General features: G+C 62.2%; 59 protein-coding genes (1 of these 59 running past the window's edge). 33 read left to right on the forward strand and 26 right to left on the reverse strand.

From position 1 onward, the window contains the following. Nucleotides 1–156 precede the first annotated feature (156 nt). From AC1DYO_RS22090 to AC1DYO_RS22105, 4 genes are all read right to left on the reverse strand, one after another. A complete protein-coding gene (locus AC1DYO_RS22090) occupies nt 157–705 on the reverse strand; it encodes a hypothetical protein (protein WP_477266622.1) in 549 nt (182 codons plus the stop codon). Nucleotides 706–787: 82 nt separating this feature from the next. Beyond that, nucleotides 788–1,852 (reverse strand): YcjF family protein, encoded by a 1,065-nt coding sequence (locus tag AC1DYO_RS22095; protein ID WP_477266623.1) that lies wholly within the window; start codon nt 1,850–1,852, stop codon nt 788–790. Further along, a complete protein-coding gene (locus AC1DYO_RS22100; protein WP_477266624.1) occupies nt 1,849–3,327 on the reverse strand; it encodes a YcjX family GTP-binding protein in 1,479 nt (492 codons plus the stop codon). The genes AC1DYO_RS22095 and AC1DYO_RS22100 overlap by 4 nt, the downstream gene beginning before the upstream one ends. Nucleotides 3,328–3,413: 86 nt before the next feature. Next, on the reverse strand, nt 3,414–3,917 hold the full coding sequence (locus AC1DYO_RS22105; protein ID WP_477266625.1) for a SixA phosphatase family protein: 504 nt from the start codon (nt 3,915–3,917) through the stop codon (nt 3,414–3,416). Nucleotides 3,918–4,180: 263 nt separating this feature from the next. Between AC1DYO_RS22105 and dksA the strand changes: the two genes are divergently transcribed. Beyond that, nucleotides 4,181–4,597, forward strand: a complete 417-nt coding sequence (gene dksA, locus AC1DYO_RS22110; RefSeq protein WP_181057150.1) for an RNA polymerase-binding protein DksA — start codon at nt 4,181–4,183, stop codon at nt 4,595–4,597. A gap of 234 nt (nt 4,598–4,831) precedes the next feature. Here dksA and AC1DYO_RS22115 read toward each other — a convergent pair whose 3' ends face one another. Further along, on the reverse strand, nt 4,832–5,545 hold the full coding sequence (locus AC1DYO_RS22115; RefSeq protein WP_477266626.1) for a hypothetical protein: 714 nt from the start codon (nt 5,543–5,545) through the stop codon (nt 4,832–4,834). Nucleotides 5,546–5,759: 214 nt separating this feature from the next. Here AC1DYO_RS22115 and cckA point away from each other — a divergent pair, with 214 nt between their 5' ends. After that, nucleotides 5,760–8,333, forward strand: a complete 2,574-nt coding sequence (cckA, locus tag AC1DYO_RS22120) for a cell cycle histidine kinase CckA (RefSeq protein ID WP_477266627.1) — start codon at nt 5,760–5,762, stop codon at nt 8,331–8,333. 172 nt (nt 8,334–8,505) lie between these two features. Then, nucleotides 8,506–9,216 carry a purine-nucleoside phosphorylase gene (locus AC1DYO_RS22125; RefSeq protein ID WP_477266628.1) on the forward strand — a complete coding sequence of 237 codons (711 nt, stop codon included), beginning with the start codon at nt 8,506–8,508 and terminating at the stop codon, nt 9,214–9,216. Nucleotides 9,217–9,219: 3 nt separating this feature from the next. Here the strand turns inward: AC1DYO_RS22125 and AC1DYO_RS22130 are convergent, their stop codons facing one another. Then, nucleotides 9,220–9,522 carry a ribbon-helix-helix domain-containing protein gene (locus tag AC1DYO_RS22130; protein WP_181057146.1) on the reverse strand — a complete coding sequence of 101 codons (303 nt, stop codon included), beginning with the start codon at nt 9,520–9,522 and terminating at the stop codon, nt 9,220–9,222. Between the two features lie 221 nt (nt 9,523–9,743). Between AC1DYO_RS22130 and AC1DYO_RS22135 the strand changes: the two genes are divergently transcribed. The 3 genes from AC1DYO_RS22135 to AC1DYO_RS22145 all read left to right on the forward strand — a co-directional run bounded on the left by AC1DYO_RS22135 (nt 9,744) and on the right by AC1DYO_RS22145 (nt 12,373). Beyond that, nucleotides 9,744–10,139 carry a VOC family protein gene (locus AC1DYO_RS22135; protein WP_477266629.1) on the forward strand — a complete coding sequence of 132 codons (396 nt, stop codon included), beginning with the start codon at nt 9,744–9,746 and terminating at the stop codon, nt 10,137–10,139. An 82-nt stretch (nt 10,140–10,221) separates the two neighbouring features. Further along, on the forward strand, nt 10,222–10,752 hold the full coding sequence (locus tag AC1DYO_RS22140) for a gluconate 2-dehydrogenase subunit 3 family protein (RefSeq protein ID WP_181057144.1): 531 nt from the start codon (nt 10,222–10,224) through the stop codon (nt 10,750–10,752). 49 nt (nt 10,753–10,801) lie between these two features. Further along, nucleotides 10,802–12,373, forward strand: a complete 1,572-nt coding sequence (locus AC1DYO_RS22145; protein WP_477266630.1) for a GMC family oxidoreductase — start codon at nt 10,802–10,804, stop codon at nt 12,371–12,373. A gap of 71 nt (nt 12,374–12,444) precedes the next feature. On the opposite strand, the gene AC1DYO_RS22150 is transcribed toward AC1DYO_RS22145, so the two are convergent. Together AC1DYO_RS22150 and AC1DYO_RS22155 are read right to left on the reverse strand one after the other, a co-directional pair. Beyond that, complete coding sequence (locus AC1DYO_RS22150; RefSeq protein ID WP_477266631.1) at nt 12,445–14,358, reverse strand: PhoX family protein; 1,914 nt, start codon at nt 14,356–14,358, stop codon at nt 12,445–12,447. A 111-nt stretch (nt 14,359–14,469) separates the two neighbouring features. Next, a complete protein-coding gene (locus AC1DYO_RS22155; protein ID WP_477266632.1) occupies nt 14,470–14,859 on the reverse strand; it encodes a hypothetical protein in 390 nt (129 codons plus the stop codon). 313 nt (nt 14,860–15,172) lie between these two features. Between AC1DYO_RS22155 and urtA the strand changes: the two genes are divergently transcribed. From urtA to AC1DYO_RS22185, 6 genes are all read left to right on the forward strand, one after another. Continuing rightward, the gene (gene urtA, locus AC1DYO_RS22160; RefSeq protein WP_477266633.1) at nt 15,173–16,483 is read left to right on the forward strand and encodes an urea ABC transporter substrate-binding protein; all 1,311 of its coding nucleotides are present in this window, start codon (nt 15,173–15,175) and stop codon (nt 16,481–16,483) included. 127 nt (nt 16,484–16,610) lie between these two features. Continuing rightward, on the forward strand, nt 16,611–18,227 hold the full coding sequence (urtB, locus tag AC1DYO_RS22165) for an urea ABC transporter permease subunit UrtB (protein ID WP_477266634.1): 1,617 nt from the start codon (nt 16,611–16,613) through the stop codon (nt 18,225–18,227). Then, complete coding sequence (gene urtC / locus AC1DYO_RS22170; protein WP_477266635.1) at nt 18,224–19,456, forward strand: urea ABC transporter permease subunit UrtC; 1,233 nt, start codon at nt 18,224–18,226, stop codon at nt 19,454–19,456. The genes urtB and urtC overlap by 4 nt, the downstream gene beginning before the upstream one ends. A gap of 4 nt (nt 19,457–19,460) precedes the next feature. Then, on the forward strand, nt 19,461–20,207 hold the full coding sequence (urtD, locus tag AC1DYO_RS22175; RefSeq protein WP_477266636.1) for an urea ABC transporter ATP-binding protein UrtD: 747 nt from the start codon (nt 19,461–19,463) through the stop codon (nt 20,205–20,207). Between the two features lie 69 nt (nt 20,208–20,276). Continuing rightward, nucleotides 20,277–20,972 (forward strand): urea ABC transporter ATP-binding subunit UrtE, encoded by a 696-nt coding sequence (urtE, locus tag AC1DYO_RS22180; protein ID WP_023688639.1) that lies wholly within the window; start codon nt 20,277–20,279, stop codon nt 20,970–20,972. Between the two features lie 538 nt (nt 20,973–21,510). Next, nucleotides 21,511–21,687, forward strand: coding sequence for a hypothetical protein (locus AC1DYO_RS22185; RefSeq protein WP_477266637.1), 177 nt, complete (start codon nt 21,511–21,513; stop codon nt 21,685–21,687). A 58-nt stretch (nt 21,688–21,745) separates the two neighbouring features. Here the strand turns inward: AC1DYO_RS22185 and AC1DYO_RS22190 are convergent, their stop codons facing one another. From AC1DYO_RS22190 to AC1DYO_RS22235, 10 genes are all read right to left on the reverse strand, one after another. Further along, nucleotides 21,746–22,891 (reverse strand): GGDEF domain-containing protein, encoded by a 1,146-nt coding sequence (locus AC1DYO_RS22190; protein WP_477266638.1) that lies wholly within the window; start codon nt 22,889–22,891, stop codon nt 21,746–21,748. A 116-nt stretch (nt 22,892–23,007) separates the two neighbouring features. Continuing rightward, nucleotides 23,008–23,268, reverse strand: a complete 261-nt coding sequence (locus AC1DYO_RS22195) for a hypothetical protein (protein ID WP_181057136.1) — start codon at nt 23,266–23,268, stop codon at nt 23,008–23,010. 154 nt (nt 23,269–23,422) lie between these two features. After that, nucleotides 23,423–24,226 carry a DUF72 domain-containing protein gene (locus AC1DYO_RS22200; protein ID WP_477266639.1) on the reverse strand — a complete coding sequence of 268 codons (804 nt, stop codon included), beginning with the start codon at nt 24,224–24,226 and terminating at the stop codon, nt 23,423–23,425. A gap of 43 nt (nt 24,227–24,269) precedes the next feature. Next, nucleotides 24,270–24,734 carry a GNAT family N-acetyltransferase gene (locus AC1DYO_RS22205; RefSeq protein ID WP_477266640.1) on the reverse strand — a complete coding sequence of 155 codons (465 nt, stop codon included), beginning with the start codon at nt 24,732–24,734 and terminating at the stop codon, nt 24,270–24,272. Nucleotides 24,735–24,767: 33 nt separating this feature from the next. Further along, nucleotides 24,768–27,689, reverse strand: a complete 2,922-nt coding sequence (gene uvrA, locus AC1DYO_RS22210; RefSeq protein WP_477266641.1) for an excinuclease ABC subunit UvrA — start codon at nt 27,687–27,689, stop codon at nt 24,768–24,770. A 1,032-nt stretch (nt 27,690–28,721) separates the two neighbouring features. After that, on the reverse strand, nt 28,722–28,979 hold the full coding sequence (locus AC1DYO_RS22215; protein WP_477266642.1) for a hypothetical protein: 258 nt from the start codon (nt 28,977–28,979) through the stop codon (nt 28,722–28,724). A 109-nt stretch (nt 28,980–29,088) separates the two neighbouring features. After that, nucleotides 29,089–29,697: an ATP-dependent Clp protease proteolytic subunit gene (locus AC1DYO_RS22220; protein WP_477266643.1), complete on the reverse strand. Its 609-nt coding sequence runs from the start codon at nt 29,695–29,697 to the stop codon at nt 29,089–29,091. A 29-nt stretch (nt 29,698–29,726) separates the two neighbouring features. Further along, the gene (locus tag AC1DYO_RS22225) at nt 29,727–30,200 is read right to left on the reverse strand and encodes an SRPBCC family protein (RefSeq protein ID WP_477266644.1); all 474 of its coding nucleotides are present in this window, start codon (nt 30,198–30,200) and stop codon (nt 29,727–29,729) included. Further along, entirely contained in the window at nt 30,197–30,511 is a 315-nt protein-coding gene (locus AC1DYO_RS22230; protein WP_477266645.1) for an ArsR/SmtB family transcription factor, read from the reverse strand. The genes AC1DYO_RS22225 and AC1DYO_RS22230 overlap by 4 nt, the downstream gene beginning before the upstream one ends. A 44-nt stretch (nt 30,512–30,555) precedes the next feature. Next, a complete protein-coding gene (locus AC1DYO_RS22235) occupies nt 30,556–30,882 on the reverse strand; it encodes a cupin domain-containing protein (RefSeq protein WP_477266646.1) in 327 nt (108 codons plus the stop codon). Nucleotides 30,883–31,154: 272 nt separating this feature from the next. On the opposite strand from AC1DYO_RS22235, the gene ssb reads away from it, so the two are divergent. Genes ssb through AC1DYO_RS22250 form a run of 3 tightly spaced genes read left to right on the forward strand, consistent with a single transcriptional unit; the run spans nt 31,155 to nt 32,576 of the window. Continuing rightward, on the forward strand, nt 31,155–31,685 hold the full coding sequence (gene ssb, locus AC1DYO_RS22240) for a single-stranded DNA-binding protein (protein WP_477266647.1): 531 nt from the start codon (nt 31,155–31,157) through the stop codon (nt 31,683–31,685). Nucleotides 31,686–31,720: 35 nt separating this feature from the next. Further along, nucleotides 31,721–32,119, forward strand: coding sequence for a DUF2306 domain-containing protein (locus tag AC1DYO_RS22245; protein WP_477266648.1), 399 nt, complete (start codon nt 31,721–31,723; stop codon nt 32,117–32,119). Nucleotides 32,120–32,150: 31 nt separating this feature from the next. Then, the gene (locus AC1DYO_RS22250) at nt 32,151–32,576 is read left to right on the forward strand and encodes an OsmC family protein (protein ID WP_477266649.1); all 426 of its coding nucleotides are present in this window, start codon (nt 32,151–32,153) and stop codon (nt 32,574–32,576) included. Between the two features lie 24 nt (nt 32,577–32,600). Here AC1DYO_RS22250 and AC1DYO_RS22255 read toward each other — a convergent pair whose 3' ends face one another. The 3 genes from AC1DYO_RS22255 to AC1DYO_RS22265 all read right to left on the reverse strand — a co-directional run bounded on the left by AC1DYO_RS22255 (nt 32,601) and on the right by AC1DYO_RS22265 (nt 34,283). After that, nucleotides 32,601–33,230: a MarC family protein gene (locus AC1DYO_RS22255; RefSeq protein ID WP_023670949.1), complete on the reverse strand. Its 630-nt coding sequence runs from the start codon at nt 33,228–33,230 to the stop codon at nt 32,601–32,603. A gap of 106 nt (nt 33,231–33,336) precedes the next feature. Beyond that, the gene (locus AC1DYO_RS22260) at nt 33,337–33,714 is read right to left on the reverse strand and encodes a VOC family protein (RefSeq protein WP_477266650.1); all 378 of its coding nucleotides are present in this window, start codon (nt 33,712–33,714) and stop codon (nt 33,337–33,339) included. 32 nt (nt 33,715–33,746) lie between these two features. Then, nucleotides 33,747–34,283, reverse strand: a complete 537-nt coding sequence (locus tag AC1DYO_RS22265) for a hypothetical protein (RefSeq protein WP_477266651.1) — start codon at nt 34,281–34,283, stop codon at nt 33,747–33,749. 86 nt (nt 34,284–34,369) lie between these two features. Here AC1DYO_RS22265 and AC1DYO_RS22270 point away from each other — a divergent pair, with 86 nt between their 5' ends. Further along, a complete protein-coding gene (locus AC1DYO_RS22270) occupies nt 34,370–35,230 on the forward strand; it encodes a helix-turn-helix transcriptional regulator (RefSeq protein WP_477266734.1) in 861 nt (286 codons plus the stop codon). Between the two features lie 2 nt (nt 35,231–35,232). On the opposite strand, the gene AC1DYO_RS22275 is transcribed toward AC1DYO_RS22270, so the two are convergent. After that, the gene (locus AC1DYO_RS22275) at nt 35,233–35,853 is read right to left on the reverse strand and encodes a ParB-like protein (protein ID WP_477266652.1); all 621 of its coding nucleotides are present in this window, start codon (nt 35,851–35,853) and stop codon (nt 35,233–35,235) included. Then, the gene (locus AC1DYO_RS22280) at nt 35,850–37,529 is read right to left on the reverse strand and encodes a SulP family inorganic anion transporter (RefSeq protein WP_477266653.1); all 1,680 of its coding nucleotides are present in this window, start codon (nt 37,527–37,529) and stop codon (nt 35,850–35,852) included. The genes AC1DYO_RS22275 and AC1DYO_RS22280 overlap by 4 nt, the downstream gene beginning before the upstream one ends. 210 nt (nt 37,530–37,739) lie before the next feature. On the opposite strand from AC1DYO_RS22280, the gene gyrA reads away from it, so the two are divergent. Further along, entirely contained in the window at nt 37,740–40,538 is a 2,799-nt protein-coding gene (gene gyrA, locus AC1DYO_RS22285) for a DNA gyrase subunit A (RefSeq protein WP_477266654.1), read from the forward strand. A gap of 74 nt (nt 40,539–40,612) precedes the next feature. Here gyrA and AC1DYO_RS22290 read toward each other — a convergent pair whose 3' ends face one another. Then, the gene (locus AC1DYO_RS22290; RefSeq protein WP_181057120.1) at nt 40,613–40,756 is read right to left on the reverse strand and encodes a hypothetical protein; all 144 of its coding nucleotides are present in this window, start codon (nt 40,754–40,756) and stop codon (nt 40,613–40,615) included. A gap of 191 nt (nt 40,757–40,947) precedes the next feature. Between AC1DYO_RS22290 and coaD the strand changes: the two genes are divergently transcribed. The 8 genes from coaD (at nt 40,948) to AC1DYO_RS22330 (ending at nt 46,337) form a co-directional block, all read left to right on the forward strand. Beyond that, nucleotides 40,948–41,448 (forward strand): pantetheine-phosphate adenylyltransferase, encoded by a 501-nt coding sequence (coaD, locus tag AC1DYO_RS22295; protein WP_112561542.1) that lies wholly within the window; start codon nt 40,948–40,950, stop codon nt 41,446–41,448. Between the two features lie 109 nt (nt 41,449–41,557). After that, nucleotides 41,558–42,052, forward strand: a complete 495-nt coding sequence (locus tag AC1DYO_RS22300; RefSeq protein WP_477266735.1) for a peptidylprolyl isomerase — start codon at nt 41,558–41,560, stop codon at nt 42,050–42,052. Nucleotides 42,053–42,095: 43 nt separating this feature from the next. Next, nucleotides 42,096–42,608, forward strand: coding sequence for a peptidylprolyl isomerase (locus AC1DYO_RS22305; RefSeq protein WP_477266655.1), 513 nt, complete (start codon nt 42,096–42,098; stop codon nt 42,606–42,608). Nucleotides 42,609–42,620: 12 nt separating this feature from the next. Next, nucleotides 42,621–43,070, forward strand: coding sequence for a DMT family transporter (locus AC1DYO_RS22310; protein ID WP_477266656.1), 450 nt, complete (start codon nt 42,621–42,623; stop codon nt 43,068–43,070). Then, complete coding sequence (gene queA / locus AC1DYO_RS22315) at nt 43,070–44,158, forward strand: tRNA preQ1(34) S-adenosylmethionine ribosyltransferase-isomerase QueA (protein ID WP_477266657.1); 1,089 nt, start codon at nt 43,070–43,072, stop codon at nt 44,156–44,158. The genes AC1DYO_RS22310 and queA overlap by 1 nt, the downstream gene beginning before the upstream one ends. Next, a complete protein-coding gene (locus AC1DYO_RS22320) occupies nt 44,148–44,417 on the forward strand; it encodes a hypothetical protein (RefSeq protein WP_477266658.1) in 270 nt (89 codons plus the stop codon). Before queA ends, AC1DYO_RS22320 begins: the two co-directional genes overlap by 11 nt. Next, the gene (gene tgt / locus AC1DYO_RS22325) at nt 44,410–45,540 is read left to right on the forward strand and encodes a tRNA guanosine(34) transglycosylase Tgt (protein ID WP_477266659.1); all 1,131 of its coding nucleotides are present in this window, start codon (nt 44,410–44,412) and stop codon (nt 45,538–45,540) included. The genes AC1DYO_RS22320 and tgt overlap by 8 nt, the downstream gene beginning before the upstream one ends. Nucleotides 45,541–45,611: 71 nt before the next feature. After that, the gene (locus AC1DYO_RS22330) at nt 45,612–46,337 is read left to right on the forward strand and encodes an SDR family NAD(P)-dependent oxidoreductase (RefSeq protein WP_477266660.1); all 726 of its coding nucleotides are present in this window, start codon (nt 45,612–45,614) and stop codon (nt 46,335–46,337) included. Between the two features lie 11 nt (nt 46,338–46,348). On the opposite strand, the gene AC1DYO_RS22335 is transcribed toward AC1DYO_RS22330, so the two are convergent. Next, complete coding sequence (locus AC1DYO_RS22335; RefSeq protein ID WP_477266661.1) at nt 46,349–46,777, reverse strand: DUF4864 domain-containing protein; 429 nt, start codon at nt 46,775–46,777, stop codon at nt 46,349–46,351. Between the two features lie 197 nt (nt 46,778–46,974). Here AC1DYO_RS22335 and AC1DYO_RS22340 point away from each other — a divergent pair, with 197 nt between their 5' ends. From AC1DYO_RS22340 to AC1DYO_RS22370, 7 genes are all read left to right on the forward strand, one after another. Continuing rightward, entirely contained in the window at nt 46,975–47,592 is a 618-nt protein-coding gene (locus tag AC1DYO_RS22340; RefSeq protein ID WP_477266662.1) for a thioredoxin domain-containing protein, read from the forward strand. A 61-nt stretch (nt 47,593–47,653) separates the two neighbouring features. After that, a complete protein-coding gene (locus tag AC1DYO_RS22345) occupies nt 47,654–47,890 on the forward strand; it encodes an Lrp/AsnC family transcriptional regulator (protein WP_023670963.1) in 237 nt (78 codons plus the stop codon). A 173-nt stretch (nt 47,891–48,063) separates the two neighbouring features. Continuing rightward, on the forward strand, nt 48,064–49,476 hold the full coding sequence (locus AC1DYO_RS22350; protein ID WP_477266663.1) for a circularly permuted type 2 ATP-grasp protein: 1,413 nt from the start codon (nt 48,064–48,066) through the stop codon (nt 49,474–49,476). A gap of 108 nt (nt 49,477–49,584) precedes the next feature. Further along, nucleotides 49,585–49,899, forward strand: coding sequence for a four helix bundle protein (locus AC1DYO_RS22355; protein ID WP_235984193.1), 315 nt, complete (start codon nt 49,585–49,587; stop codon nt 49,897–49,899). Between the two features lie 60 nt (nt 49,900–49,959). Further along, nucleotides 49,960–50,901 (forward strand): alpha-E domain-containing protein, encoded by a 942-nt coding sequence (locus AC1DYO_RS22360; RefSeq protein ID WP_477266664.1) that lies wholly within the window; start codon nt 49,960–49,962, stop codon nt 50,899–50,901. Nucleotides 50,902–50,986: 85 nt separating this feature from the next. Then, nucleotides 50,987–51,781: a transglutaminase family protein gene (locus AC1DYO_RS22365; RefSeq protein WP_181057108.1), complete on the forward strand. Its 795-nt coding sequence runs from the start codon at nt 50,987–50,989 to the stop codon at nt 51,779–51,781. A 32-nt stretch (nt 51,782–51,813) separates the two neighbouring features. Then, nucleotides 51,814–52,545, forward strand: a complete 732-nt coding sequence (locus AC1DYO_RS22370; protein WP_181057107.1) for a proteasome-type protease — start codon at nt 51,814–51,816, stop codon at nt 52,543–52,545. 58 nt (nt 52,546–52,603) lie between these two features. On the opposite strand, the gene AC1DYO_RS22375 is transcribed toward AC1DYO_RS22370, so the two are convergent. Continuing rightward, the gene (locus AC1DYO_RS22375; protein WP_477266665.1) at nt 52,604–53,740 is read right to left on the reverse strand and encodes a lysostaphin resistance A-like protein; all 1,137 of its coding nucleotides are present in this window, start codon (nt 53,738–53,740) and stop codon (nt 52,604–52,606) included. Between the two features lie 317 nt (nt 53,741–54,057). On the opposite strand from AC1DYO_RS22375, the gene AC1DYO_RS22380 reads away from it, so the two are divergent. After that, nucleotides 54,058–55,454, forward strand: partial view of a pyridoxal phosphate-dependent decarboxylase family protein gene (locus AC1DYO_RS22380; RefSeq protein WP_477266666.1) — the 5' portion only. Its footprint extends 13 nt past the window's final position; 1,397 of the gene's 1,410 nt are visible here — the first part of the coding sequence; the start codon lies at nt 54,058–54,060; the stop codon falls past the right edge of the window.

Genomic DNA, 55,454 nt, shown 5'->3' on the forward strand with positions numbered 1-55,454 from the left:
ACCATGTCCCTCATCGACATACGCAACAACACGCCGACGCAACTCAAGCGGTAGCGGCTTGCCCATCGCGGTCTCCTTTCAACCGCAATGAATCACGAACTCAAATCAAGGGGAATCCTGAATCCCTTAAATCGCGACACGCTTTAGGACCGGTCTTCAGTTCTTCGCGATGGAGCCGACTTCGACGGCATCGACGCGCTTGAGGCTCATGCCGATGACCGGCACCAATTGCTGGTCGACGCGCACGGCGATGGTCACCGTCATCGAATTGTCGTCGGGGATGCGGGCCTGCATGACGCCGCGCAACTGGTTGCGGTTAATGGTGAAGACCACTTTGCGGGGATCCACGACATTGCCGCCGATGATGTCGAGGCCCGAACCCGCGGCGCCGCCCATGAAGTTGCCCTTGTAGTCGCGTCCCTTGCGCTCGACGGTCGCCGACATTTTCTGGGTGAAGACGCCGACCCGGCAGCCGCCATCGAGCGACATGCCCATCTTGTTGTCAGGCGTCGAGCCGTCGAAGCTGCAGGTGAATTTCGTGCCCTTGTACTTGCCGGCGACGATCTCGCCCGGGCCGACCCATTTGCCTTCGACGGTGCGGAAAAACTGCTTGTCGGGTTCGGCTGCAGAGGCTTTCCCGGCCAGGCCCAGAGGTGCTGTAAGCGCGACCAGGGGCAGGACGCAGGACAAGATTACGCTTTTCATAGACGACACCCGGCAACAAGGAGGCTGTTGTTGGACGACCATGAAGAAGATTGGTTAATGCTTGGTGACCGCGAGAGGACGTTCACTTGGCCGAGGCGGGTGTTTCACTCTCTTTTTTGGTCGCAAACGAAGTCAGCGCCGACAGGAAATCGCCCATGCCCGGCCGCCTGGCGGCAATGAAGGGCAGCGGCCGCGCCGTCTCCATGGCAGCGATGCCGATGCGCGCCGTCATCATGCCGTTGACAACGCCCTCGCCGAGTTTCGCTGAAAGCCGCGCGGCAAGGCCATGGCCGACGATCTGCTGGACAAAGCTGTCGCCGACGGCGATCGAGCCTGTCACCGCCAGATGGGCGAGAACGCTGCGCGCCAACCGGAAGAAGCCGAGCGTGCCCGGCCGACCGCCATAGAGCTCGGACAGGCGGCGGATCAGACGTCCGGCCTCGAACACGACATAGGCAACATCTACGAGTGCGCGGGGGCTGACGGCGGTGACCAGCGACACGCGCTTGGCCGCTTCAAGAATCATCACCTTTGCCCTGGCGTCGAGCGGCCCGAGAATCTCGGTTTCGGCCAGCCGCACCAGATTGCCGCCATCGATGATTTCGCCGCGCAATTGGCTGAGCGAGCGCCTGCCTGCCGCGGTTTCGGGCTTCGCTGCGACAAAGGCCGAGAGCTCGTCGACGACGGCCCTTGCAGCCTTCGGATCGTCTCGCGCCACGGCATCGAGAGCCCGCTTCTGCAGTTTTTCGACCTCGGCCAACCGGGCAATAGCCAGGAATTCGCGCACCAGCACCACCACGAGCGCCAGCACGGCGATCCCCGCCATTGCGGCCGCCAGCCAGCCCAGCCACTCTGCGCGCTCGAACAGATCGCGGATGAGCTGGTCAGTCCATAAGCCGACGGCCAGCGAAACCAGCACGCCGACCGCGCCGAAAAACAGGCTGGCAAACAGCGAGCGCTTGCGCGGCGCGGTCGCGGGCGGCGGTTCGGCAGCAATGATGTCGGGTTCTTCGAAGACGTCGATCTCTGCCGGCACGACGACGGCGCGCGGCTTGCGCGCAGGCGGCGGCTCGGCATGGCTGCGGGCCTGCTTCGGTTCGGCCTCCGGTTCGATGCGGAAAGCTGCCGGTCTGCGGGGCGCGGTCATGCCAGATGGTCTCCGATCAGGAACTGCAAGGCGCGGTCGAGCCTGATATGCGGCAGCGACAGCGTGACGCCTTCGGCGGTGCGTTCGAGCTTTGGCGGACGAAAGCGCACGAAACGGATCGCCGGGTCGTCGCTGCTCTGCCGGTGATCGGCTTCGGAAACATCGAAAACCGTGTCAATGTTCTCCGGCAAGTCCCCGGGAAATATAGCGGTTTCGGTTTTTCCATCGAAAGTTTCGCTGTTGATCTTCTCGCCCTTCAGCGGCGTACCGATGATCACCGGCAGCGTTTCCCGGCCCTGCTTGACCGTGCCTTCGCGCGTCGCGCGCACCGCCGCCATGGCGACCACGTCGACATCGGCGCCGGTAAAATTCGCCCGCGCCACGGCGCGGTCGGCAAGCCGCCGCACGATCGCCTGCAGCCGGTCATGGCTTTCGTGATGCAGATGGTCGGCCTTGGTCGCGGCGACCAGAATGCGGTCTATACGGCGTGAAAACAGGTCGGTGAGGAAATTGCCCCGGCCAGGACGGAAACAGGACAGGATCTCGGTTACCGCGCGTTCGAGATCGGCCATCGCGCCGGGGCCGGCATTCAGCGCCTGCATGGCGTCGATCAGCACGATCTGACGGTCGAGGCGGGTGATGTGTTCGCGGAAGAACGGCTTCACCACATGTGTCTTGTAGGCCTCGTAGCGGCGCTCCATCATCGCCTGCAGCGAGCCTGAGCGTGGCCGCCGTTCGCCGTTGAGCAGCAGGGGCGCGAAAGTCAGCGCTGGCGATCCCTCGAGGTCGCCAGGCATCAGGAAACGGCCGGGGGGCAAGGTTGACAGCGCCCGCTCGTCGAGCTTGCAGGCCTTGAGATAGGCGGCAAAGCTCTCGGCCAGCCGGCGCGCCGTCATCTCGTCGGCGTCGGCATTGGGGTCGATCGTCGCCGACAGCGCCCGCCAGTCCCGCGACAGGTCGGCCCGCACCGGCAGCATCGCCATCTCGAAAGCTTCGTGCGAGAAATCGGCGAAGGATTTGCCGAGCAGCGGCAGGTCGAGCAGCCATTCGCCGGGGTAGTCGACGATGTCGACCGACAATCGCCCGCTGGAAAACATGCGGTTCCAGCCGGACGCCGATTCGTATTCGATGGTGAGCCTGAGTTCCGAGATGGCGCGCGTCGAGTCCGGCCAGATGCGGTCGTTGACCAAAGCTGCGATGTGATCCTCGTACTGAAAACGCGGCACCGCGTCATCCGGCTGTTCCTCGAGGAAGGCGCGCGCGATACGTCCAGATTTCTGCGCCTCGAACAGCGGCAGCCGCCCGCCATGGATCAGATTGTGGACAAGAGCCGAGATGAACACCGTCTTGCCGGCACGGGAAAGGCCGGTTACGCCGAGCCGCAGCGATGGCGAAAACAGCCCGCTTGCCCGCCCCGACAGTGTATCCAGGGCAATTCTCGCTTCGTCGGTGAATGTCGTCAGCGATGATGCCAAAATCTGTCTCTCAGGCGTGCTCTTACGCCCGATATAGGCTTTGCGGCTCAAGTTTGAAATGGCGCCTGGGTTCTGGCCGGTTCTGCTCAGAGATCTGCGGGCGTCAGGAAGGCTTCGAGATAGCCGCCACCTTGCGCGGCTTCCGCAAGGTTGCCGCTGAAGCGCACGACCGCGAGGCCTGAGGTCGGGAAGCCATGGTTCATGATGGCCCGCGCCGCCTCGTCGCCGTCGCCCGAAACCGCCATCGCAAGGTCTTCCGTCATCGGATTGTGGCCGATGACCAGCAGCGAGCCCGGCCCGCCATTGCCGCGGATGATAGCGAGATAACCGGCGGCATCCTCGCTGTAGAGCGTGTCGAAAAACAGCACCCGGCCGGTATCGGTGTGACCGGCTATGCCCTCCAGCGTCTGGCGTGCCCGCTTGGCGTTGGAGCAGAGCGTGATATCGGGAATGTAGTTGCGGGCACGCATGGCCGTCCCCATCATTTCGGCATCGGCAATGCCGGATGCGTCGAGCGGGCGGTCGAAGTCGCGCACGCCGGGCAGGGCCCATCCAGCCTTTGCATGCCTCAACAGATACAGTGTGCTCACCGGACCCCCATGGTGTGCTGCCCATCAATGACACAATTGGATTAGCCACGAGAAAGGTGGATTAGCCACGAGAAAGGCCTGGCGCACAATGGGCGGCGGCGCCCAAGCGCAACGAATCATGTGCGAATTCGCCCGCGCCCTTGCTGTGGAAGGCTTTGCCCCCACGGCATTAACAATTGCGTGAAACGCGCGCCGATTACGCTTGTGCAGCCTTCTTTGCGCGAATATATAGGCGCGAAATTTGGGGTTGTTGGGTGAGTCGAATGAACGATATCGTTACCGCCAATTACGTACCCTCCGAAGACGAGCCGTTCATGAACGAACGGCAGAAATCCTACTTTCGCCTGAAGCTCGTCACCTGGAAGAACGACATACTGCGCGAAGCGCGCGAAACTCTCGAAATCCTGCAGCAGGAAAACGCCAACCATCCCGATCTCGCCGATCGGGCCTCTTCGGAAACCGACCGCGCCATCGAGCTTCGCGCCCGCGACCGCCAGCGCAAGCTCATTTCAAAGATCGACTCGGCGCTGCAGCGCATCGATGAAGGCACTTACGGCTATTGCGAGGAAACCGGCGAGCCGATCGCGCTGAAGCGTCTCGACGCGCGCCCGATCGCAACCTTGTCGATCGAAGCGCAGGAGCGCCACGAGCGCCGCGAGAAAGTCTATCGCGACGATTGAGCCGCAACTGCAGGGCAGCAATTTAGAAATGGCCGGGTTTCCCGGCCATTTTTGTTTTTGGTCTCGTGTCAAACGCTCATCCCTGAACGAATGTCAAATTCGATTCTGTATTGGATGCCGATCCAGCAAACAGGCGCGAAATCATCTCGCCAGTGCAAAATCAAAGAAACACGACAGTTCGTCGTTTCAGTGAAACGGTGAAACGTTCTAGGCTATCGGCCATTTCGATTGCCGCTATCGCTTCTGGCTGGCGAGTTCGCCGAGCAGCTTGGTCATCTCGTCGTCGAGAGACTGCGGCGGTTTCGCCGCCGGCTTGCTGGCATGCGAATCGTCGAGAGAAACCTCGAGCTCCCGCATCAGCGTGTCGTCGATGGACTCGCGCTTCGGTGGCGGCGGGGCCTGCCGGGCAGTGTTGGCGGCCGCGCCATAGGCCGGCAGCGGTGTCACATTGCTCGCTTGGTAGATTGGGGCCGGTTTCGGTGCCGGTGCTGCCTGGCGTGGCGGAGCGGCGGCCGGAGCAGCAGCCCTTACCGGTTGCGGCGGTGGCGCCTGCCTTGCGGGTGCGGCGGGAGCGGGCTGTGCCGCGCGCGGACGCGGCGCCTGTTGCTGCTGGCCGCCGCCGCCATCACCGGTCAATGCCGGACGGCGTGGCGCTGCCAGCCGGATGTCGCGCTCGACAACGACGTCGGTAGGGCCGCCGATCAAAATCAGGTGTTCGATATCGTCGCGACGGATGAGCACCAGCCGGCGGTGGCTGTCGACCGCCGTGGCGTCCATGACCGCCAGCCGTGTCTTGCGGTTCCTGCCGCCGGCAACGAAGGTGCCGAAGGTCAGGTTGCGGACCAGCCTGATGATGACGAGCACGATGACCAGCAGGACAAGGGCGGCAAACGTCCACAGCAGCGCCGCGGCATATCCAGGACCCGCCACGCTATCCAGCCACTGCATCGGTGCCCCCAAATCTGCTTTTGAAGTGGACGCGACACTAGACCGTTGCGACCGGCGACCGCAAGTTGCCTTTCACGCTTCATGAACAGCTTGAAACACCGGCACGTCATTTTTATCGGACATTTGCCGCCGAGGCCTTTTCCGGACTAGGAGAATGTGATTCAACCGACCTTGGGGCGGTGTCGGATATCAGGAATTCACGAGCAGGGGGCATATGGCCAGGGAAACGCGCGGCGATTTCTATCCGGTACCGATCGTCGACCAGAACACGCGGCCGGGCGCGGTTACCCGGCTCATCGTCTTCATCATCGTTCTGACCGGGGCCGCCGTCGTTTTCGGCCTTTTCCGCGAGCGGCTTGGCGATCCCTTCCTGCTCGGCATGCTGGGCGTGCTTGCCATGATCGGCGTCGGCTTCCTGTTCGCCACGGCCATCGGCTTCGTGCAGATCGCGCCGCGTTCGACCGGAGATGAACTGTCGAAGGCCTTCGTCGATTCGATGTCGCAGGGCCTGATCGTCACCGACACCAAGGGCCGCGTCGTCTACGCCAACCGCGCCTATGCCGAGATGACCGGTGCTGCGTCGGCAGCCGATCTGAAGACGGTCGAAGGCCTGCTTTCCGATGTTCCCGAAGCTTCGGTGACCATATACCGGCTGGCCTCGGGTCTACGCGACGGCCAGGCCGGCGACGGCGAATTCCGGCTGGCGCAGTCGATCCGGCCCGGCGCCGAACCAGGCGCACGCTGGTACCGGGCGCGGGCCCGCACCTTCAGCGTTCCCGGCCAGCGCCTGCCCATGCTCGCCTGGCAACTTGCCGATATCTCGCAGGAACGGGCCGAGCAGGAGCGTTTCTTCCTCGACCTGCAAAAGGCCATCGATCACCTCGACCATGCGCCGGCCGGTTTCTTCTCGGCCGACCAGGAGGGCCGTGTCACCTATATCAACGCCACGCTCGCCGAATGGCTGGGCATTGATCTGGCGAGCTTCACGCCTGGCGCGGTCACGCTGCAGGAAATCGTCGCCGGCGACGGCATGGCGCTGGTGCGCTCGGTCAAAGCCGATCCCGGCACCACCCGCAACGCGGTCATCGATCTCGATCTGACGACGACGACCGGCGAGGCGCTGCCGGTGCGCTTCATGCACCGTGTCTCGGCCAGCCGCGAAGGGACCAACGGCCCGACGCGCACGATCGTGCTCAACCGCACGCAGGGCGAGGACGCATCCGCCGACCTTCGGGCGTCGGAAGTGCGCTTCACCCGCTTCTTCAACTCGACGCCGATGGCGATTGCCGGCGTCGACGCCAGCGGCCGCATCCTGCGCACCAACGCGCCGTTCCTGTCGCTGTTTGCCTCCGTCGTCGACCGCGACGCCGTCGATCGCCGCGTGCGGCTGGATACGGTCATCCACGAGCGCGACCGCCCGGCTTTCGCCGCCGCCTTCGAGAAGGCGCGGCTCAGGCAGGCCGACATCGAGCCGATCGACACGCTGCTGCCCGGCAACGAGGAACGCCACATCCGCTTCTACGTCAACGCGGTCGCCGACGGAACCGGCAGCGAAGGGGCGGAAGAATCGGCCATCGTCTATGCCGTCGACACCACGGAGCAGAAAGCGCTCGAGGGCCAGATGGCGCAAAGCCAGAAGATGCAGGCGGTCGGCCAGCTCGCCGGCGGCATCGCCCACGACTTCAACAATGTGCTGACCGCCATCATCATGGCGTCGGACCTTTTGCTGACCAATCACCGCCCGTCGGACCCGTCCTTCCCCGACATCATGAACATCAAGCAGAATGCCAACCGGGCGGCCTCGCTGGTGCGGCAGCTGCTCGCCTTCTCGCGCAAGCAGACGTTGCGGCCGGAAGTGCTGAATCTCACCGACGTGCTTGCCGATCTCAGGATGCTGCTTGCCCGTCTCGTCGGCAACGACATCAAGCTGAAGGTCGACCATGGCCGCGATCTATGGCCGGTCAAAGTCGACATCGGCCAGTTCGAGCAGGTGGTGGTCAATCTCGCGGTCAATGCGCGCGACGCCATGCCGGCCGGCGGCGACCTCACCGTGCGCACCCGAAACGTCACCGCCGAAGAGTGCAAGAGCTTTTCCTACCGCGAACTCACCCCGGCCGACTATGTCGTGGTCGAGGTCGAGGACACCGGCTCCGGCATCGCGCCGGACGTCCTGAAGAAGATTTTTGAACCCTTCTTCACCACCAAGGAAGTCGGCAAGGGCACCGGCCTTGGCCTGTCGATGGTCTACGGCATCATCAAGCAGACCGGCGGCTTCATCTACTGCGATTCCGAAGTAGGCAAGGGCTCGACGTTCCGCATCTTCCTGCCGCGCCATATCGCGGAAGTGAAGAAGCCGGGTGAGGCCGGGGAAGCGCCGGCGGCCCCGGTGAAAGTTGCCGATACTGCCAAGGACTTGTCGGGCTCCGCGACGGTGCTGCTAGTTGAAGACGAGGACGCCGTGCGCATGGGTGGCTCGCGGGCGTTGACCTCCCGTGGCTACACCGTGCACGAGGCGTCCTCGGGCGTCGAGGCGCTGGAAGTCTTCGAAGCGCTCGGCGGTAAGGTCGACATCGTTGTGTCCGACGTGGTGATGCCGGAAATGGACGGTCCGACGCTGCTTGGCGAATTGCGCAAGCGCCAGCCCGACATCAAGTTTGTCTTCGTGTCCGGCTATGCCGAAGACGCATTCGCCCGGAACCTGCCGCCCGACGCGCAATTCGGCTTCCTGCCGAAGCCGTTCTCACTCAAACAACTGGCCACTGTCGTCAAGGACGTGCTTGAATCCTGATGCATGTCGCTCAAAAGTGGCCCCGGTTTTGAGAAAACGACATGCATAAAACAAAAGCCTAAAGTGCGTCGCTAGCGACGCGCTTTAGGCCTCCCTAATTCACCGCTTGCGCAATGACGTGACGCTGCCATGATTGCAGGCGAAACGGGCGGCGGGTTTTGGGGAGCATGTCGTGACGCCGCACAACGAGGCAGCCAAGGGTGACTACGCCGCAACCGTGCTGTTGCCGGGCGATCCGCAGCGCGCCGAGTGGATGGCAAAGACGTTTCTTGAGGCGCCCCGCTGCGTCAACCGCCGCAGGGGCGCGCTGGGCTTCACTGGGCTCTATCGCGGCCGGCCCATCAGCATCCAGGCCACCGGCATCGGTGTGCCGTCCTTCCTGATCTATGTGCATGAGCTCCTGGATTTCCACGGCGTCAAAACGCTGATCCGTACCGGCACCTGTGGCGGCCTAACGACCGACGTGCCACTGCGCTCGGTCGTGATCTCGCAGTCGGTGCGCGCCGAAAGCGAGCGAAGCGGCCAGGTCTTCGGCCTCTACGATGCCGCCGCCGGGCCGGACCCGGGCCTGTTCGCCCACGCATTGGCCTGCGCCGCTCAACTCGGCATCGGCCATCAGGCGGGGCTGACCATCTGCAGCGATGTATTCTATCACCCGGAAGGGCGCTCTCGATTCGCTGAAGCACAGGCGCTTGGCGCGCTCGCCGTCGACATGGAAACCAGCGCGCTTTACCGCATCGCGGCGCATTTCGGCGCACGCGCGCTGTCGTTGCTGACCGTCGTCGACAACATCGTGACCGACGAACAGACTGCCTATTCCGAGCGCCAGGCGCTGTTCACCGACATGGTGCGGCTCGGGCTCGAGGTGGCAGCCGAGGGATAAGCTTCAAGCGGCTTCGCGCTTCGGCGTCAGCTCATCCATGTCAGGCCGGTGACCGCGCAGATAAAGCGCGCAAGTGGTGCGCAGCATCGAGGCGAAGTTCGGGATCGCGCCGTTGATCTCGATCGCCTCGTCATAGAGTTTTGAGATGAATTTCGGCGTCGTCAGACCCTGGCTGTCGGCAATCTCGTCAAGCAGCGCCCAGAATGTCGCTTCAAGCTGGATGCTGGTCGAGTGTCCGTCGATGCGGATCGACCGGTTGATCTGTCGGTAGCCTTCCGGATCCTGCCCGGCAAAAACCCTGCACATTCCTACCTCCCGATATTGTTGGTTTTGGGCGCAGTGAGTCGCGCCTTCAGGCGTATATTTGTCCGGCCATTTTCGGCCCGAAAGCCGCAAACGGCAATCGGACTTTGGTCGCTAAGCGCAGGCATAGCAGGGATTGCAAATTTAGCCGTGGTAACCGGCTGCCACCACCTTTCCCGCGCGCCGCCCATAATCGCCTCCAACATGCAGCAACGGAGACTGATTTGGCGAAAGCGATCCATTCCATGATCCGGGTCCTCGAGGAGGCCCGATCCGTCGATTTCTACAGAAACGCATTCGGGCTCGATATCGCCGACAGGCTGGATTTCGAGACATTCACGCTGATTTACCTCGCCAACGCCGAAACCGGGTTCGAGCTGGAACTCACCGTGAACAAGGGCCGCACCGAGCCGTATGGGCTTGGCGACGGTTACGGCCACATGGCGGTCTCGGTCGCCGATCTCGACAGCGAGCACGACCGGATCGGCGCGCTCGGCCTCAACCCCAAGAAAATCGTCGAGTTCAATCGCGATGGGTCGCTGATCGCCCGCTTTTTCTTCATCGAGGACCCCGACGGCTACAAGATCGAGGTCCTGCAGCGTGGAGGGCGCTTCCAGTAGGGGATTATTCCGCCGCGTTCAGCCACGCGACGCCAGCAACGGCGCTCTTCTAGGGCGCAAATAGCAAGCAGGGAGGAACAAAATGGTCACGATCTATGACGCGAAGCCTGGGCTCTCACGTCGTGAACTTCTCAAACGCGGTGGCATCGGTGCACTGCTCGTCATCTCAGGCAGCGCGGTCATCAGCCCCGAAAATGCCTGGGGTCTCGAGACATCGGCGCTCAAGCCCGAAACCATGGCGACGCTGATCCAGATGGCGCGCGACATCTATCCGCACGATCAGGTCCCGGACAAATACTACGCCATTGCCGTGAAAGGCCATGACGAGCAGGCCGGCAAGGACGCGGCCTACAAGACGATGATCGAAGACGGCATTGCCGACCTCGACAAGAAGTCGGGTGAGGGCGGCTATCGCGGCCTTGGCTGGGAGGAGCAGCGCGTCGCCGTGCTGCAGCAGATCGAGGCGACGCCGTTCTTCCAGTCCATCCGCGGCGGCCTCGTCGTCAGCCTCTACAACCAGCAGGAGGTGTGGCCGATCTTCGGCTACGAGGGCGAATCCTACTCCAAGGGCGGCTACATCGCGCGCGGTTTCGACGACATCGAGTGGCTCTGAGCCCTCCGTCGTTCTGAAACCCGCAAACAGGAATTCATGGGAGGAAACCATGGCAGCTTCATTTGATCTCAACAACGACGGCGTGGTCGTCATCATCGGGTCCGGCGCCGGCGGTGGCACGCTCGGCAACGAACTCGCCCAGAAAGGCGTCGATGTCGTCATCCTCGAGGCCGGCGCCCGCCACGAATACGAGGATTTCATCAACGACGAGTGGGCCTCCTTCAGCCAACTCGCCTGGACGGACAAGCGCACGACTTCCGGCGACTGGCGGGTGTCGAAGGATTTCCCGAATTTGCCGGCCTGGATCGTCAAATCGGTCGGCGGCTCGACCACCCACTGGGCCGGCGCCTCGCTGCGCTTCCAGGAGCACGAGTTCAAGACGCTCTCGACCTACGGCAAGCTGGAAGGCGCCAATCTGCTGGACTGGCCGGTCACTCTGGCCGAGATGGAGCCGTACTACGCCAAGGCCGAAGCCAAGATGGGTGTCACCGGCACCAATGGCTGGCCGCGGTTGCCCGGCAACAACAACTTCAAGGTCCTCAAGGCCGGCGCCGACAAGCTCGGCTACAAGGAATGCCATACCGGCAACATGGCCATCAACTCGGTCGAGCGCGACGACCGCAATTCCTGCCAGCAGACCGGTTTCTGCTTCCAGGGCTGCAAATGGGGCGCCAAATGGTCGACGCTCTATGCCGAAATCCCCAAGGGCGAGGCGACAGGTCATCTCGAGGTCCGGCCGAATGCCATGGCGATCAAGATCAACCATGACGCCTCGGGCAAGGTGACCGGCGTCGTCTATGCCGACAAGGACGGCAAGCTGCAGGAGCAGAAGGCTCGCATCGTCGCCGTCGCCGGCAACTCGATCGAAAGCCCGCGCCTGTTGCTCAATTCGGAGTCGTCCAAATTCCCGCACGGCCTCGCCAATTCGTCGGGGCAGGTGGGCAAGAACTACATGCGCCACACCACCGGCTCGGTCTATGCCATCTTTGACAAGCCGGTGCACATGTATCGCGGCACGACCATGGCTGGCATCATCCGCGACGAGGCGCGGCACGATCCCTCACGCGGCTTTGTCGGCGGCTACGAGTTCGAGACGCTGTCGCTCGGCCTGCCTTTCATGGCCGCCTTCCTCAATCCAGGCGGCTGGGGCCGTTCCTTCACCACCGCGCTCGACCACTATGATCACATGGCCGGCCTGTGGATTGTTGGCGAAGACATGCCGCGCGCGGAAAACCGGATTACCCTGCACAAGGACGAGAAGGACGCGCATGGCATGCCGATCGCCGACGTGCATTTCGATGATCACCCCAACGATACGGCGATGCGCAACCATGCCTACAAGCAGGCCACAGCGCTCTACGACGCGGTCGGCGCAACGCGCTCCTTCCCGACACCGCCCTATCCCTCGACCCACAATCTCGGCACCAACCGGATGAGCGAGAAGGCGGAAGACGGCGTCGTCAACAAACACGGCCAGGCGCACGACATCAAAAACCTGTTCGTGTCGGACGGCAGCCAGTTCACCACCGGGGCGGCGGAGAACCCGACGCTGACGATCGTGTCGCTGGCGATCCGCCAGGCCGAATACATCGCGTCGCAAATGTCGGCCAAGACGATCTGAGCCGACCCTAGACCGTCCTCCCGGACAAGGCGGAACGCGCGCAAGCCGCGTTCCGCCTTCTTCCGTTCAGATCACGCGCCGACCGGCTGTCCGTCCTTGCGGCGGATGGCGACGACGGACGGCCGCGGCAACTGGCCATCCCTGAAGTCGGGCCACAGCGTCTGTGCTTTGTCGAGCGTCTCGGCGTCCTCGGCGGGGTGCTGTACCGACAGGAACAACGTCGTGCCATCTGGCGTGAAGCACGGGCCGGTCGCTTCCGCGCCATGCGGGCAGGTGAACAGCAGTTTGGGCAGACCGCGCGCCGCCCCTTCTGTGTCGACGCCGTAGACGCCGTCCGGCAGGTCGAAATCATTGGCGCCGTCGGTCGCTACCCAGAGCCGCCCGGCCGGATCGAACGTGATGTTGTCGGGGCAGACGAACCAGCCATTGTCCGACGTATCCGGATGGAACGTCGCGCCGACTTTTGCATCCTTCGGATTGCCACAGAGCACGAACAGGTCCCAGGCATACTTTTCCGCCGTGTGGTCGGCGTCGGCACCGCGGCCGCCGGGCGGGATCAGCTCGACAATGTGGCCCCAGAGGTTTTCCGGCCGGGTGTTGGCTGGATTGACCTTCGACTGGTCGCGCTTCTTGTTCTTGGTCATCACCGCGTAGACGCGGCCGGTCACCGGATTGGTCTCGATATCTTCTGGCCGGTCCATCGGCGTCGCGCCGAGCGCGTCGGCCGCAAAACGCGTCTTCAACAGCACTTCCGCCTGGTCGGCAAAACCGTTCTCGGCGGTGAGCTTGCCCTGGCCGTGCACCAGCGGCAGCCAGCTCATCGAACCGTCGGCATCGAAGCGGGCAACCGACAGCACGCCGTCATCGAGCAGGTTGGCGCCGGAAGCCGGGTCCGCCTTGTCATAGGCCTTGGCCGAGACGAAGCGGTACATGTATTCGAAATAGTCGTCGTCACCCATATAGACGACGACACGGCCGTCCTTGTTGAGGACGACCGTCGACGCCTCATGCGACATGCGGCCAAGCGCGGTGCGCTTCACCGGCTTGGACTGCGGGTCGTAGGGATCGATCTCCACCACCCAGTCGAAGCGGTTGGCCTCGTTCGGCTCCTTGTCGAGGTCGAAGCGATCATGGAAGCGGCTGCGACCATAGATGTCGGAACCGTCGAAGCCGTAGCGGTCGAGAAGCTCGGCGGTCGGCGCCTTCTTCGGGTCGCCGCCGAAAATATCGGAAACGCCTTCCTCACAGGTCAGCACCGTGCCCCAGGGGGTGAAACCGCCGCTGCAGTTATAGCTGGTGCCGAGCACCTTGGTGCCGGTGGCGTCGGCTGAGGTCTTCATCAAGGCATGCCCGGCGACTGGCCCGGAAACGGTCATTTCGGTGTTGGCGGTGATGCGGCGGTTGAGCGGGCTGTCGGCCACGGTTTCCCACTTGCCGTCTTTCAGTTGCACTTCGACGATCGAATGGCCCATCGCGGCCATGCCGAGATCGACCTGTTCCTTGGTCATCGTCTTGGCGGCATCGTCCTCGGTCATGCCGGGAAACATCACATTGGGTGAGATGTATTCATTGTTGACGCAAAGCAGACCATGGTCGGAATTCACCGTGCCTTTGGGCAGCGGCATGAAGGCGATGTAGTCGCAATTGTAACCGAAGCGCTTTTCCTGTTCGTCGGCCGCAACCTTGTTGCCGTCGAACTCGGCGAGACCGGCTGCAAGCGGATCGCCCCAGCGCGCGACGATGGTTGTCTCATAGCCTTCGGCGGCGGCATGGGTCTTGTCGTAGACGCGCTTCAGTTCGGGAAAGCCGAGCGTCGACTGCGCTGCCGCGGCATGCGTTTCGCCGGCAAACAGGGAGCCGACGAAGCTGCCGCCGGCAAGCAGCGCGCCGGAGGCAAGGCTGCCTTTCAAAAGAGACCGGCGCGAGACGCGCTCGGCAATGACGTCGCGAATGACGGGGGAGGATGAAGACGGTGCATTGGCCATTGTGTCTGCCTCTCAGGGTGGATGTTACGGCGCACCGCTGCCGTAGTCTGCTTCGGCAACATCCGCATGACAGGAGAGGAAACCGCAAGCGAACGACCGGATCGGGCTCGCTCAGCCCTTGGTGCATGTCGAGGCGGTGAAGGCGCCGTCGGGCTGCTTCAGGATGATGTCGAAGGAAGGGGCGCCGTCCAGTGTCGCTTGCGTCATCGAGATGGAGTTGCCGCCGGTGGTGTAGCCGCCTAGCGGGCCTAGCCAGGTGATCTCGCCATTGGCGTTCATCTGGTAGTTGTAGCCTTGCGGCGCGGTGCCGAACGTCACCGGGCCGCTATAGACATTGCCCTTGATGGTAATGTCGCCGAGGTTGAGGAAGGCGCCGAGCAGATAGACTTCGCAGTGGTAGGTGCCGTCCGGCAGCTTGCCATCGCTGAAGTCGGCGCGCGCGGCGCCGCTCGTTGCCATCAGCAGCAGGATGCCGGAAATGCATGAGATGCAGGATGTCATCGGGTTACTCGTTTGCGGAATGAGCTTGCCCCATTTTTACGCAGTGCCGCAATATTGTTGGTCTGCGAGCCGCTGCCGGAGATCAAAATCTAGGCACTTGTCATACTTGGGCGAAAATTAGGCAAAAGCCCAGTGCGCTGCGCAAATTTCCCTCAATCAATTTTTAACCGGCTGCCTTTGTTTTCTTTAGGCTAATATAATAACTGGCTGATAACGTTCGGATATTCCATCTTTGCGAGCGGTTCCTTTGCGTTTGGCACGGCTGTTGCATTGCATTGTTGCGGTGCAATCAACCAGCTTGGGAGTCTTCGGTATGAGGGGTAATTTCTCCACAATAACAAAAATGTTTTCGGCCGGCGTGGTCGCTGCCGGCCTGTCGATGTCGTCTCCGGCCAAGGCCGCCGAAGACACGATCAAGGTCGGCATTCTGCATTCGCTGTCGGGGACCATGGCGATTTCGGAAACGACGCTGAAAGACGCCATGCTGATGCTCATCGAAGAGCAGAACGCCAAGGGTGGCCTGCTCGGCAAGAAGCTGGAAGCGGTCGTCGTCGATCCGGCGTCCAACTGGCCGCTCTTCGCCGAAAAGGCGCGCGAGCTGATCTCCAAGGACAAGGTCGCCGCCGTGTTCGGCTGCTGGACCTCGGTGTCGCGCAAATCGGTGCTGCCGGTGTTCTCCGAGCTCGACAACATCCTGTTCTATCCCGTCCAATATGAGGGCGAGGAAAGCGAGCGCAACGTGTTCTACACGGGTGCGGCTCCCAACCAGCAGGCCATCCCTGCTGTCGACTACCTGATGAGCRAGGAYGGCGGCTCGGTGAAGCGCTGGGTGCTGGAAGGCACCGACTATGTCTATCCGCGCACCACCAACAAGATCCTCGAGGCCTATCTGAAGGCCAAGGGCGTCGCCGCCGAAGACATCATGGTCAACTACACGCCGTTCGGCTTCTCCGATTGGCAGACCGAAGTCTCGGCGATCAAGAAGTTCGGCTCGGCCGGCAAGAAGACCGCCGTCGTCTCGACCGTCAACGGTGACGCCAACGTTCCCTTCTATAAGGAACTCGGCAACCAGGGCATCAAGGCCGAGGACATCCCGGTCATGGCCTTCTCGGTCGGCGAGGAAGAACTGGCCGGTCTCGACACCGCGCCGCTGGTCGGCCATCTCGCTGCATGGAACTATTTCGAGAGCGTCGACACGCCGGAAAACAAGAAGTTCATCGCCGACTGGCACAAGTTCATCAAGAATGACAAGCGCACCACCAACGACCCGATGGAAGCCCACTATATCGGCTTCAACATGTGGGTGAAGGCGGTCGAGAAGGCCGGCACCACCGATCCGGACAAGGTGATCGACGCCATGGTCGGCGTGTCCGTGCCGAACCTCACCGGCGGCTATTCGACGATGATGCCGAACCATCACATCACCAAGCCGGTGCTGATCGGCGAGATCCAGGCCGACGGCCAGTTCGAGACCGTGTCGCAGACGCCCGGCCTCGTGATGGGCGACGAATGGTCCGACTATCTGCCTGATTCCAAGGACCTGATCTCGGATTGGCGCTCGCCTCTGTCCTGCGGCAACTTCAACGTCGCCTCCGGCAAGTGCGGCGGCAAGGGTACGAACTGATCCTCCCCGGCCTGGACCGTCAGGTCCATGGCCATCTGGCCGGTTCCAAGGCCAGAGACCGCAAGGCGTCCGGGCGCTTCAGCCCGCCCGGACGCCGAATTCCACCTCCCGGAAAGTATCTGAACGGATGATCCTGTTGCGCGCTTTCGGCCTCATGCTGGTGTTCCTGATGGCAAGTCTGTTGCCGTCGAACGCAGCCGAAGCCGATTTGCGCGCCATCATCGCCAAATTCGCCACCGGCAGCGGCTTTTCGGCCATCGAGGCCGTGGTGCGCGAGCTTGCCGCCACCGGCGATCCGCTGGTCGAGCGTCCGCTTGCCGCACTTGCCGAAGGCAATCTTTACATCCGCAAAACCGATTCCCTGGTCTTCGTCGGCAATGAGGACGGCGACAGCGTCACGCTGCTCGACCCGCTGAGCGGCGAGAGCGCCGGCGACGCCGCCAAGGCCGATATCACCAAGATCAAGGTCAACAACACGCTGCGCCGTGTCATCCGCGATGCGCTGGGCACGCTGACGCTCCGTGCCAAGGATCCGTCTGTCCGCATCGCCGCCGCCGATACCATGTTCAAAACGCCCGATGCCGCCAACATCGAGCCGCTCGACGCGGCAATCGCCGCCGAGACCGATGCCAAGGTCAAGGCACTCTTTGAACAGGCACGCGCGGCATCGGTGCTGGTCTCCGACAAGCCGGAAGAAGACAAGCTCGCGGCAGTCGCCCTGATCGGCGCGCGCGGCGATCGCGACGCGCTCTCGCTGCTGACCGCGGTCGAGGCCAATGCGCAAGGCGCGGTCAAGGACGCGGCGACCGCGGCAATCGCCGGCATCAATTCGAGCCTGGCGCTGTGGGATGCCGGCCAGAACATCTGGTACGGCATTTCGCTCGGCTCGGTGCTGCTGCTCGCAGCCATTGGCCTTGCCATCACGTTCGGGGTCATGGGCGTCATCAACATGGCGCATGGCGAAATGGTCATGCTCGGCGCCTACACCACCTTCGTCGTCCAGCAGGTGATCCGAACCTCATTCCCCGGCCTGTTCGACTGGTCGCTGGTCATCGCGCTGCCGCTGGCCTTTCTGGTTGCCGCTTCCGTCGGCTTGATCATCGAGCGCGGCGTCATCCGCTTTCTCTACGGCCGGCCGCTGGARACGCTGCTCGCGACCTGGGGCGTCTCGCTGGTCCTGCAGCAGGCGGTGCGTTCGATCTTCGGACCGACCAATCAGGAGGTCGGCAACCCCTCCTGGATGTCTGGCTCGTTCGATGTCGGCCAACTCGCCATCACCTGGAACCGGCTGTGGATCCTGGTCTTCGCGCTCACCGTCTTCGGCGTGCTGCTCTACGTTATGAAGCGCACGCCCTGGGGCCTGCAGATGCGCGCCGTCACCGCCAACCGGCGCATGGCCGCCTCAATGGGCATCCGGACGCCCTGGGTCGACGCGCTGACCTTTGCATTGGGCTCCGGCATTGCCGGCATTGCCGGCGTCGCGCTCAGCCAGATTGACAACGTCTCGCCCAATCTCGGCCGCGGCTACATCATCGACAGTTTCATGGTCGTGGTCTTCGGCGGCGTCGGCAATCTGTGGGGCACGCTGGTCGGCGCCTTCTCGCTCGGCATCGTCAACAAGGTTTTGGAGCCCTATGCCGGGGCAGTGCTCGGCAAGATCGTCGTGCTGGTGCTGATCATCCTGTTCATCCAGAAGCGCCCGCGCGGCCTGTTCGCGCTCAAGGGCAGGGCGGTGGAAGCATGATCACTGGACACTTCTTCGCCGCTGGCGCCGACCGCCGCATCGCCATCACCATTTTCATCCTGTTGGCTGCCGCCATCATCGTGCCGCTGCTCAACCTCGCCGTTTCGCCGACCAGTGCGTTCTATATTCCGCCCTATATCGTCGCGCTGACCGGCAAATATCTCTGCTACGCACTGCTTGCCTTGGCGCTCGATCTGGTCTGGGGCTATTGCGGCATCCTTTCGCTCGGCCACGGCGCCTTCTTCGCGCTCGGCGGCTATGCGATGGGCATGTATCTGATGCGTCAGATCGGCTCGCGCGGCGTCTACGGCAATCCGATCCTGCCCGATTTCATGGTGTTTCTGAACTACAAGGAATTGCCCTGGTTCTGGACCGGTTTCGACCATTTCTGGTTCGCCGCCATCATGGTGCTGGCCGTGCCCGGCCTGCTCGCCTTCGTCTTCGGCTGGTTCGCCTTCCGCAGCCGCGTCACCGGCGTCTATCTCTCGATCATCACCCAGGCGATGACCTATGCGCTGCTGCTCGCCTTCTTCCGCAACGACATGGGTTTCGGCGGCAACAACGGCCTGACCGATTTCAAGGACATTTTGGGCTTCAACGTCCAGGCCGACGCCACCCGCTCGGCCCTGTTTGCGGCCAGCGCGGTGATGCTGGCGCTCGCCGTCTTCATCACCTGGGCGATCATCGGCTCCAAATACGGCAAGCTGCTGATGGCGGTGCGCGATGCCGAAAGCCGCACACGCTTCCTCGGCTGGCGGGCGGAGAACGTGAAGCTTTTCGCCTTCACCGTCTCGGCTGTCATGGCCGGCATTGCCGGCGCGCTCTACGTGCCGCAGGTCGGCATCATCAATCCCGGCGAATTCGAGCCGTCCAATTCGATCGAGGTGGTGATCTGGGCCGCCGTCGGCGGCCGCGGCACCATTGTCGGCCCGATCGTCGGCGCGCTGCTCGTCAATGCCGGCAAATCCTGGTTCACCGGGCTGCTGCCCGAATTCTGGCTGTTCGCGCTGGGCGGCCTGTTCGTCGCCGTCACGCTGTTCCTGCCCAAGGGCATCGTCGGCATGTGGGATTCTTGGCGCGGCAACGCTCGGGCGATGCGCGCCGCCGCGATTGCAGAGGAAGCGGGCACAGACCCTGATGTCCCGCCGTCCCCGAAGATCGTCCGCACCGCGGCGACAACGCCCGGTGCCTGGTCCGCGTCCGGCCCTGAGCCGCAGCCGGCGGAGTAGAGCGATGTCGAAGTCCAACACCATCCTTTATCTCGACGGCGTCTCGGTCTCCTTCGACGGTTTTCGCGCCATCAACAATCTCTCGCTTGTGCTCGACAAGGGTGAGATGCGCGCCATCATCGGCCCCAACGGCGCCGGCAAGACAACGATGATGGACATCGTCACCGGCAAGACGCGGCCCGATGAGGGCGAGGTGTTCTTCGACGGCCAGGTCGATCTCACCCGGCACGACGAGGCCGAGATCGCCATGATGGGCATCGGCCGCAAATTCCAGAAGCCGACCGTCTTCGAAAGCCACAGCGTCGAGGACAATCTGATGCTGGCGCTGAAGGGACCGCGCTCGATCTTCCCGGCGCTGTTCCATCGCCGATCGGCGGCCGAGGCGCGGCAGATCGACGACATCCTCGGCATCATCCGGCTCGGCGACAAACGCCACGATCTGGCGGCCAATCTCAGCCACGGCCAGAAGCAATGGCTGGAGATCGGCATGCTGTTGGCGCAGGACCCGAAGCTGCTGCTGGTCGATGAGCCGGTGGCCGGCATGACCGATGCCGAGACCGAAGAGACCGCGCGGCTGCTCAAGGACATCGCCCGCGACCACTCAGTCATCGTCGTCGAGCACGACATGCATTTCGTGCGCGAACTCGGCGTCAAGGTCACCTGCCTGCATGAGGGCGCGGTGCTGTCGGAAGGCTCGCTCGATTTCGTTTCGGCCGACGAGCGCGTCGTCGAAGTCTATTTGGGGAGATGAGCATGGTGTGGCGGGTGCAGTTCCATCGTTTCGATCTGTCGTTCCTGCGCTTTTGGAAAAGGCGCTGACATGCTCGAAGTTTCCAACGCCACGCTCCACTACGGCGCTGCCCAGGCGCTGCGCGGCGTGTCGCTGACCGCGGGGGCCGGCAAGATCACCTGCGTGCTCGGCCGCAACGGCGTCGGCAAGACCAGTTTGATGAGATCGATCGTCGGCCACCATCGGCTGACGAGCGGAAGCGTTGCCTTCGAGGGGAAGGCGCTCGACCGGAGCGCGGCGTATGATCGCGCCCGGTCGGGCATCGCATTCGTACCGCAAGGCAGGGAGATCTTTCCGCTGCTGACGGTACGCGAAAACCTGGAGTCCGGCTTCGCGCCCTTGAAGCGCGCAGACCGCAACGTGCCTGCGCATGTCTTCGAACTGTTCCCGGTGCTGAAGCAGATGCTCGGACGGCGCGGCGGCGATCTCTCCGGTGGCCAGCAGCAGCAGCTTGCCATCGGCCGCGCGCTGGTGATGCGGCCGAAACTCTTGGTGCTCGACGAGCCGACGGAAGGCATCCAGCCCTCGATCATCAAGGACATCGGCCGCGCCATCCGCTATCTGCGCGACCAGGCCGGCATCGCCGTGCTGCTGGTCGAGCAATATCTCGATTTCTGCCGCGAGCTCGCCGACGAGGTCAACATCATGGATCGCGGCCAGATCGTCCATACCGGCCCCGCCGAAGATCTCGACCGGGCGGATGTCAGGAAGTTTTTGACGGTTTAGGTGTGGCTCGTCGCCATCGCTGAGGGCCTGTGCGAGCCAGACACGTCGCGGCGATTAGCCGAAACATCCGTCGCTTCGTCATCCTTGGGCGAAGCAAGGAGCGAAGCGACGCGGCGCAGACCCAAGGATCCATGCCATTACCTATGCCGGATGATGCAGCGGTCCAGAATACAATTCGATCGCCGGCGTTCGATCCTCGGTTCTGCACCGCCGCAGCGCTTCTTCGTCACGGCATGGATCCCTGGGTCTTCGCTCCGCTTCGCGTCGCTACGCCCAAGGATGACGAAGTCGCGCAAGGTCCGCACCGTTGCGCCTAACTTTCGTCCGAGGCGGCATGCGCAACCCTAGCACCCGCAATACTGCATGCTAGTCTTTCGGAGGCCTCGGTGAGTCGGCCGCTTCCGTATCAGTCTGTAGCAGATCGAGGGAATGCGCTGGCTCAGCCTGCAAGTTCCACGCAAGCAAGCCACCCTAGCTTTCCCTCGCAGTTCTGATTGTCGGTCAATGCGTCCAGATAATCTTGCCAGGAGAATAGGCTATGGAACGGTTCGTCGAGGACCACCAGAAACGACGGCTGACAGAGCGCGTCGACATCATCACCGCCATCAACATTCTGCGCTCGCAAGGCTATCAGCCAGATGAGCTGATTGGCGAAATCACCAAGGTCTTCTACGTCGATCTCGACACCTATAACGAGATCGTCCTGGCGGCCTAACCGTTCGGGCCGAGGATGTGTCTAGCTTCAGGTCAGGCCGGCTGAATATCAGCGCAGCCTAGCCGGCGCGCCGGAAGGCGAGAACGCGGTTTCGGCCACCGCGCTTGGCGCCATAGAGCGCCTTGTCGGCGGCGCTGAGCACCTTGTCGAACTTGGTGCCGCCCTCGCTGCCGAAGGCGTAGCCGGCGCTGACGGTGCAGGCCAGCAGGCGGGTCTCGGTGTCGATCCGGCGCGAGGCAAAACTGGCCCGGATGCGCTCGGCTATGAATTCCACCTTCTCAGGCAGGATGCGGTCGAGGACCAGCGCAAATTCCTCTCCGCCCATACGCGCGGCGACATCGCCCGGCTGGAGATTGGCGGTCAAATCCTTGGCGAACAGTTTCAGCACCTCGTCGCCGGTGGCATGGCCGAACTCGTCGTTGATGGCCTTGAAGCCATCGAGATCGAACACGATCACGGCGGTGAAAACCCCTACCGGTGTTTTGCCATGCAGATCGAACAGAGCGCGTCGGTTGAGCAGGCCGGTCAGCGGATCGGTCAGCGCTTCGCGTCTGTGATGCTGTGCCAGGCGCCCCTGGTTGAGCGCCAGCGACAGCGCGCCGATGCCGGTCATGCAGGCGATGACGACGATGAGGCTGAGATCCTCGGCCCAGTTGCTCGGCGCATGGCCGAGCACCAGCTTGCCATCCCGGACGAGCACCCCGGAGCACAGCACGAAGGATATGGCGGTGGCGGTGTAAAGCCCGGCAATACCGATGATGGGGGCCGGAAATTCGGTGCGCCCCTTCCAGTATTCATAGGCCGTCGCAAACAGGAGCAGCGCGGCGAAGGCATTCTCCAACATGAAGCCCAGCCCGTCATAGCCAAGCGCCATTGGCGGCAAGGCGATCGCCAGCGAGACGCCGGCGCCGACGGCGATGCGTGGCAGCGGCGAGGCGCCGGTCGTGAATTGGTGGGCGGCGCCCAGCATGGTTGCGAAGCCGAGCAGCAGGAAGGCGAAGGTGGCTAGGCCGAGCAGGCGTCCGGGGGTATCGATATAGGCCTGGTAGGCGAAGACATCGCAGACGATCAGAAGCACGCTGACCGCCCATGTCAGCAGGAATTTTTCCGAGCGCGCGGTTAGCCAGATGCCAAACAGAGTCATACCGAGGCAAGCGGCGGAAAACCCGACAGCCAGCAGAAGGGAATTGTAGTCGAGCGACATGCCCTTGTCCTTGCCCGCGGCGGCCTGTCTCTAGAAAGGACCCGCACCGGATTAATGCAGGAAGGAGGTATCGATAAGGTTACGATGGCGCTGGAGATGCCGTGATTTCGCTGCGTTTAGAGGACCACCGATAGCAGCAGGATGAGGCCGACGCCCATCATCAGGAGGCCTGGCCAATTCTGCGACAGGCCGAGAAAGCCAAGCCCGCGCCGCCGCGGCTCCAGCGTCGGACCTGACTTTACGAAATTTCCCCCAGGGTGAATCGGCACAACTGGAGAGGGTGCCGGATCGCTGAGCCGCCCGCGCCTGAGAACTGCGCCCGCCATATACACAACGCCGGCGACGGTAAGCAACGCACCGAAGAGGATAACAAACATTTCTCGCCTCCTTCACGTCCTGCATCTGATGCAGGACCTTGCGGGATGGTTGGCGACTCGCGGCGACCTCAGCGCCTGCAAAGATAAAACGATCAAGATGCCCGGCAGGTTCCGCAACAAAACCAAAGCGCCGTGTGGAAGTTCGCGGCCCCAGCTAGCTCACCCGCTTCATCAGCGCCATGGCGCCGAACGGCGCGCGCACCTTGCCCTCGGTGATGAAGTAGGCGAACACGTCGCGCGGCTTGACTGGCGCGTCGAAAGCCGGATCGGCGCGCCGCAGATCGGCCGGCTGCTTGCCTTCCGCCCAGGTTTTTACCCGCGCCGCCCATTCGTCCAGCCCTTTCGGCGTGTAGCAATCCGGGTTGTCGTCGCTGCCGGTCTGCAGCCTCGCATAAATGAAATCGCCGGTGATATCGGCAATGTCAGGATACTTGGCATGGTCGGCATAAACGATCGCCGCCTTGTATTTGCGCGCGAGTGCGGCGAATTCCGGCACGATGAAACTGTCGTTGCGCACTTCGAGCGCATGGCGCAGCGCCACCCCGTCCTGCTTTTCCGGCAGCAGCTTTAGAAACGCTTCGAAATCGTCGGCATCGAACTTCTTGGTCGGCGCGAACTGCCACAGGATCGGTCCCAGCTTCTCGCCGAGCGCCGCGACGCCGGAGCCGAGGAAGCGCGTCACGGACTCGCCGGCTTCGCCGAGCACGCGTCGGTTGGTGACGAAGCGGTTGCCCTTCAGCGAATAGACGAAACCATCCGGCGCCTCATTGGCCCATTTGACGAAGGTCGGTTCCTTGAAGCTGGAATAGTAGGTGCCGTTGACCTCGATGCTCGGCACCTGACGGCTGGCATAGTGCAGCTGCTTGGCCTTCGACAGTTTGTCCGGATAGAAAGACGTATCCCAGGGCTCGAAAGTCCAGCCGCCCATGCCTGAACGGATTGTTCCGGATTTGCTCATAGTCGTCCTCCCGAATTCAGAAGTCTGGTCGAGTTCAGCAAAATCAGGCCGCCTCGCCGACAGGTTTTGTCATGTCGACCACGGTCCATCCTGGCCGGTGGGGATTGACCCGGCGGCCCGTTTCCCTGAAACCATAGGCGGTATAAATCGCAATGTTCCGCTCCATACGCGAATTGGTGTAGAGCCGCACCTCCGGCACGCCCCACGACCGCGCCTGCTCCTCGGCGAAGTCGAGCAGCGCGGTGCCGAGCTTCCTGCCCTGGAAAGCCGGGGAGACGGCGACGCTGAAGATCATCGCATGATCGGGATGCCGCTCGATGACGATCAGCCCGGCGAGCTCCGCGCCGCTCTCCAAGAGCCAAACCTCGCCGCGTTCGATGCGCGGCGCATAATCCTCGGTGACCGGGATCGGCGGAGCGCCGAGCAGGGGCGTGTAGTGCTCATAAGCGGCCTGCGTCAGCGAGACGATTGCGTCGAGATCACCGGTAAGCGCCTTTCGGAATGACATCAAAGCTCTCCAGGCGCTCGACCGGTGTGTCTATTATTCCGCCGCTTCGCGCTTGCCCCCCGGGCGTCGCTCCAGCAATTCCTTGAGGAACTGGCCGGTATAGCTGCGCCTTTCGCGCACGATGGCTTCCGGCGTGCCCTGGGCGACCAGTTCGCCGCCGCCGTCGCCGCCTTCGGGGCCGAGATCGAGCACCCAGTCGGCGGTCTTGATCACTTCGAGGTTGTGCTCGATGACCACCACCGTGTTGCCCTGGTCGACCAGTTCGTGCAGCACTTCCAGCAGCTTGGCGACGTCGTGGAAGTGCAGGCCCGTGGTTGGCTCGTCGAGGATGTAGAGCGTCTTGCCGGTTGCCTTGCGTGACAGCTCCTTGGCGAGCTTGATGCGCTGGGCCTCGCCGCCCGACAGCGTCGTCGCTTGCTGGCCGATATGGATATAGCCGAGGCCGACCTGCTTCAGCGTGTCGAGCTTGTCGCGCACGCCCGGCACGGCGGCGAAGAAATCGACGCCTTCCTCGACGGTCATGTCGAGCACGTCGGCGATCGACTTGCCCTTGAACACCACATCGAGCGTCTCGCGGTTGTAGCGCTTGCCATGGCAGACATCGCAGGTGACGTAGACGTCGGGCAAAAAGTGCATCTCGATCTTGATGACGCCGTCGCCCTGGCAGGCCTCGCAGCGGCCGCCCTTGACGTTGAACGAAAAGCGCCCCGGCTGGTAGCCGCGCGCCTTGGCTTCCGGCAGGCCGGCAAACCAGTCGCGGATCGGCGTGAAGGCGCCGGTATAGGTGGCGGGGTTCGAACGGGGCGTGCGGCCGATGGGTGACTGGTCGATGTCGATGACCTTGTCGAGGAATTCCAGCCCTTCGATACGGTCATGATCGGCCGGATGCTCGCGCGAACCCATGATGCGGCGTGAGGCCGCCTTGAACAAAGTCTCGATCAGGAAGGTCGACTTGCCGCCGCCCGATACGCCGGTGACGGCGGTGAAGGTGCCGAGCGGGATTTCGGCGGTGACGTTCTTCAGATTGTTGCCGCGCGCGCCGACGACCTTGATCCGGCGGTTCTTCTTCGCCTCGCGCCTGACACCTGGTGTGGTCACTTCGAGCGCGCCCGAAAGATATTTGCCGGTGATCGAATTCGGGTTGGCCATCACCTGCTGCGGTGTGCCCTGGGCAATGATCTCGCCGCCATGGATGCCCGCGGCGGGTCCCATGTCGACGACATAGTCGGCATGCAAAATGGCGTCCTCGTCGTGCTCGACGACGATCACCGTGTTGCCGATGTCGCGCAGGTGCTTCAGCGTGTCGAGCAGGCGGGCATTGTCGCGCTGGTGCAGGCCGATCGACGGCTCGTCCAGCACATAGAGCACGCCGGTGAGGCCCGAGCCGATCTGCGATGCCAGGCGAATGCGCTGACTCTCGCCGCCTGACAGCGTGCCGGAATTGCGCGACAGCGTCAGATAATCGAGACCGACATCGTTGAGGAAGCGCAGCCGGTCACGGATCTCCTTGAGCACCCTGACCGCGATCTCGTTCTGCTTGTCGTTGAGCTGCGCCGGCAGGTCGGTGAACCATTTGTCGGCGTTGCGGATCGACTGTTCGGTGACTTCGCCGATGTGCTTTCCGGCGATCTTCACCGCCAGCGCTTCCGGCTTCAGCCGATAGCCCTTGCAGACCGGGCAGGGCGTTGCCGACATGAAGCGCTCGATCTCCTCGCGCATCCAGGCGGATTCGGTTTCCTTCCAGCGCCGCTCGAGATTGGGGATGACACCTTCGAACGTCTTGGTCGTCTTGTAGGAGCGCAAGCCGTCATCGTACTGGAAGGTGACTTCACGCTCGCCGGTACCGCGCAGGACGGCTTCCTTGGCCTCTTCGGTCAGATCCTTGAACTTGTCACCGAGCTTGAAGCCGTAGGCCTTGCCCAGCGCTTCCAGCGTCTGCGCGTAGTAGGGCGAGGTCGATTTCGCCCACGGGCTGACGGCGCCGTCGCGCAGCGAGACGTTTTCATCCGGTACGATCAGGCTGGCGTCGATGGCGCGCTGGTTGCCGAGACCGTCGCAGGTCGGGCAGGCGCCGAACGGGTTGTTGAACGAGAACAGCCTGGGCTCGATCTCCGGAATGGTGAAGCCGGAGACCGGGCAGGCGAATTTTTCGGAGAACAGGATGCGCTCATGCGTCTCGTTCTTCGATTTGTTGACGGAGTCCTCGCCGGTCTGGCTGGCGTCGAGCGGCTTGTCGGTGAACTCCGCCACCGCCAGCCCTTCGGCGAGCTTCAGCGCCGTTTCGATGGAATCGGCAAGCCGCGTCGCCAGGTCGCCGCGCACGACGATGCGGTCGACGACGACGTCGATGTCGTGCTTGTATTTCTTGTCCAGCGCCGGCACGTCGGCGATCTCATAGAAGACGCCGTCGACCTTGACGCGCTGAAAGCCTTTTTTCTGCAGCTCCAGCAGTTCCTTGCGGTATTCGCCCTTGCGGCCGCGCACGATGGGGGCCAGCAGGAACAGGCGCGTGCCTTCCTCGACCGCCAACACCCGGTCGACCATCTGGCTGACCGTCTGGCTCTCGATCGGCAGGCCGGTGGCCGGCGAATAGGGAATGCCGACGCGAGCGAACAGCAAGCGCATATAGTCGTAGATCTCGGTGACGGTGCCGACCGTCGAGCGCGGGTTCTTGGACGTGGTCTTCTGCTCGATGGAGATGGCCGGCGAAAGGCCGTCGATCTGGTCGACGTCCGGCTTCTGCATCATTTCGAGGAATTGCCGCGCGTAGGCCGACAGACTCTCGACGTAGCGGCGCTGGCCCTCGGCATAGATCGTGTCGAAGGCAAGCGACGATTTGCCGGAGCCCGACAGACCGGTCATGACGATCAGGCTGTCACGCGGCAGGTCGAGATCGACATTCTTCAGATTGTGTTCGCGTGCACCGCGAATGGAAAGGTATTTATGGTCGGCCATCGCCGGTCGCCGCCTCAAGTCTGGTATCAGTGGGATCGGCGGGGTTTCCCGGCCATCCCCTATGTAGGTATTTTTGCCGCCACGTCGAGAGACGCCATACTTCTCGACCAAAACCGTTTAACCGTCTTTCGCGCGAAGGGGCAAGCGGAAAGAACAAAGGCCGAACACGCTCCTGACAAAGCTGTGCAGAAACTGACAAAGGCATTTCAGAAACTGACCCTGACGTAAGCTCCCGGCGATCACATTTTTCGGTAACCGGCTATTCAAGGTTGACGTCGCCGAATCAGGGGCGCAGTCTCCAGAAGTCAACGAAGCCGGCCGTCTTTCGATGGCCTCGCCGCCCACAGGCGGCCTGCGAGACGCCGCAGGCAGCTGCGATTAGCGCTTCGGACGACAACAGTCGCAACGGACATAGGAGCGGAGCATGACGCCACCGGATAGTCCTTTGAGGCTCCACATCTCGTTGGAGCCGCGGCGGGCATAAGTGCCAGGGTAGTTTCAAGGCATTAGAGTGTATGCGTCCAAGCGAACGCATCGCTTCGATCCGACAAGCCACCCGACAAACCGTGACCTGCCGAATCCCACAAAAATCAGAGACGGATAGTCGGATCGTCGGCTGAATGCCGCGAAGCATCCGAAAAAAAAGTCGGTATAACACTACCGGCAAGTTGGATTTCAAATCCAAAAAAAGCCCCGACCGTTTGCGGAAGCAACGGCGGGGCTGTTTCGTTTTCATGAGCATTGGATCGTTCGACGGAGTTTAGGAGGAGACGTGCTCTGTCTCCATTGAAAATCTAACGTCGGCGCTGCCCCTCATCCGCCTGCCGGACATTTCTCCCCGTATAGTGACGGGGAGAAAGGACGCCGTCTTCGAAGCTTTCGCCAATTGCCGACGCTGCAGAAAGGGTGCCGGCATTGCGGCCAGATCCCTTCTCCCCGTCACTATACGGGGAGAAGATGGCGGCAGCCAGATGAGGGGCGGCGCTGACATCTGAGAATGATTGCGAGAGCTCACAGCGGCCCGGTCAACCCCTACCGGCGCGGCGGCTTGATCCCACCCGTACCGACATCGACAGTGATGCTGCCGGAAATCCTGACATCGGTATCGCCGATCTTGAATGTGCCGTTCTCGCCGGCAGGCAGCGCGTCGTCCGGCTCCGGCTGCGGCGCGGGCTTGGCGATGCGATAGTCGCTGGTCACGCCGGGCAGGGCGCCCGTCTGCGGTTGCGATGTGCTGTTCCCGGCAAAAGCCGCGCCGGAGGTCGCGGCGGTGATCGCAATGGCTGTCATCAGTCTGTTCAGGCGGTAGCGCATGGCAAGACTATAGTGCTGCGCCGAATGCGGGCCAGACCGGCGGCGTCGAAATTGATGCGACGCCTGCCGGCCTTCAATGCGGCGATCAGGCAGCCGCCTGCTTGCGGGTATCGAAGACATGATCGACGAGGCCCCAGTCCTTGGCTTCCCGTGCCGTCATGAAGAAATCGCGGTCAAGCGTGCGTTCGACCTCTTCATAGGTGCGGCCGCAATGCTGCGCATAGAGCTCGGTCATGTGCCGCTTGGTGCGCAAAATGCCCTCGGCATGGCGCTGGATGTCGGAGGCCTGGCCCTGGAAGCCGCCCAAAGGCTGATGCAGCACGATGCTGGCGTTGGGCAAGGCGATGCGCCGGCCCGGCGTTCCCGCCATCAGCAGGAATGAGGCCATCGAGGCGGCAAAGCCCATGCACACCGTCGACACCGGGCAACTGACATATTGCATCGTGTCGTAGATGGCGAAGCCGCTGGTCACCACGCCGCCCGGCGAGTTGATGTAGAGCGAGATCTCCTTGTCGGGATTGTCCGATTCCAGCGACAGGAGCTGGGCGCAGACCAGCGCCGACATGCCGTCATTGATCTCGCCATTGACGAAGATGATGCGCTCGCGCAGCAGCCGCGAGAAAATGTCGAAGGCGCGTTCGCCGCGGCTCGATTGCTCGATCACCATCGGCACCAGATTGGCAAAGCCGCTCATCTCATTGTCTCCGTTCGTTTTTCTTTAGATCAGGCGGCGCGTAGAAGCAGGCACGGGGCGTTCGCGGCGATAGGCGGTTTGGGCTTGTATGCGCGAAACGAAAGCCGGCAGCTGCCGCCCGCAATCGCAACCGCTGGCGTTGCCGCCTGGACGAACCCGTCATGGACGATGCGCAGATGCGTGCCTCCGGAAACGGTGCTGGCAAGCGTGAAGGTGACGACGCTGTCCAGCCGATTGGCATCGCCGGTTCCGGACCGTTCGCGCCAGGAATAGCGCAGCAAACGCCCAGGTTCGGCATCGATCACTTCGCACTCGATCGGCGCGTCCGGCCCGGCAAAGGCAAAGCGGCTGCCGGTTTCCGGCTTGATGTCGTTCGGCATCATCCAGGCCGCCAAAAGCTCCGGAACGGTCAGCGCCCGCCACACCTTTTCCGGTGCGTCCGGCAGATCGCATTCGAAGGCGAGGGCATCTTTGGCGGTCTGCGCCTGCTTTTCATCGGTCATTGGTCCATGTCCTTCAAAACGGCCTTCAGTCTTTCCATGCGCTCCGGCCAGAATGCGCGGTAGCGTTCGATCCAGCCGAGCAGCGGCTCGAGCCCCTGCGGATCGGCGCGGTAGTACGCGTTGCGGCCGGAGCGCCTTTCGCTGACCAGGCCGGCGCCGCGCAGCACGGCGAGGTGCTGCGACACCGCCGGCTGCGACACGCTCATGCCGGTGCGCAATTCCGACACGCTCATCTCGCCGGCGGCGAGCCGTTCGTAGACGGTACGCCGCGTCGGGTCGGCCAGGGCGCGAAAAATCTCTGCTTCGATCATGGCAAAAGCATAAGTCGATACTTATTGATTTGGCAAGCGGTGTTTTACGGCGCCGCCGGAAGCCAGCGCCTCACCGGTTCGGCAGATCCCTCGAACGTCACCTCGAAGATCGGTGACGCCAGCACGGCATGAATGTGAAGCGTCTTGGTGCCGACGTTTCTAAATCCGTGGTTTCTCTCTGCGGGAATGAGGAGCGACTGTCCGGCAGTCAGCGTCACGCGGTCTTCGTCGATCCACATGTCGGCGGTTCCGGCGATGACGGTCAGCACTTCCTCGACCGGATGCCGGTGTGTCGGAGCCCCAATGCCTGGCTGAACCCATTGTTCGAACAGGCAAAGCTCGCTCGCTCCGTTGCCGGCGGAAACTTGCATGCGGGTTTCCACGCCCGCTCGCCACTGCTCTCGCGGCTGGTCCAGATGCGCAATGACTTTCATTGGCCACCGCCTTTCGATCCCGGCATGGTCGCAATTTCAGGCGCACACCCTACCTCTTGCTGACATTCTTGACAGCCGGGGCAGACGAGAATAGAACAAAAAAAGAACAAAAACCTTGTGGGTAAAGCCAGCCACGGCAAGCGAGGATTGCCTGCAGCCTGTAAGGTGAGCGACTTAAAATTTGTTTCGGATGAGCGCGGAGAAGTGTCATGGCGGGTAGCGTCAACAAGGTCATTCTGGTCGGGAACCTCGGCGCGGACCCTGAAATTCGCCGCCTGAATTCGGGTGACCCGGTCGTCAACATCCGCATCGCCACGTCGGAAAGCTGGCGCGACAAGAATTCCGGCGAGCGCAAGGAAAAGACCGAGTGGCACAACGTCGTCATTTTCAATGACCAGATCGCCAAGGTCGCCGAGCAATATCTGAAGAAGGGCATGAAGGTTTACGTCGAAGGCCAGCTGCAGACACGCAAATGGCAGGACCAGACCGGCGCCGACAAATACACGACGGAAGTCGTGCTGCAGAAATTCCGCGGTGAGCTGCAGATGCTCGATGCGCGCGGCGAAGGCGGCGGCCAGGTCGGCAACTATGCTGGTGGCGGCGGTGCGAGCCGTGGCTCGGATTTCGGTCAGTCGAGCCCCAATGAAAGCTTCAACCGTGGTGGCGGCAACAGCGGTGGCGGCGCCAGGAGCGGTGGCGGTGGCTCGTCACGCGAACTGGACGACGAGATCCCGTTCTGAGCAGCGAGCGATAGCCAATCCAGGGAGAGGGCGCGATGACGCTCGGACCGCTTCTATCGGCGCCCTCTCCCATTCCATGGCACGCCTTCGCGGCCGTTACCTCGCTGGTCATAGGCGGCGCCCAGCTTGCGCTGCCGAAAGGCACCACGCGCCACCGCGTGATGGGTTACACCTGGGCGGCGGTGATGCTGGTCATCGCCATCTCCAGTTTCTGGATCCAGCAGATCCGCCTCATCGGCCCATTCAGCCCGATCCACATCTTGTCGATCATAGTGCTGGTCACCGTGCCGCTTGCGGTCTGGCACGCGCATATGCATCGCGTAGCCAAACATCGCAGGGTCATGATTTCGCTCTATGTTTTCGCGCTGATCGGCGCCGGCGTGTTCACGCTGCTGCCGGGACGTATCATGCATGCGGTCGTGTTCGGCCAGTGACGCGTTGCACATTTCTGAGAGGAAGACTGCTGTGAAAGCACGGATCAAGTGGGTCGAGGAGCGCACCTTTGTTGGCGAGTCCGGCAGCGGCCACAAGGTCGTGCTGGGAACCGCCTCCGGGCCGGAAGGCAAGACGCCGGGTCCGAGCCCGATGGAGCTGGTGCTGATCGGCACCGGCGGCTGCTCGGCCTATGATGTCGTCCACATTCTGGAAAAAGGCCGCGAGGCGATCGAGGACTGTGTGGTCGAGCTCGATGCCGACCGGGCGGAAACCGACCCAAAAGTCTTCACGCGCATCCACATGCATTTCGTCGTCAAAGGCCGCGCGCTGTCGCACGACAAGGTCCAGCGCGCGATCAACCTTTCGATCGAGAAATACTGCTCGGCCTCCGCCATGCTGGCCAAGACCGCCGTCATTACCCACGATTTCGAAGTCGTCGACATAGGGGCGCAGTAGGCAGTAGGCAGCAGGGCCTGCCACTCAACCCGCCATCAGCGCCTTGATGCCATCGGCGACGAACTGCACCGCAAGCGCGGCCAAGATGACCCCAAGCAGGCGGGTCAGGATCGAGCGGCCGGTCTGGCCGAGGATGCGATCGATGCGTTCCGACAGCACGAACACCAGATAGGTGATGGCGAGGCAGACGAAGATGATGCCGACCAGCGCCGCCTGTGCGGCAAAACCCTGGAACGAGCCGGACAGAAGCACTGTCGCCGAAATCGCGCCGGGGCCGGCGATCAGCGGGATCGCCAGCGGGAAAGCGGCGATGTTGTGGATCATGTCCTTGGTGATGGCGACGTCGCCGATCTTTTCCTTGCGGTCCTGGCGGCGCTCGAACACCATCTCGAAGGCGATGAAGAACAGCAAAAACCCGCCGGCGACGCGGAAGGCCGGCAGCGTGATGCCGAACACCGACAGGATGGAGGCGCCGGCAACCGCAAACAGCGCCATCACCAGGAAGCCGATGATCGAGGCGCGCACCGAGACCTGCTGACGCTCCTCGCGGTTCATACCGCGTGTGACGGCAAGGAAGAGCGGCGCCAGGCCAGGCGGGTCGATGGTCACCAGAATGGTGACGAAGGCGTTGAACAGGCTGTCGAAACTCGGCATCTCTCACCCCTCCCGCCGGGCCGGACCCCTGCGCCACCATAGTGGTAGAGCAAAGCCCGGCCGGTGGGAACCGTCTGAGATGGCGATACCGGAGGTGCCGGCAGTGTTAGCCGGCCACGCTGCAATAAGCTTCCAGACGATAGCCGTCCGGGTCGATAACGAAGGCGGCGTAATAGTTCTCGCCATAGTCGGCACGCAGCCCTGGCGCGCCATTGTCGCTGCCGCCCGCGCGCATGGCGCCGGCATGAAAGGCGTCGACGCTGGCCCTTGTCGGCGCGGCAAAACAGAAATGCAGGCCGGACTTTTCGTCCGGTGGCACCGGCCGCGCCGCGTCGTTCACCCACAGGGCGGCCACCTGTGCGCCATAGCCCAGTGTATCAGGCGACTGGCTGAGGCAGGAATAGCCGAGCGGCTTCAGCGCGGCATCGTAGAAGGGCTTCGAAATATTGGTGTCGCGGACACCGATCGAGACATGGTCAAGCATGTTTTTCACCTTTTTTACAATATGTTGCGCTGTCAGCCTTGGGCGACACGGCGCGCCAGGAACTCGACTTCGAGGCGCCATGTCCCTCCATTGTCGTGCGAACGCTCGCCCAGCCAGCGGAAGCTGTCTTTGGTGATGCGTGAAAAGCTCCAGCGCACCGACGAGCCGGTGCCATCGGCGCCAACTTGCACGATCGTGTCGTCTTCGGCGCGACCAAGCTGGCGGCTGTAATATTGGTTACGCGGGTCGCTCCAGAAGATGTGCCAGGCATCCGAGCTGGGATCGTAGGCCCGTAGCGTTGTGCCATAGAAAGTCCATTTGCCGAGCGAGGGCGAGGGGCCGGCATCCCGCGCGGGCAGAATCCACACATCCTGGATCGCCTTGCCTTCCAGGACCCAGCCGAAATGCACCTCGCCGCGTCCGGTGAGAACCGTGCCGTCCTCGAGGTGGCGCGTGGCATCGAAGGTCCAGGCGCCGACGAAGCGGCCGTAGAGATCGAGCTTCTCAGCGATGTCAGGATTGGGGCCGTCGCTGTGAAGCGCTTGGCTAAATGAGAAAGAATTGGTCATGCTGCTGCCTTCGTGGTGTCAGGAGGCTGCAAGCGATAGGGCCGAGGCAGGTGTTACGCTTGGGAAAAATTGCTATCTTTACGGCCATGACGACGAGCGAACAAAAGCTGGCATTGGGGCCGGGCTGGTACGTCTCCGACGTGCTATGCACGGCCGGCGCCGGCGACAGACCATTCGAGGAAGAGCACGGCAATTTCTGCGTTGCCGCTGTCACCAGCGGCACCTTCCGCTACCGCACCAGCCAGGGCGCCGCCATGCTGGCACCGGGCGCGATCCTGCTCGGCAATGTCGGCGCCTGCTATGAATGCGGGCACGAGCACGGCGCCGGCGACCGCTGCCTGTCCTTCCACTTCGCTCCGGCCCATCTCGACCGCATCGCCAGCGACGTGGCTGGCGCGAAGAAGCTGACGTTCGGGGTGCCACATCTGCCGCCCATGCCGGCGCTGGCATCGCTGCTGGCCGAGGCCGAAGCGGCGCGCGAGACGGCCGACATCGGTGCCTTCGAGGAGCTTGGCCTGCGCATGGCCGGCGCAGCACTGGCTGTCGCCAGCCAAGCCGCGCCTGCCGCTCGCCCGCCGAGCCGACGCGACCAGAAACGGGTCGCCGAAGCGGTGCGGCAGATCGAGCTCAATGCCGACCGGCCGGTCTCACTCGCCGAACTCGCCGGCTCGACGGCGACCAGCCCCTATCATTTCCTGCGCACTTTCCGGCAGGTCGCCGGCATGACGCCTTATCAATTCCTGCTGCGAACCCGTCTGCACCGAGCGGCGGTACGGCTGCGCATGTCGGATGAGCCCATCTCGGCAATTGCCTTCGAGGCCGGCTTCAACGATCTGTCCACATTCAATCGCCGTTTCCGACGTGTCATGGGCGAGACGCCGGGTGACTATCGCGCCCGCCGGTCAGGCAGCGCTTTGCCGTCACCATCGGCGATTGCGCCCTTCTGATATCAGTCCGAGCTTGGCCCACACCATCCCGGCAGGTAGTCGGCGTCCTTGCTCCTGGCTAGGACCATCGCTTGCCCCATCGCCTTGTCGAAGTTTTTCACCACTGCGTCCCGGTCGATGCGCCGGCGCATGAAATCCGCCCATAAAAACTCGCTGAACGGCGTCGTTTCCTTGGCGAAGCCGGCTTGCCGGCGAAGCTCTCCCGCCAGGCTGCGATAGGGGTCATCGACAAGGTCGGCCATGCTTTTGGGAATGGCGTCATAATCCCGGCGGTGCCCATTCTCGTCGAACGGATGCATCCAGCGGCGCTTGTCGAGCACGACCATGAAGGCGTCTTTGTCGAGGGTCGACAAATCGGCCATCACCGTCACCAGTACGTCCGCGACGCCTTCCTCAAGCAGCGCGCGGGCGAGATGGTGGTGATCGGTGACGTAGTTGCGTTTCTTCGGACCGAGCACCACCGGCACCAGATGGCGGCCCAGAAACGCCCCGGTCTTCTTCGGGCTCTGCAGCCGGATCATGCGGCGTTTAACGTCCACTTCCCGCAATCCGACGGTGATCTGCGTCGGCCGCAGCTCGGCTACCGGAACCGGGCTCAGCAAGGGTTCTCGCTCGGTGGTCATTTTGCCTCGTCCTGTCTTGGCTTATCCGGCGACAGCGCCTTGATGGCGGCGTCGACGCTGTGAAAGATTCTGCGCGGGCCGACGAGGTCGGCAATGCCGAAACGCGCCAGTGCCGCCTGGGCGCGCAGTGATTCCAGTCGTGCGATTGCGAAGATCGCGCCGGTCTTGCGGCAGTGGGCGATGGTGTCGATCAGCGCCTGTGCGGCGGTATAGTCGATCTCGGCGATGTTGCTGGCCTCCAGCACGACCAGTTTCACACGGTCGCTTCTGGCATCGATCAGGTCGCAGACGCCGCGCTTGAAGCTGTCGGCATTGACGAAGGACAGCGGCGCCTGGAAAGCCACAACCAGTACACCGGAGAGCTGCTCGCCCGCCGACGGCGTGCCCGGCGGCCACCACACCGACGTTCCCGGAACCTTCTCCAGCTCGATGGCCTGGGTGCGTGTCGCGCTCCAAAGTCCGTGCAGCAGCGACAGGCCGATGCCGACCGCCACGCCGGTCTCGATCGGCAGCACGACGATCGCCGTCATGGTGATCAGGATCAGTGCGAATTCGACCGGCGCCTGTCGGTAGACGCTGGCGAACACCTTCCAGCGTAAAATATGCTGGGCAACGAACAGCAGAACGCCGGCAAGGGCGGCCTGCGGGACGTCGGCGAGCAGACCGCCGCCGAAAGCGCCCAGCGCCAGCACGATCGCCGCGGCAATCAGGCCGGACACTTGCGAACGCCCGCCCGACTGGGCGACGATTGCGGTGCGCGGCGGGCTGGCATTGACCGCGAAGGCGCCGAACAGGCCAGACAGGATGCTGCCGGCGCCGACGCCGACAAAATCGCGGTTGATGTCTGGCGTTTCTCCGACAAAGGAGCGGCTGGTGGCCGCCGTCTGAACCATGACGACGATGGCGATCAGCAGGGCCAGCGGCAACAGCGCCTGCGCATCGCTGAGGCTTACCGTCGGCAGGCCGGCTTGCGGCAGGCCGTTGGGCAAGGCGCCGAGCACCTCGACGCCGCGCGCCTTTAGGCCGAAGACGGCAACCGCCAGCGTCGCCAGCACCATGCCGATCAAGGCGCCGGGGATGCGGGCGCTGATGCGCTCGGCGGCGAACACAATTGCAAATACGCCAAGACCGAGCGCCAGGCTCCAGGGATTGGTCAGATGCAGATTGGCGGCGATCTCGCCGATGCGGCGCAGGGTTTCGCCGCTTTCAGGCGGCAGGCCAAGCAATCCCGGCAGTTGCGAAACGATGATATGGACGGCGATGCCGGCCAGAAAACCGGTGGTGACCGGCACTGACAACAGGTCGGCGATCCAACCGAGCCGGAAGATGCCGCTCAAAGTGACCAACAACCCGACCATCAGCGCCAGCATTCCCGCCAGCGCCAGATAATGCGCCGAACCGGCAACGGCGATAAGGGCGAGGCCGCCGGCAAAAAGCGGTGTGATGGTCGAATCCGCGCCGGACGACAGATGGCGGTTGGCGCCGAACAGGGCAAAGGCCAGCGATCCCGCGACAAAGGCGAAGAAGCCGATCTCGGGCGCAAAGCCGCCAAGGCGTGCCGTCGCCATCTGTTCGGGAATGGCGATTGCCGCCAGCGTCAGCCCGGCGGCCAGATCGCCATTGAGATCCCCGGGCCGCCAACCGCTTAGCGCTCGCAAAGGCAGCCACCAGTTCATCGTGCTTATGGCTCTTGGCTAGGAAAACGACCCATCGCAGGCTTTTGCCCTGATGGCGGCGAAATGCGCTATGGCCAAATCGTCGCAATCAGCGGTATCCATTTGAAATTACCACCGAAATTGTCGTTGGAAAAGTGCCGCGAATATTGGAGTTTCAGGCTGGCTTCCTATATAAGCGGTCAGTGATTCCCGATTAGATTGTGATCAGATTTGACCGACCAAAAAACACCGCGCGGCGCCGACGGCGGCCCCACCGGCATCGAGCCGATCTCCATCATCGAGGAGATGCAGAGCTCCTATCTCTCTTACGCCATGAGCGTGATCGTCAGCCGTGCGCTGCCCGATGTGCGTGACGGCCTGAAGCCCGTACATCGCCGCATTCTCTATGCCGCGCATGAGAGCGGCTACCACTGGAACCGCAAATATGTGAAGTCGGCCCGCCCGGTCGCCGACGTGATGGGTAAATACCATCCGCATGGCGACGCCTCGATCTATGACGCCTTGGTGCGCATGGCGCAGGATTGGTCGCTGCGTGTGCCGCTGATCGACGGGCAGGGCAATTTCGGGTCGATCGACGGCGATCCGCCGGCGGCAATGCGCTACACCGAATCGCGCCTGACCAAGGTCGCGCACGAGCTGCTCGAGGATATCGACAAGGAAACCGTCGATTTCCAGGAAACGTATGATGCGTCCGACACCGAGCCGAAGGTGTTGCCGGCTCGCTTCCCCAACCTTCTGGTCAACGGTTCCGGCGGCATTGCCGTCGGCATGGCCACCAACATTCCGCCGCACAATCTGGCCGAAGTCTGCAACGGCGCCATCGCCATCATCGACAATCCGGCGATCGACCTGCCGGCGCTGATGGAGATCATTCCGGGTCCCGATTTCCCGACCGGCGGCATCGTGCTTGGCCGTTCCGGCATCTACAGCGCCTATGCGACGGGCCGCGGCTCGATCGTCATGCGCGGCAAGGTCAATGTCGAGCAGCGTGGCAACGACCGTGAATCGATCATCATCACCGAGGTTCCCTACCAGGTGAACAAGGCCTCGATGATCGAGAAAATGGCCGAGCTGGTGCGCGACAAGCGCATCGAAGGCATTTCCGACATCCGCGACGAGAGYGACCGCCAAGGCTACCGCGTCGTCATCGAACTGAAGCGCGATGCCGTCGCCGACGTCATCTTGAACCAGCTCTACCGCTTCACGCCGCTGCAGACCTCCTTCGGCGCCAATATGGTGGCGCTGAACGGCGGCAAGCCGGAAGTGATGAATCTGACCGACATGCTGAAGGCGTTCGTCTCCTTCCGCGAAGAGGTGATCAGCCGGCGCACGAAATTCCTGCTGCGCAAGGCGCGCGACCGCGCCCACGTCCTGGTCGGTCTCGCCATTGCCGTCGCCAACATCGACGAAGTGATCAAGCTGATCCGCACCGCGCCGGACCCGCAGACGGCGCGTGAACAGTTGATGGAGCGCCGCTGGCCCTCCGGCGACGTCGAATCGCTGATCCTTCTGATCGACGATCCGCGCCATCGCATCAACGAGGACGGCACCTACAATCTGTCCGAGGAACAGGCCCGCGCCATCCTCGAACTGCGCCTGCAGCGCCTGACCGCGCTCGGCCGTGACGAGATCGCCGACGAGTTGAACACGATCGGCGCCGAAATCGTTGATTACCTTGATATTTTGTCGTCCCGCGCACGCATCCAACAGATCGTCAAGGACGAACTCGCCGCTGTGCGCGACGAGTTCGGTACGCCGCGCCGCACCGAGCTCACCGACGGCGGCGCCGACATGGAAGACGAGGACCTGATCCAGCGCGAGGACATGGTCGTCACCGTCAGCCATTCCGGCTACATCAAGCGCGTGCCGCTGTCGCTCTACCGGGCACAGCGCCGCGGCGGCAAGGGCCGCTCCGGCATGTCGACCAAGGAAGAGGATTTCGTCACCCGGCTGTTCGTGGCCAACACGCACACGCCGGTGCTGTTCTTCTCCTCGCGCGGCATCGTCTACAAGGAGAAGGTCTGGCGCTTGCCGATCGGCAATCCGCAGTCGCGCGGCAAGGCGCTGATCAACATGCTGCCGCTTGAGCAGGGCGAGCGCATCACCACCATCATGCCGCTGCCCGAGGACGAAAGCAGCTGGGGCGAACTCGACGTGATGTTCGCCACCACGCGCGGCACCGTGCGCCGCAACAAGCTGTCCGACTTCGTCCAGGTCAACCGCAATGGCAAGATCGCCATGAAGCTGGAGGAGGAGGGCGACGAGATCCTCGGCGTCGAGACCTGCACCGACAATGACGACGTGCTTCTGACGGCGAACTCTGGCCAGTGCATCCGCTTCTCGGTCGGCGACGTGCGTGTCTTCCAGAGCCGCAATTCGGTCGGCGTGCGCGGCATAAGCATGGCCGAGACTGACCGCATTATCTCCATGTCGGTGATCGAGCATGTCGATGCTTCACCGGCGGAGCGCGCCGCCTACCTCAAGCGGGCCGCGGCGGAGCGGCGGCTCGAGACGGCCGGCGAGGAAGAGGAGATCGCACTGACAAATGAGGAGATCGGCGAGGAGGCGGAGCTTTCGGACGACCGCTACGAGTTCCTCAAGGCGCATGAGCAGTATGTGCTGACGGTGACCGAGTATGGCTACGGCAAGCGCTCGTCATCCTATGATTTCCGCCTGACCGGACGCGGCGGCAAGGGTATCCGCGCCACCGACGTGTCGAAAACGGCAGAGATCGGCCAGTTGGTGGCGACCTTCCCGGTCGGCAATGACGACCAGATCATGCTGGTTTCGGACGGCGGCACGGTCATCAGGGTGCCGGTCAACGGCATCCGTTTCGCCAGCCGCGCCACCAAGGGCGTGACCATCTTCAACACCGCCGAAGGCGAAAAGGTGGTTTCTGTCGAGCGGATCTCCGAGCCGCAGTCGGACGAGGATGTCGAAGAGAACGGCGAGGGCGCCGCTGAGGCTGTCCCGGACGCCGGAGATGCGGCACCGGACAGCGCCGAATAAAGGGCCGAACAGGCTCAGACACAGCAACGCCGACCCGATGGGCCGGCGCAATCAAGACTTAGCCGGTGAAATCGTTAGTGACGGTGCGGCCAACGAGCGCCGAAGCCTTCGAAGCGCTTTGTCCTGACACGGACGCGCTCTGCCTCCTGATGCAGCCCGAATGCGGTGGCAATCAGCATGGCGACGGTCATTGCGGTGGCGAGCATGTAGATCAGCATTTGCGTGTTCTCCTGCGCCTTACAACGGTTAGATGGGGTTTTGGTTTCATCTTCTGAAGTGCAAACTAGTGAACGGTGCGTGAAGTCTTCGTGAGCAAGGCATTCATCTGTCGTTCATGTCTGCGAAAAGGTTCACGTAGATGTTTCCAATCGCATTTGCCTTCCGTCCAATGCCCCGCTAGAAGCCTGCCATGACCGAACGCACCGCTCTTTATGCCGGCTCCTTCGACCCGCTGACCAACGGACACCTCGACGTCCTGAAGGCATCATTGGCTGTCGCTGACACCGTTTATGCGGCGATCGGCACCCATCCCGGCAAGACGCCGCTGTTTTCCTTCGAGGAACGGGTGAAGCTGATCGAGGCCGCGACCAAGGCCGAATTCGGCCGCGATGGCGGCCGCATCAAGGTTGTCGCCTTTGACGGGCTGGTCATCGACGCCGCCAGGAAACATGGCGCCTCGATCATGATCCGCGGCCTGCGCGACGGCACCGATCTCGACTACGAAATGCAGATGGCTGGCATGAACGAGACCATGGCGCCCGAATTGCAGACGGTTTTTCTGCCTGCCAGCCCTTCGGTGCGCACCATTACCGCCACACTTGTGCGCCAGATAGCCTCGATGGGCGGCGACATCCGTCCCTTCGTGCCGGCCGCCGTTGCCGGCGCGCTCACCGCAAAATTCAAGAAATAATCCTTCGGAGATCCCTATGCAGCTGAAGAAGCTCGCCTCATTCCTCGTCGTGCTTGCCGGTCTCGTCACCGCATCCGTCTCGGCCTTCGCCGCCGATCCGGAAAACACTATGATTATCACCTTGAAGGGCGGCGACGTCACGATCGCGCTGCGGCCCGACCTGGCGCCCAAGCATGTCGCGCAGATCAAAAAGCTGGTGCGCGAAGGCGCTTACGACAATGTCGCCTTCCACCGCGTCATCGACGGCTTCATGGCGCAGACCGGCGACGTCAAGTTCGGCAATATGAAGAAGGGGTTCAGCCCCGAGGCCGTCGGCACCGGCGGTTCCGAGCTGCCTGATCTGCCGGCTGAGTTTTCGCAGAGCGAACACTACAAGCGCGGCACGCTCGGCATGGCCCGCTCGCAGGACCCGAACTCCGCCAATTCGCAGTTCTTCATCATGTTCGCGCCAGCGCCGAACCTCGACGGCCAGTACACCATCGTCGGCAATGTCGTTAGCGGCATGGAGCTGGTGGACAAGATCAAGAAGGGCGATGAGGCCGACAATGGCACGGTCAGCGACCCCGACCGCATGATCAAGGTGCGCATCGCCGCCGACAAGTAACCTATCAAATCAATCTGTTTTTCTGAGATAAAGGATATCCGACATGGCTGAGATCAAGGACCGCGAGAACGCGCTCATCATGGAAACGACCAAGGGCAAGGTCGTCATCGAACTTTTCCCTGAACTGGCCCCCGGCCACGTCGCCCGCATCAAGGAACTGGCGCGCGAAGGCGCCTATGACGGCGTGGTTTTCCACCGCGTCATCGAAGGCTTCATGGCGCAGACCGGTGACGTCAAGTTCGGCAATTCCTCGAAGCCGACTTTTGCCCCCTCCCGCGCGGGCATGGGCGGCTCGGAAAAGCCCGACCTCAAAGCTGAGTTTTCCAACGCCAACCACGGCCGCGGCACCTGCTCGATGGCGCGTTCGCAGAACCCGAACTCGGCCAACTCGCAGTTCTTCATCTGCTTCGACGATGCCGCCTTCCTCAACCGCCAGTACACGGTCTGGGGCCAGGTGATCGAAGGCATGGACAATGTCGACAAGATCAAGCGCGGCGAGCCGGTGGTCGATCCCGACAGGATCGTGTCGCTGAAGGTCGCGGCCGACGTCAAGTAAGGACTGGCAACGATGATGGGCGTGGTCTGGTCGCTGCTCGGCATCCTGTCAGGCGCCTTCATCGCCATTCAGGCGCCGATCAATTCGCAGCTGGCGCGCGGCCTGGGTCTCCCGGTCGCGGCGGCGGCGTTTTCGTTCCTGTCGGGCGCGACCGTGCTCGGCATCATCTCCGTCGCGGTGGTGAAATTGAACGACATCTCGCTCGACTGGAAGGCGCCGGCACCCTGGCTGTTCGTCGTCGGCGGCATGCTCGGCGGCTTCTATGTCACCCTGTCGACCATCCTGACGCCGCGCATTGGTGCGGCAGCCCTGATGGCGTTCCTGGTTGCCGGCCAGTTGCTGGCCGGCATGCTGATCGACCGCGTCGGCTTCCTCGGTGTGGCTGTGCGCGAAATCTCGCTCGGCCGCATCGCCGGCGCGGTGCTGCTCTTGGCCGGAGCGCTGCTCGTCCGGCTCTACTGATGCGCGTCGACCTCTTCGACTTCGACCTGCCGGAGGAGCGCATCGCGCTGCGCCCGGCGGAGCCGCGCGACAGCGCAAGAATGCTGGTCGTCAGGCCGGGCGAAGACCTTTCGGACCGCACGGTGCGAGACCTGCCGTCGCTGCTCAGGGCCGGCGACGTGCTGGTCTTCAACGACACCAAGGTGATCCCGGCGCAGCTGAGAGGCATCAGGCGGCGCGGCGAAGCGCAGGCACAGGTCGAGGCGACGCTGCACATGCGCATGGCGCCGGACCGGTGGCTCGCCTTCATGCGGCCGGGCAAACGTATCGCTGCCGGCGATCGCATCCATTTCGGCCATGATGGCAATTCCTGCTTCCTTGGTCAGCTCGACGCGACGGTGATCGAGAAAGGCGAGGGCGGCGAAGTGCTGCTTGGCTTCGACCTCTCCGGCCCGTTTCTCGACGAGGCGCTGCACGCCGTCGGCCACATCCCGCTGCCGCCTTACATCGCCTCCAAGCGCGACGACGACGCGCGCGACCTGACCGACTACCAGACCATCTACGCCAGGGAGGAGGGCGCCGTCGCCGCACCCACCGCCGGCCTGCATTTTACGCCGGAATTGTTTGCCGCTCTCGACGCCAAGGGCATCGAGCGCCGCTTCGTCACGCTGCATGTCGGCGCCGGCACCTTTTTGCCGGTCAAGTCGGACGACACCGCCGACCACAAGATGCATGCCGAGACCGGTTCGGTCAGTGAAGCAACGGCTGACGCTCTCAATGCCGCGAAGGCGAGGGGCGGACGCATCATTGCTGTCGGCACGACCTCGCTGCGCCTGCTGGAGAGCGCGGCACGTGAGGACGGTACTCTGGCCGCATGGTCCGGCCCGACCGACATCTTCATCACACCGGGCTATCGCTTCCGCACCGCCGACTTGCTGATGACCAATTTCCATCTGCCGCGTTCGACGCTGTTCATGCTGGTTTCGGCCTTCAGCGGTCTCGACACGATGCGCGCAGCCTATGCGCATGCCATCGACACCAGCTACAGATTCTACTCCTACGGGGACGCAAGTCTGCTTTATCGAGCGGAGATGAGCGATGGACGATGACTTGCAAGCCCTCGATCGGGAGAGCCTGATCGCGGAGGTGAAAAAACTGCGCGCCGGCATTCGTGCGCACCGCGACACGACGGGCCACGATCTCTGCTGGCATCATCCCGATCTGTGGGATCTGCTGCCGGAAAAGACCGAGCCGTCGATCGCCGTGCCGCCTTGGCCAAAATTCATGCGCGGCTGCATTCAGTATCGCCAGTCGCTCGACAGGCAGGCGCCGGGCGCGCCTGTGCACGACAAGGAATTCAATGACTAAGCCGTTCACTTTCAAGGTCCTCGCCACCGACGGCAAGGCACGGCGCGGCCTGATCGACATGCCGCGCGGCGAAATCCGCACGCCGGCTTTCATGCCGGTCGGCACCGGCGGCACGGTCAAGGCCATGTATATGGACCAGGTGCGCGGTGTCGGCGCCGACATCATCCTGGGCAACACCTACCATCTGATGCTGCGACCCGGCGCCGAGCGCGTGGCGCGGCTTGGCGGGCTGCACGAGTTCGCCCGCTGGCCGCAGCCGATCCTGACCGACAGTGGCGGTTTCCAGGTGATGTCGCTGTCGAAGCTCAGGAAGCTGACCGAAAAGGGCGTCACCTTCCGCTCGCATATTGACGGCGCGGCCTACGAAATGACGCCGGAACGCTCGATCGAGATCCAGGGACTGCTCGATTCCGACATCCAGATGCAGCTCGATGAATGCACCGCGCTGCCGGCCGAGCTCAAGGAGATCGAGCGCGCGATGGAGCTGTCGCTGCGCTGGGCCGAGCGCTGCAAGACGGCGTTCGGCGACCAGCCGGCCAAGGCGATGTTCGGCATTGTGCAAGGCGGCGACAACGCGGCACTCAGGGTGCGTTCGGCGCAGGCGCTGAGCGCCATGGAGCTGAAAGGCTACGCTGTCGGCGGCCTCGCCGTCGGCGAGCCGCAAGCGGTGATGCTGGATATGCTCGACATCACCTGCCCGGAACTGCCTGACAACAAGCCTAGATATCTCATGGGCGTCGGCACGCCGGACGACATCGTGAAATCGGTGGCGCGCGGCATCGACATGTTCGATTGCGTGATGCCGACGCGCGCCGGCCGCCACGGGCTGGCCTACACCAGGCGCGGAAAGGTCAATCTCAGAAATGCCCGGCATGCCGACGATCCGCGCCCGCTCGACGAGGAGAGCGACTGTCCGGCAGCGCGCGATTATTCACGCGCCTATCTGCACCATCTCGTGCGTTCGCAGGAGGCGCTAGGCGCCATGCTGCTGACCTGGAACAACCTGTCCTACTATCAGAAGTTGATGCAGGACATTCGCGCCGCGATTGAAGCACAGGCCTTCGAAACTCGCACAGCGGAGATCAGTGAAGGCTGGGCGAGGGGCGATATTCCTGCCCTTTGAACAAACCAACGCCACCTGACGATGATTGACGGATCCACTGTCCGGGCGCAGAGTCCGGTTGGGGTCAAGCCATGACTGTCACATACGAACTTGGCGGCAAGACCGCGATTGTGACTGGCGGCTCACGAGGCATCGGCAAGGCCATTGCGGCGCAGTTGTTGAACTCCGGTGCCGAGGTCTGGATATGGGACGCTGATCCGACACTTGTGGACGGCGCGCACTGCCAGACGGTCGATGTAACAAAGGCTCACCAGATCAAAGATGCCCTGACCGAGGTCGTCGCGGACAACAGCCAGATTGACATTCTTATCAACAATGCAGGCTATTTAGGTGACTATCGTGAGTTCGAGGCATTCGATCCCATCGAGTGGCAACGCATCATCGGTGTCAACCTGATCGGCGTTTTCGAGGTTACGCACCAGGTTCTGCCGATCATGCGCAGGGCTGGTAGTGGCCGGATTATCAATATGGGGTCGCTGGCAGGCAAGGAAGGGTTGCCGAACCTAGCCGCCTATTCAGCGGCGAGTGCGGGGGTCATTGCCTTTACGAAAGCCTTGTCGCGGGAGACCTGCGATACCGACATTCGGGTTAATTGCGTGGCACCGGGGCCGATCGATACCGAGTTGATCAGGCGCCTTGGAAACGATGTGGTAAATGACATGATCAATGCCAGCCCGCTCAAGCGCCTTGGCTTGGTGGATGAAGTAGCGGCATTGGTGCTGTGGCTTTGCTCCGAAGCCTGCGCGTTCAACACCGGAGCCGTGTTCGACATGTCGGGCGGCAGGGCACGCTACTAAGACTTTTTTACTCAGGTGCTCAGCGAATTCGATGCGCGCAAGCTGCAGCCGGTGATCTGGAACGTGCCATCGGGCTGCTGCTGCAGCGTGTAGACGGCCTCACAGTTCTTGCCGTCGGGACCGACGATCAGCACCTGCTGGATAATCGAACCCGGCCCCATCTGCTCGACCTTGCCGAAGGAATAGCTTTGTGGCTGGCGCACCGGCGGATAGCCGTTGGTGACCATATTCATGAAGGCGTCGACGGTCGGGAAAATCTGCTTCACGTTTGGAGCGGCGAAACTGTAGGCCTTGGCGCCATCATTGGCTATGAGCGCCTTCAACTGACCATCGATGACGGCCTGGCCGGCTTTGACTTCGGCGTCGCCGGCAAGGGCTGCCGAGACGAACAGGGTTGACGCGAACAGCAATGAAACGACTGCGAATGCGATGCGGCGCATGGCCTGTCTCCTTTGTCCCCCAACAAAAGCTGTCCAAGGACGCATCATACCATACGCTTGGCGTGGCCTCACGGTTTCAGCAACTGTAGATATTCGCCACGCAAGGACCACAAGATCGTGCTTAAGCATCTTTTAAGGCGGGGGCGCGCATCGTAAGGGACGGGTGGGGACCTGTTCGCGCAGCCAGGGGACGAACCATGTTCGGACAGCCGATCGACCGGCGCCGTTTGCTGAAGGGCGCGGCAAGCCTTGCAGTTCTGGCTCCCTTGCCCGCCTGGGCAAGCACCGGGCCGACCGTCACCGAAATCGCCTTCGACCCGGCCATCCCGGCGCTCGGCAATCCGGATGGCGACGTCACCATCGCTGAATTCGTCGACTATCAGTGCCCGATCTGCAAACTCGTCTTCGTCGAGCTGAAGAAACTGATGGAAGAGGACAGCGGCATCCGGCTGGTGATGAAGGACTGGCCGATCTTCGGCGACGTCTCTCGCGACGCGGCACGCGTGACCCTGCTCAGCGGCAAGCACTATGCCGCGGCTGTCGATGCGCTGATGACCAATCAGCGCGGCCTTTCGGAGCGCCGCACCAACGATATTCTTGCTTCTGTCGGCGTCGATGTGGCGATGGTGCGGGCCGATCTCGCCATCCGTGAGCCCGACATTGACGCTGCACTTTTGCGCACCGACAGGCAGGCGACAGCCTTCAGCTGCGCGGCACGCCGGCTTTGGTCATCGGCGGTAGTCTCTACCGGCGCGGCATGCCGGTGGCCGAACTCAGGCAGGCTGTTGCGAAGGCACGTTCGGCCTGATGCTTGAAAGCCGGGCGGCAGTCTGCCACAAGGGCCGCTTGTTTGCTGAAGCTTGATCGGGACCGGCAATGAAGACGTTTTTCATGCAGATAAAGTGCGACCTGGGCAAATCCTATGAGGTCGCCAGCGCGCTCGCCGATGCCGAGATCGCCTCGGAAATCTACTCGACCGCCGGCAATTACGACCTGCTTGCCAAATTCTACGTCGACGACGAGGAAGATGTCGGCCACTTCGTCAACGAGAAAGTGCAGATTATTCCCGGAATCAAGGACACCTTCACGGTCGTCACTTTCCGCGCTTTCTAGAGCCACATCAGGCACTTGCCCGGCGACAAGGCAAAGCCTGATTATACCCCTGGTTCGACTGCCTGAATTTTGGGCAGTCGAAACATACTGATCGCCGATATCCTCCAAATCACCGATTGCGCTTGATTTTCTCCCGCGACGCCAGTGAAATGGCGTCACAGGGGAGTATGCGATTGGCAGCGTTCGATGAAATGCTTCCGGATGTTTCCGGACTGAGAAAACCGTATACGGCTTACGACCGCTGGCTGAAGGAGCAGGACCCGGCCAGGCTTACCGAAAAAATGCAGGACGCCGAGCGCGTCTTCCGCAAGACCGGCATTACCTTCGCCGTCTATGGCGAGCAGGAAGCCTCCGAGCGGCTGATCCCCTTCGACATCGTTCCGCGCATCATCTCCGGCAATGAATGGCGCCGGCTGACGCAAGGCATCGAGCAGCGCGTGCAGGCGCTGAACGCTTTCCTCGACGACATTTATCACCGCCAGGAAATCCTGCGCGCCGGCCGCGTACCGAGAGAGTTGATCGCCAGGAACGAAGCCTTCCTGCCGGAAATGATCGGGGTCAGGCCGCCGGCCGGCGTCTACACCCATATTATCGGCGTCGATATTGTCCGCATCTCGGAGAACGAGTTCTACGTGCTGGAGGACAATGCGCGCACGCCGTCGGGTGTTTCCTACATGCTGGAGAACCGCGAGACGATGATGCAGCTCTTCCCGGAGCTGTTCCAGCAGATCAAGGTGCGGCCGGTGGAGAACTATCCGCAGCTCTTGCGCCAATCGCTGGCCGCGGTCAGGCCGCAAAGCACCAAGGGCGCGCCGACCATCGCTGTGCTGACGCCTGGCAGCTTCAATTCCGCCTATTTCGAACATGCCTTCCTTGCCGACCAGATGGGCGTGCAGCTGGTAGAAGGTCAGGATTTGCGCGTCGTCGACGGCCATGTCGCCATGCGCACGACCGAAGGCTACAAGCAGATCGACGTGCTTTACCGGCGGGTCGACGATTCCTTCCTCGACCCACTGACGTTCCGGCCGGACTCGGCCCTTGGCGTGCCCGGCATCATGGACGTCTACCGCGCTGGCAACATCACCATCGCCAATGCGCCGGGCACCGGCATCGCCGACGACAAGGCGATCTATTCCTACATGCCCGAGATCGTCGAATTCTACACCGGCCGCAAGGCGATCCTCGGCAACATCCCGACCTGGCGCTGCTCCGAGGCTGACAGCCTGAAATACGTGCTCGAGCACATCCATGAGCTGGTCATCAAGGAAGTGCACGGCTCCGGCGGCTACGGCATGCTGGTCGGCCCGGCGGCGACCAAGAAGGAATGCCAGGATTTCGCCAAGAAACTGCAGGCCAAGCCCTCGAACTACATCGCCCAGCCGACGCTGGCGCTGTCGACTTGTCCGATCCTGACCGAAAAAGGCCTGTCGCCCCGCCATGTCGATCTGCGGCCCTACGTGTTGGTTTCCGACCGCATCCAGATCGTGCCTGGCGGCTTGACCCGGGTAGCGCTCAAGGAAGGGTCGCTGGTGGTGAATTCCTCGCAAGGCGGCGGGACGAAGGATACCTGGGTGTTGGATGATTGAAAGAGTGAATAGCGAATAGCGAATAGCGAGTAGCGAGTAGGGAAAGAGGGGGATACGACGGCGATCAATTCCTACAGGGATCTGATTGTTTGGAAGGCGGCCCTAGGGTTGGCAGTAAATTGCTACTCGGCCACGAAAGGCTTTCCGAACAGCGAAGCATACGGGATGACCTCTCAGATACGACGGTCGGCGGCTTCCATCGCAGCAAATGTCGCGGAAGGTCACGGACGAGAAAGCACAGGAGCCTTCATTCAGTTTCTTCGCGTGGCACAGGGCTCCCTAAAAGAATTGGAGACACATCTGATCCTGTGTGGAGAGGTAGGATTGATGGTCGAAGCGGAGGTCGCCAACTTGCTTGGCCAAACCGAGGACATTGGGAAAATGCTGCGTTCGATGATCAGGAGCCTGCAACAAAAATCATGAAAAGTTCCTTCCCCTATTCGCTATTCGCTATTCGCTATTCGCTCATCGGGGCACACTGATATGCTTCTCGGCCGCACCGCCAACGGGCTCTACTGGATGAACCGCTACATCGAGCGGGCGGAAAACATGGCCCGCCTGGTCGATGCCGGTCTGCGCATGGCGCTGACCCGTACCCAGAGCGCCTCGGAAGAGTGGAATTCGGTGCTGCTCAGCGCCGGCTCCGACGTCGCCTTCACGCAGAAGTATTCGGATTACACCGCCGCCAATGTCGCCGACTTCCTGCTGCGTGACACCTCGAACCCGTCGAGCACGATGTCGGCGATCGAGACTGCGCGCAACAATGCCCGCATGGTGCGCACGGCGCTGACACGCGAAACCTGGGAGAGCATCAACGAAGCCTGGATGGCGCTGAAGCGCATGCTGGCAAAGCCCATCGACGAGCGCGACCTGCCGAGCGTGCTCGACGCCATTAAGCGCGAGACGGCGCTGATCCGCGGTTCGTTCTACGGCACCATGCTGCGCAACGAGATTTTCGATTTCTCGCAGCTCGGCACTTATGTCGAGCGCGCCGACAACACGGCGCGCATCCTCGATGTGAAGTATTATGTGCTGCTGCCGTCGATCTCCTGGGTCGGCTCGAGCCTCGACAATTACCAGTGGGAATCGATCCTGCGCTCGGTATCGGCGCATCGCTCCTACCGCTGGGTCTACGAGGCCGACTACAAACCGACCAACATCGCCGACTATCTGATCCTCAATGTCCGCATGCCGCGCTCGCTGACCTTCTGCTATCGTTTTCTCGCCGAGCATCTGAAGTTCCTCGGTGACGATTATGGCGAGCGCCATGCCTGCCACGCCACTGTCGACAGGACCCAGGCGATGCTGCGGGCAGGGTCGATCAAGGACATTTTCGACGCCGGCCTGCATGAATTCCTGGCTCGGTTCATTCAAGACAACACCAAGCTTGGCGAAGAGATCGCTCAAGATTACCGGTTCAATTGAGCATGATCCCGAACCGGAGGGCCGCGTTAGCGAAAAGTGGGACCCGGTTTTCGGACAAGGTCATGCTCAAAGCGGAAGACAAGTTATGCGGCTGAAAATCACCCACCGGACCGAGTACCGCTACGATGCGCCGGTGCACTATCTGCTTCAGCGGCTGCGGCTGCTGCCGGTCAGTGGCCCGACGCAGACCGTGCTGTCCTGGGCGCTGAAGATCGAGGGTGCGCGCGAGGAAGTGCGTTTCACTGACCATTTCGGCAATGATAACAGGCTGTTGAGCGTCGAGGGCGAGCGCGACTTCATCACTGTCGAGGCCTCCGGCGAGGTTGTCACGCGTGACACAGCAGGTGTTTCCGGCCCGCATCACGGTTTCGCGCCGCTCTGGCTGTTCAGCCAGGAGACCGCTTTGACCGTCCCCGGCGAGGGCATTCGCGAGCTTGCCGCGGCGGTCGGCAAAGGCACCGATATCGAAAGGCTGCATCGGCTGATGGCGCTGATCGTCGAGCGCGTCGCCTATACGCCGGGCACCACCAGCGTGACGACCCCGGCGGAAGAGGCTTTGGCGCTGAAGACCGGCGTTTGCCAGGATCACAGCCATATCTTTGTCGCCGCCGCCCGCGCCATGGGCTTCCCGGCCCGCTATGTCAGCGGCTATCTGATGATGGATGCCGCCATCGAGCAGGCGGCAAGCCATGCCTGGGCCGAAGCCCATGTGCAAGGTCTCGGTTGGGTTGCCTTCGACGCCGCCAACGGCATTTCTCCTGATGAACGCTATGTCAGGGTGGCCACCGGCCGCGATTACCGCGATGCCTCGCCGGTGTCGGGAATTCGACTGGGACAGGCGGAGGAACAGCTTGCGGTCACGGTCACGGTAGAGCAGTAGTTCTCCGCAAGATTGCTGCCTGAAGAGATTCCATGACTTATTGCGTCGGCCTCAAGATCGATCGTGGGCTCGTGTTCATGTCGGACACGCGCACCAACGCCGGCATGGATTCTATCTCGACCTTCAAGAAGATGCATGTCTGGGAAGAGCCCGGCGAGCGCGTCATCGTTTTGATGTCGGCCGGCAATCTGGCAACGACGCAGGCCGTCGTCAGCCTGCTCGACGAGCGCACCAAGGCGGTTGCCGATCGCCACGCGACGCTGCTGGAAACACCCTCCATGTACCAGACGGTGCGGCTGGTCGGCGACACCGTCAAGGAAGTGATCGCCAGTTCGTCGCCGGCCGGCGAGAAGGCGGATTCCTACTTCAATGCCTCCTTCATCCTCGGCGGCCAGATCAAGGGCAGCCCGCCACGGCTGTTCATGATCTATCCCGAAGGCAATTTCATCGAATCCACCGACGACACGCCGTTCTTCCAGATCGGCGAGACCAAATACGGCAAGCCGATCATCATCCGCGCCTATGAAAGGACGATGAGCCTGGCCGAAACGGTCAAGCTCTTGCTGGTCTCTTTCGATTCGACGCTGAAATCGAACCTCTCCGTCGGCCTGCCGCTCGACCTGCTGTTCCTGGAGAAGGACACGTTCAAGGTTGGGCTAAGGAAGCGGATCGGCCAGGATGATCAGTACTACCGCACCATTTCGGACGGTTGGTCGAATGCGTTGAAGACGGCTTTTGCCAGCCTGCCTGATTTCCCGGGATAGCGACCCCAGCATTTCTTCTTCCTGCCGGGCACATCGGCCGCATCTTTCAGAAATCCGTCTAAGGCGCAGTGATGGGAATGAGAATTGTTTTTGAGCCTCTGCGTTTGAACCAGGTCAGTTTTTTCGATTCAGGGCTTTTCGTGTGCACGATATCGACTTCGGCCAGGTAGTTTCCGCTCGTCGAAGGCGCCGTCACCATCAGGTTTACGGTCTCGGAATCCCCAGGTCCAATTGGTTTGCCGAGGGGCGTCAGGGGACCATCCTCGGAGATTATTTGCCCGTCCTGATCGACAAAGTGATAGCTGGCAAATACGAGATGGTACCCGTCCGTTGAAGACCACATTTCCGTGCTTTTGTTCGTGACCGAAACAGGGATTAGAATTCCGCCTGCGGGGGCAGCTGCCATTACAGGGAGCGTGCCTTCGTATTTCAATTCAGCCAGATATTCCGGGTACGCTTGGGGAGGTCCCACCCTTAGGTTGTACTCGTAATTTCCTCTTCCATTATAGTAGGATCCGGAAACAAAGACCGAAGCAAAAAAAATCCTTAGAATTTGTTGAGATATACCATGCGTTATTCCGACGGTGAAGATGTTTCTATTTCTCAGGAATAAGACGCTGCACATGGTTCCAAAAATAAAGGTAACAATCATCAGTCGTATGTTTGGTATATGAAGAGAAGAAAATATGGCTGATGAAAAAAAGATTGCTGTCGCGGGATTTCTGAAGATCTTAAGTGTTCTCTGGAGAAAGAAGCACTGCAAAAGAAATTGCTGAGCTATTCCAGAAATTAGACCAAGGAAGAGATCCGACAGTAGCTCCCTGCGGGTTTCTTGTTGCTTGACGAAATAATTTTCGATGGAAAAGTTCTGGCGATATATGAGTATAAGTGCTGACGCGGCGACCAAAATAATGAAAATGACGACGAGGCATTCTCGTCCGGAAACCCATATGTTGTCAGTTCGGATGCCCATCTCCCGCAACGAAATACGGCGTATGTAAAAACTGAGAATGATGGAGCACAAAAGAAGCGCGATCAAAAAGCCACGGGGAATGTTTTTTACCAGCCACAGCTTGTAAAAAAATGCCGACAGACCAGCGGGCAGGGGGATTTCCAGAAGGTAGACCCCCCAAAACCAAAACGATACTATCCACCAGTAGCTGACGAGTATTCCAAAAAAGACCAGAAGCTCCAAAAAGGAGACACGTCTGGGATATGTCTCATAAACCCTTCTCAGCCATGTCAAATTAAATGCCCCACCCGCAACCACGAAATTGTGGTTATTACTGGAGTCTATTGGGTTTCCCTGGCAGGCGCAAACCAGATTCGGGGCTGTCGTAGGCGGTCGACATCGGGCTGCGAGGCGCTTCCGGTTGCTCAATGGTTGGCCAGGGATTTGTTCCCGGAGGGATGGAAGGCAAGCGCGGTCCGCGCACGAATTGCCGTTTCTGGATGCGCTGTTATTGGTATCCATTCAGACGGGCGGTGCCGTGACCTGTATGGGGAGAGATAATGAAGAACAGCGATTTCCGCCAATGGTCGAGGCGCGCCGCGGATTGGGGCGTCGATTACCGCTCCTCGCTGCGTGAAAGGCCGGTGCGGCCATTAGTCGAACCGGGCGACATCTTTCGCAGCATCGAGCCTTCGCCGCCCGAAACAGCCGAACCGATGGAAAAGATCTTCGCCGATTTCGAAGCCAAGATCGTGCCGGGCATGACGCACTGGCAGCATCCACGGTTCTTTGCCTATTTCCCGGCCAATGCCGCACCGGTCTCGGTGGTGGCCGAATATCTGGTCTCGGCGATGGCCGCGCAATGCATGCTGTGGCAGACCTCGCCGGCGGCGACCGAACTCGAAACCCGCATCGTCGACTGGATGCGCCAGGCGCTCGGACTGCCCGAAGGATTTTCTGGCGTCATCCAGGATTCGGCCTCGTCGGCAACGCTGGCCGCCGTGCTGACCATGCGCGAGCGCGCGCTCGATTGGCAGGGCAACAAACAGGGCCTGGCCGGGCAGAAGCGGCTGCGCATCTATTCCTCTGATCAGGTCCACACCTCGATCGACCGCGCGATCTGGGTGTCGGGCATCGGTGAGGACAATCTGGTCCGCATTCCGGTCGCGGGTCGCTTCCGCGCCATGGACACGACAGCACTCGAGGCGGCAATCGTCGCCGACCGCGCGGCCGGTATGCTGCCCGCCGGCATCATCGCCAGCGTCGGCGGCACCAGCACCGGCGGCACCGACAATGTCGCTGAAGTCGCCGCGGTGGCGAAACGGCACGGGCTCTATCTGCATGTCGATGCCGCCTGGGCCGGATCGGCGATGATCTGCCCGGAATTTCGCCATTTCTGGGCTGGCGCCGAGCAGGCCGATTCCATCGTCTTCAACCCGCATAAGTGGCTTGGCGCGCAATTCGACTGCTCGATGCAGTTTATCCGCCAGCCCGAGGATCTCGTCCGCACCCTGGCAATCAAACCCGAATTCCTGAAAACGCACGGCCGCGACGGCATCATCAACTATTCCGAATGGTCGGTGCCGCTTGGCCGCCGCTTCCGGGCGCTGAAACTGTGGTTCCTGCTGCGTGCGCACGGTCTGGAGGCGCTGCGCACCATGATCCGCAACCATGTCGCGTGGAGCGAAGGGCTTGCCGCGCGGCTGGCGAGCGAGCCGGATTTCGAGATCGTCACCGAACCGATGCTGTCGCTGTTTTCATTCCGTCACAAGGCCTCCGCCGATGCCGACGACCACAATCTGCGCCTGGTCAATGCCATCAATGATGACGGCCGCCTCTATCTGACGCAGACAAGGGTGGACGGACGCGTCGCCATCCGCTTCCAGGTTGGACAGTTCGAGACGACGGCAGACGACGTCGATACCGCCTTCACCGTCATTTGCAACTGTGCAAGATC

The organism is Mesorhizobium sp. P2_F5, from assembly GCF_056403715.1.

Coding starts and splice junctions, on each gene's coding strand:
- AC1DYO_RS22090 (WP_477266622.1), bottom strand. CDS start 705: ATGAAAAGCGTAATCTTGTCCTGCGTCCTGCCCCTGGTCGCGCTTACA.
- AC1DYO_RS22095 (WP_477266623.1), bottom strand. CDS start 1,852: ATGACCGCGCCCCGCAGACCGGCAGCTTTCCGCATCGAACCGGAGGCC.
- dksA (WP_181057150.1), top strand. CDS start 4,181: ATGAACGATATCGTTACCGCCAATTACGTACCCTCCGAAGACGAGCCG.
- AC1DYO_RS22115 (WP_477266626.1), bottom strand. CDS start 5,545: ATGCAGTGGCTGGATAGCGTGGCGGGTCCTGGATATGCCGCGGCGCTG.
- cckA (WP_477266627.1), top strand. CDS start 5,760: ATGGCCAGGGAAACGCGCGGCGATTTCTATCCGGTACCGATCGTCGAC.
- AC1DYO_RS22130 (WP_181057146.1), bottom strand. CDS start 9,522: ATGTGCAGGGTTTTTGCCGGGCAGGATCCGGAAGGCTACCGACAGATC.
- AC1DYO_RS22140 (WP_181057144.1), top strand. CDS start 10,222: ATGGTCACGATCTATGACGCGAAGCCTGGGCTCTCACGTCGTGAACTT.
- AC1DYO_RS22145 (WP_477266630.1), top strand. CDS start 10,802: ATGGCAGCTTCATTTGATCTCAACAACGACGGCGTGGTCGTCATCATC.
- AC1DYO_RS22150 (WP_477266631.1), bottom strand. CDS start 14,358: ATGGCCAATGCACCGTCTTCATCCTCCCCCGTCATTCGCGACGTCATT.
- AC1DYO_RS22155 (WP_477266632.1), bottom strand. CDS start 14,859: ATGACATCCTGCATCTCATGCATTTCCGGCATCCTGCTGCTGATGGCA.
- urtC (WP_477266635.1), top strand. CDS start 18,224: ATGATCACTGGACACTTCTTCGCCGCTGGCGCCGACCGCCGCATCGCC.
- urtD (WP_477266636.1), top strand. CDS start 19,461: ATGTCGAAGTCCAACACCATCCTTTATCTCGACGGCGTCTCGGTCTCC.
- urtE (WP_023688639.1), top strand. CDS start 20,277: ATGCTCGAAGTTTCCAACGCCACGCTCCACTACGGCGCTGCCCAGGCG.
- AC1DYO_RS22185 (WP_477266637.1), top strand. CDS start 21,511: ATGGAACGGTTCGTCGAGGACCACCAGAAACGACGGCTGACAGAGCGC.
- AC1DYO_RS22190 (WP_477266638.1), bottom strand. CDS start 22,891: ATGTCGCTCGACTACAATTCCCTTCTGCTGGCTGTCGGGTTTTCCGCC.
- AC1DYO_RS22195 (WP_181057136.1), bottom strand. CDS start 23,268: ATGTTTGTTATCCTCTTCGGTGCGTTGCTTACCGTCGCCGGCGTTGTG.
- AC1DYO_RS22200 (WP_477266639.1), bottom strand. CDS start 24,226: ATGAGCAAATCCGGAACAATCCGTTCAGGCATGGGCGGCTGGACTTTC.
- AC1DYO_RS22205 (WP_477266640.1), bottom strand. CDS start 24,734: ATGTCATTCCGAAAGGCGCTTACCGGTGATCTCGACGCAATCGTCTCG.
- uvrA (WP_477266641.1), bottom strand. CDS start 27,689: ATGGCCGACCATAAATACCTTTCCATTCGCGGTGCACGCGAACACAAT.
- AC1DYO_RS22215 (WP_477266642.1), bottom strand. CDS start 28,979: ATGACAGCCATTGCGATCACCGCCGCGACCTCCGGCGCGGCTTTTGCC.
- AC1DYO_RS22220 (WP_477266643.1), bottom strand. CDS start 29,697: ATGAGCGGCTTTGCCAATCTGGTGCCGATGGTGATCGAGCAATCGAGC.
- AC1DYO_RS22225 (WP_477266644.1), bottom strand. CDS start 30,200: ATGACCGATGAAAAGCAGGCGCAGACCGCCAAAGATGCCCTCGCCTTC.
- AC1DYO_RS22230 (WP_477266645.1), bottom strand. CDS start 30,511: ATGATCGAAGCAGAGATTTTTCGCGCCCTGGCCGACCCGACGCGGCGT.
- AC1DYO_RS22235 (WP_477266646.1), bottom strand. CDS start 30,882: ATGCAAGTTTCCGCCGGCAACGGAGCGAGCGAGCTTTGCCTGTTCGAA.
- ssb (WP_477266647.1), top strand. CDS start 31,155: ATGGCGGGTAGCGTCAACAAGGTCATTCTGGTCGGGAACCTCGGCGCG.
- AC1DYO_RS22245 (WP_477266648.1), top strand. CDS start 31,721: ATGACGCTCGGACCGCTTCTATCGGCGCCCTCTCCCATTCCATGGCAC.
- AC1DYO_RS22255 (WP_023670949.1), bottom strand. CDS start 33,230: ATGCCGAGTTTCGACAGCCTGTTCAACGCCTTCGTCACCATTCTGGTG.
- AC1DYO_RS22260 (WP_477266650.1), bottom strand. CDS start 33,714: ATGCTTGACCATGTCTCGATCGGTGTCCGCGACACCAATATTTCGAAG.
- AC1DYO_RS22265 (WP_477266651.1), bottom strand. CDS start 34,283: ATGACCAATTCTTTCTCATTTAGCCAAGCGCTTCACAGCGACGGCCCC.
- AC1DYO_RS22270 (WP_477266734.1), top strand. CDS start 34,370: ATGACGACGAGCGAACAAAAGCTGGCATTGGGGCCGGGCTGGTACGTC.
- AC1DYO_RS22275 (WP_477266652.1), bottom strand. CDS start 35,853: ATGACCACCGAGCGAGAACCCTTGCTGAGCCCGGTTCCGGTAGCCGAG.
- AC1DYO_RS22280 (WP_477266653.1), bottom strand. CDS start 37,529: ATGAACTGGTGGCTGCCTTTGCGAGCGCTAAGCGGTTGGCGGCCCGGG.
- AC1DYO_RS22290 (WP_181057120.1), bottom strand. CDS start 40,756: ATGCTGATCTACATGCTCGCCACCGCAATGACCGTCGCCATGCTGATT.
- coaD (WP_112561542.1), top strand. CDS start 40,948: ATGACCGAACGCACCGCTCTTTATGCCGGCTCCTTCGACCCGCTGACC.
- AC1DYO_RS22300 (WP_477266735.1), top strand. CDS start 41,558: ATGATTATCACCTTGAAGGGCGGCGACGTCACGATCGCGCTGCGGCCC.
- AC1DYO_RS22305 (WP_477266655.1), top strand. CDS start 42,096: ATGGCTGAGATCAAGGACCGCGAGAACGCGCTCATCATGGAAACGACC.
- AC1DYO_RS22310 (WP_477266656.1), top strand. CDS start 42,621: ATGATGGGCGTGGTCTGGTCGCTGCTCGGCATCCTGTCAGGCGCCTTC.
- queA (WP_477266657.1), top strand. CDS start 43,070: ATGCGCGTCGACCTCTTCGACTTCGACCTGCCGGAGGAGCGCATCGCG.
- AC1DYO_RS22320 (WP_477266658.1), top strand. CDS start 44,148: ATGGACGATGACTTGCAAGCCCTCGATCGGGAGAGCCTGATCGCGGAG.
- tgt (WP_477266659.1), top strand. CDS start 44,410: ATGACTAAGCCGTTCACTTTCAAGGTCCTCGCCACCGACGGCAAGGCA.
- AC1DYO_RS22330 (WP_477266660.1), top strand. CDS start 45,612: ATGACTGTCACATACGAACTTGGCGGCAAGACCGCGATTGTGACTGGC.
- AC1DYO_RS22335 (WP_477266661.1), bottom strand. CDS start 46,777: ATGCGCCGCATCGCATTCGCAGTCGTTTCATTGCTGTTCGCGTCAACC.
- AC1DYO_RS22340 (WP_477266662.1), top strand. CDS start 46,975: ATGTTCGGACAGCCGATCGACCGGCGCCGTTTGCTGAAGGGCGCGGCA.
- AC1DYO_RS22345 (WP_023670963.1), top strand. CDS start 47,654: ATGAAGACGTTTTTCATGCAGATAAAGTGCGACCTGGGCAAATCCTAT.
- AC1DYO_RS22360 (WP_477266664.1), top strand. CDS start 49,960: ATGCTTCTCGGCCGCACCGCCAACGGGCTCTACTGGATGAACCGCTAC.
- AC1DYO_RS22365 (WP_181057108.1), top strand. CDS start 50,987: ATGCGGCTGAAAATCACCCACCGGACCGAGTACCGCTACGATGCGCCG.
- AC1DYO_RS22370 (WP_181057107.1), top strand. CDS start 51,814: ATGACTTATTGCGTCGGCCTCAAGATCGATCGTGGGCTCGTGTTCATG.